At 37.5% G+C, this 57,671-nt stretch carries 58 protein-coding genes, 2 tRNA genes and 1 pseudogene (2 of these 61 cut by a window edge); 30 read left to right on the top strand and 31 right to left on the bottom strand.

Annotated elements, in window-relative coordinates:
* A protein-coding gene (locus tag J7R07_RS04555) for a PBSX family phage terminase large subunit (RefSeq protein ID WP_007346759.1) crosses the window boundary here: on the bottom strand, positions 1 to 839 show its 5' portion. 487 nt of this gene lie to the left of the window's left edge; only the first 839 of its 1,326 coding nucleotides appear in the window; it begins with the start codon at positions 837 to 839; the stop codon falls past the left edge of the window.
* A complete protein-coding gene (locus J7R07_RS04550; protein WP_007346760.1) occupies positions 820 to 1,146 on the bottom strand; it encodes a hypothetical protein in 327 nt (108 codons plus the stop codon). Before J7R07_RS04550 ends, J7R07_RS04555 begins: the two co-directional genes overlap by 20 nt.
* Positions 1,147 to 1,454: 308 nt before the next feature.
* Here J7R07_RS04550 and J7R07_RS04545 point away from each other — a divergent pair, with 308 nt between their 5' ends.
* Together J7R07_RS04545 and J7R07_RS04540 are read left to right on the top strand one after the other, a co-directional pair.
* On the top strand, positions 1,455 to 1,928 hold the full coding sequence (locus J7R07_RS04545; RefSeq protein WP_007346761.1) for a hypothetical protein: 474 nt from the start codon (positions 1,455 to 1,457) through the stop codon (positions 1,926 to 1,928).
* 72 nt (positions 1,929 to 2,000) lie between these two features.
* On the top strand, positions 2,001 to 2,435 hold the full coding sequence (locus J7R07_RS04540; protein WP_007346762.1) for a hypothetical protein: 435 nt from the start codon (positions 2,001 to 2,003) through the stop codon (positions 2,433 to 2,435).
* Between the two features lie 29 nt (positions 2,436 to 2,464).
* Here J7R07_RS04540 and J7R07_RS04535 read toward each other — a convergent pair.
* The 6 genes and pseudogenes from J7R07_RS04535 to ssb form a co-directional block, all read right to left on the bottom strand.
* A pseudogene (locus J7R07_RS04535) lies at positions 2,465 to 2,731 on the bottom strand (type II toxin-antitoxin system RelE family toxin).
* Complete coding sequence (gene relB / locus J7R07_RS04530; RefSeq protein WP_007346764.1) at positions 2,715 to 2,942, bottom strand: type II toxin-antitoxin system RelB family antitoxin; 228 nt, start codon at positions 2,940 to 2,942, stop codon at positions 2,715 to 2,717. Before relB ends, J7R07_RS04535 begins: the two are co-directional and overlap by 17 nt.
* A gap of 210 nt (positions 2,943 to 3,152) precedes the next feature.
* A complete protein-coding gene (locus tag J7R07_RS04525) occupies positions 3,153 to 3,479 on the bottom strand; it encodes a type II toxin-antitoxin system PemK/MazF family toxin (protein WP_007346765.1) in 327 nt (108 codons plus the stop codon).
* The gene (locus tag J7R07_RS04520; RefSeq protein ID WP_007346766.1) at positions 3,476 to 3,733 is read right to left on the bottom strand and encodes an AbrB/MazE/SpoVT family DNA-binding domain-containing protein; all 258 of its coding nucleotides are present in this window, start codon (positions 3,731 to 3,733) and stop codon (positions 3,476 to 3,478) included. The genes J7R07_RS04525 and J7R07_RS04520 overlap by 4 nt, the downstream gene beginning before the upstream one ends.
* 52 nt (positions 3,734 to 3,785) lie before the next feature.
* Positions 3,786 to 4,286 carry a hypothetical protein gene (locus J7R07_RS04515; RefSeq protein WP_007346767.1) on the bottom strand — a complete coding sequence of 167 codons (501 nt, stop codon included), beginning with the start codon at positions 4,284 to 4,286 and terminating at the stop codon, positions 3,786 to 3,788.
* A 53-nt stretch (positions 4,287 to 4,339) separates the two neighbouring features.
* Positions 4,340 to 4,786, bottom strand: a complete 447-nt coding sequence (ssb, locus tag J7R07_RS04510; RefSeq protein ID WP_007346768.1) for a single-stranded DNA-binding protein — start codon at positions 4,784 to 4,786, stop codon at positions 4,340 to 4,342.
* Between the two features lie 215 nt (positions 4,787 to 5,001).
* Between ssb and J7R07_RS04505 the strand changes: the two genes are divergently transcribed.
* Complete coding sequence (locus J7R07_RS04505) at positions 5,002 to 5,178, top strand: BrnT family toxin (protein WP_007346769.1); 177 nt, start codon at positions 5,002 to 5,004, stop codon at positions 5,176 to 5,178.
* A 20-nt stretch (positions 5,179 to 5,198) separates the two neighbouring features.
* On the top strand, positions 5,199 to 5,504 hold the full coding sequence (locus tag J7R07_RS04500; protein WP_208435746.1) for a BrnA antitoxin family protein: 306 nt from the start codon (positions 5,199 to 5,201) through the stop codon (positions 5,502 to 5,504).
* Between the two features lie 43 nt (positions 5,505 to 5,547).
* Here the strand turns inward: J7R07_RS04500 and J7R07_RS04495 are convergent, their stop codons facing one another.
* The 4 genes from J7R07_RS04495 to J7R07_RS04480 form a co-directional block, all read right to left on the bottom strand.
* Complete coding sequence (locus tag J7R07_RS04495) at positions 5,548 to 6,003, bottom strand: hypothetical protein (RefSeq protein WP_208435745.1); 456 nt, start codon at positions 6,001 to 6,003, stop codon at positions 5,548 to 5,550.
* A gap of 182 nt (positions 6,004 to 6,185) precedes the next feature.
* Positions 6,186 to 6,572, bottom strand: a complete 387-nt coding sequence (locus J7R07_RS04490; RefSeq protein WP_208435744.1) for a hypothetical protein — start codon at positions 6,570 to 6,572, stop codon at positions 6,186 to 6,188.
* Positions 6,556 to 7,701 carry a YdaU family protein gene (locus tag J7R07_RS04485; RefSeq protein ID WP_208435743.1) on the bottom strand — a complete coding sequence of 382 codons (1,146 nt, stop codon included), beginning with the start codon at positions 7,699 to 7,701 and terminating at the stop codon, positions 6,556 to 6,558. The genes J7R07_RS04490 and J7R07_RS04485 overlap by 17 nt, the downstream gene beginning before the upstream one ends.
* Positions 7,694 to 8,161 carry a crossover junction endodeoxyribonuclease RuvC gene (locus tag J7R07_RS04480; RefSeq protein WP_208435742.1) on the bottom strand — a complete coding sequence of 156 codons (468 nt, stop codon included), beginning with the start codon at positions 8,159 to 8,161 and terminating at the stop codon, positions 7,694 to 7,696. Before J7R07_RS04480 ends, J7R07_RS04485 begins: the two co-directional genes overlap by 8 nt.
* 68 nt (positions 8,162 to 8,229) lie before the next feature.
* Between J7R07_RS04480 and J7R07_RS04475 the strand changes: the two genes are divergently transcribed.
* Complete coding sequence (locus tag J7R07_RS04475; protein ID WP_208435741.1) at positions 8,230 to 8,826, top strand: hypothetical protein; 597 nt, start codon at positions 8,230 to 8,232, stop codon at positions 8,824 to 8,826.
* A gap of 91 nt (positions 8,827 to 8,917) precedes the next feature.
* On the opposite strand, the gene J7R07_RS04470 is transcribed toward J7R07_RS04475, so the two are convergent.
* Together J7R07_RS04470 and J7R07_RS04465 are read right to left on the bottom strand one after the other, a co-directional pair.
* The gene (locus J7R07_RS04470; protein WP_246464854.1) at positions 8,918 to 9,283 is read right to left on the bottom strand and encodes a hypothetical protein; all 366 of its coding nucleotides are present in this window, start codon (positions 9,281 to 9,283) and stop codon (positions 8,918 to 8,920) included.
* Positions 9,267 to 9,533 carry a helix-turn-helix domain-containing protein gene (locus tag J7R07_RS04465; RefSeq protein WP_208435740.1) on the bottom strand — a complete coding sequence of 89 codons (267 nt, stop codon included), beginning with the start codon at positions 9,531 to 9,533 and terminating at the stop codon, positions 9,267 to 9,269. The genes J7R07_RS04470 and J7R07_RS04465 overlap by 17 nt, the downstream gene beginning before the upstream one ends.
* 87 nt (positions 9,534 to 9,620) lie before the next feature.
* Here J7R07_RS04465 and J7R07_RS04460 point away from each other — a divergent pair, with 87 nt between their 5' ends.
* From J7R07_RS04460 to J7R07_RS04425, 8 genes are all read left to right on the top strand, one after another.
* Positions 9,621 to 9,974 (top strand): helix-turn-helix domain-containing protein, encoded by a 354-nt coding sequence (locus J7R07_RS04460; RefSeq protein WP_208435739.1) that lies wholly within the window; start codon positions 9,621 to 9,623, stop codon positions 9,972 to 9,974.
* Between the two features lie 240 nt (positions 9,975 to 10,214).
* A complete protein-coding gene (locus J7R07_RS04455; RefSeq protein ID WP_208435738.1) occupies positions 10,215 to 10,589 on the top strand; it encodes a hypothetical protein in 375 nt (124 codons plus the stop codon).
* Positions 10,590 to 10,648: 59 nt separating this feature from the next.
* A complete protein-coding gene (locus J7R07_RS04450) occupies positions 10,649 to 11,380 on the top strand; it encodes a Rha family transcriptional regulator (protein WP_208435737.1) in 732 nt (243 codons plus the stop codon).
* Between the two features lie 14 nt (positions 11,381 to 11,394).
* On the top strand, positions 11,395 to 11,895 hold the full coding sequence (locus J7R07_RS04445) for an LbetaH domain-containing protein (protein ID WP_208435736.1): 501 nt from the start codon (positions 11,395 to 11,397) through the stop codon (positions 11,893 to 11,895).
* A 72-nt stretch (positions 11,896 to 11,967) separates the two neighbouring features.
* Positions 11,968 to 12,774, top strand: a complete 807-nt coding sequence (locus tag J7R07_RS04440; protein WP_208435735.1) for an ERF family protein — start codon at positions 11,968 to 11,970, stop codon at positions 12,772 to 12,774.
* A gap of 1 nt (position 12,775) precedes the next feature.
* Complete coding sequence (locus J7R07_RS04435; RefSeq protein ID WP_208435734.1) at positions 12,776 to 13,399, top strand: lambda exonuclease family protein; 624 nt, start codon at positions 12,776 to 12,778, stop codon at positions 13,397 to 13,399.
* A gap of 111 nt (positions 13,400 to 13,510) precedes the next feature.
* The gene (locus J7R07_RS04430; protein ID WP_007346782.1) at positions 13,511 to 13,759 is read left to right on the top strand and encodes a hypothetical protein; all 249 of its coding nucleotides are present in this window, start codon (positions 13,511 to 13,513) and stop codon (positions 13,757 to 13,759) included.
* A 2-nt stretch (positions 13,760 to 13,761) separates the two neighbouring features.
* Positions 13,762 to 14,805, top strand: a complete 1,044-nt coding sequence (locus J7R07_RS04425) for a tyrosine-type recombinase/integrase (protein WP_007346783.1) — start codon at positions 13,762 to 13,764, stop codon at positions 14,803 to 14,805.
* A 77-nt stretch (positions 14,806 to 14,882) separates the two neighbouring features.
* On the opposite strand, the gene J7R07_RS04420 is transcribed toward J7R07_RS04425, so the two are convergent.
* The 5 genes from J7R07_RS04420 to J7R07_RS04400 form a co-directional block, all read right to left on the bottom strand.
* A tRNA-Arg gene (locus J7R07_RS04420) sits at positions 14,883 to 14,959 on the bottom strand.
* A gap of 36 nt (positions 14,960 to 14,995) precedes the next feature.
* The gene (locus tag J7R07_RS04415) at positions 14,996 to 15,301 is read right to left on the bottom strand and encodes an ETC complex I subunit (RefSeq protein WP_208435733.1); all 306 of its coding nucleotides are present in this window, start codon (positions 15,299 to 15,301) and stop codon (positions 14,996 to 14,998) included.
* 90 nt (positions 15,302 to 15,391) lie between these two features.
* Positions 15,392 to 15,468, bottom strand: a tRNA-Pro gene (locus J7R07_RS04410).
* A gap of 705 nt (positions 15,469 to 16,173) precedes the next feature.
* Positions 16,174 to 16,863 carry a DnaA regulatory inactivator HdaA gene (gene hdaA / locus J7R07_RS04405; protein WP_208435732.1) on the bottom strand — a complete coding sequence of 230 codons (690 nt, stop codon included), beginning with the start codon at positions 16,861 to 16,863 and terminating at the stop codon, positions 16,174 to 16,176.
* Positions 16,860 to 18,077 (bottom strand): AI-2E family transporter, encoded by a 1,218-nt coding sequence (locus J7R07_RS04400; RefSeq protein WP_208435731.1) that lies wholly within the window; start codon positions 18,075 to 18,077, stop codon positions 16,860 to 16,862. Before J7R07_RS04400 ends, hdaA begins: the two co-directional genes overlap by 4 nt.
* Positions 18,078 to 18,243: 166 nt before the next feature.
* On the opposite strand from J7R07_RS04400, the gene purM reads away from it, so the two are divergent.
* The gene (purM, locus tag J7R07_RS04395) at positions 18,244 to 19,329 is read left to right on the top strand and encodes a phosphoribosylformylglycinamidine cyclo-ligase (protein WP_208435730.1); all 1,086 of its coding nucleotides are present in this window, start codon (positions 18,244 to 18,246) and stop codon (positions 19,327 to 19,329) included.
* The gene (purN, locus tag J7R07_RS04390; RefSeq protein ID WP_208435729.1) at positions 19,326 to 19,937 is read left to right on the top strand and encodes a phosphoribosylglycinamide formyltransferase; all 612 of its coding nucleotides are present in this window, start codon (positions 19,326 to 19,328) and stop codon (positions 19,935 to 19,937) included. Before purM ends, purN begins: the two co-directional genes overlap by 4 nt.
* Positions 19,938 to 20,203: 266 nt before the next feature.
* Here purN and J7R07_RS04385 read toward each other — a convergent pair whose 3' ends face one another.
* Entirely contained in the window at positions 20,204 to 22,750 is a 2,547-nt protein-coding gene (locus J7R07_RS04385) for a response regulator (RefSeq protein ID WP_208435728.1), read from the bottom strand.
* 212 nt (positions 22,751 to 22,962) lie between these two features.
* Between J7R07_RS04385 and J7R07_RS04380 the strand changes: the two genes are divergently transcribed.
* The gene (locus tag J7R07_RS04380) at positions 22,963 to 23,484 is read left to right on the top strand and encodes a flagellar biosynthetic protein FliO (RefSeq protein WP_208435727.1); all 522 of its coding nucleotides are present in this window, start codon (positions 22,963 to 22,965) and stop codon (positions 23,482 to 23,484) included.
* 53 nt (positions 23,485 to 23,537) lie between these two features.
* Here the strand turns inward: J7R07_RS04380 and dksA are convergent, their stop codons facing one another.
* Positions 23,538 to 23,954, bottom strand: a complete 417-nt coding sequence (gene dksA / locus J7R07_RS04375; RefSeq protein ID WP_208435726.1) for an RNA polymerase-binding protein DksA — start codon at positions 23,952 to 23,954, stop codon at positions 23,538 to 23,540.
* Between the two features lie 329 nt (positions 23,955 to 24,283).
* Positions 24,284 to 24,817, bottom strand: coding sequence for a flavin reductase (locus tag J7R07_RS04370; RefSeq protein WP_208435725.1), 534 nt, complete (start codon positions 24,815 to 24,817; stop codon positions 24,284 to 24,286).
* A 142-nt stretch (positions 24,818 to 24,959) separates the two neighbouring features.
* Here J7R07_RS04370 and rpe point away from each other — a divergent pair, with 142 nt between their 5' ends.
* The 10 genes from rpe (at position 24,960) to J7R07_RS04320 (ending at position 34,084) form a co-directional block, all read left to right on the top strand.
* Complete coding sequence (rpe, locus tag J7R07_RS04365; protein WP_208435877.1) at positions 24,960 to 25,634, top strand: ribulose-phosphate 3-epimerase; 675 nt, start codon at positions 24,960 to 24,962, stop codon at positions 25,632 to 25,634.
* Between the two features lie 10 nt (positions 25,635 to 25,644).
* On the top strand, positions 25,645 to 26,949 hold the full coding sequence (gene purB / locus J7R07_RS04360; RefSeq protein ID WP_208435724.1) for an adenylosuccinate lyase: 1,305 nt from the start codon (positions 25,645 to 25,647) through the stop codon (positions 26,947 to 26,949).
* Between the two features lie 77 nt (positions 26,950 to 27,026).
* On the top strand, positions 27,027 to 27,575 hold the full coding sequence (locus tag J7R07_RS04355; RefSeq protein WP_208435723.1) for an RBBP9/YdeN family alpha/beta hydrolase: 549 nt from the start codon (positions 27,027 to 27,029) through the stop codon (positions 27,573 to 27,575).
* A gap of 177 nt (positions 27,576 to 27,752) precedes the next feature.
* On the top strand, positions 27,753 to 28,517 hold the full coding sequence (gene purC, locus J7R07_RS04350) for a phosphoribosylaminoimidazolesuccinocarboxamide synthase (RefSeq protein WP_208435722.1): 765 nt from the start codon (positions 27,753 to 27,755) through the stop codon (positions 28,515 to 28,517).
* Between the two features lie 86 nt (positions 28,518 to 28,603).
* Positions 28,604 to 28,843 (top strand): phosphoribosylformylglycinamidine synthase subunit PurS, encoded by a 240-nt coding sequence (gene purS / locus J7R07_RS04345; protein WP_208435721.1) that lies wholly within the window; start codon positions 28,604 to 28,606, stop codon positions 28,841 to 28,843.
* A 12-nt stretch (positions 28,844 to 28,855) separates the two neighbouring features.
* Entirely contained in the window at positions 28,856 to 29,527 is a 672-nt protein-coding gene (purQ, locus tag J7R07_RS04340) for a phosphoribosylformylglycinamidine synthase subunit PurQ (RefSeq protein ID WP_208435720.1), read from the top strand.
* Positions 29,528 to 29,825: 298 nt separating this feature from the next.
* Positions 29,826 to 32,036 carry a phosphoribosylformylglycinamidine synthase subunit PurL gene (gene purL, locus J7R07_RS04335; RefSeq protein ID WP_208435876.1) on the top strand — a complete coding sequence of 737 codons (2,211 nt, stop codon included), beginning with the start codon at positions 29,826 to 29,828 and terminating at the stop codon, positions 32,034 to 32,036.
* A gap of 65 nt (positions 32,037 to 32,101) precedes the next feature.
* Entirely contained in the window at positions 32,102 to 32,335 is a 234-nt protein-coding gene (locus J7R07_RS04330; protein ID WP_208435719.1) for a BolA/IbaG family iron-sulfur metabolism protein, read from the top strand.
* 96 nt (positions 32,336 to 32,431) lie between these two features.
* On the top strand, positions 32,432 to 32,764 hold the full coding sequence (grxD, locus tag J7R07_RS04325; RefSeq protein WP_208435718.1) for a Grx4 family monothiol glutaredoxin: 333 nt from the start codon (positions 32,432 to 32,434) through the stop codon (positions 32,762 to 32,764).
* A gap of 69 nt (positions 32,765 to 32,833) precedes the next feature.
* Positions 32,834 to 34,084: a multidrug effflux MFS transporter gene (locus tag J7R07_RS04320; RefSeq protein ID WP_208435717.1), complete on the top strand. Its 1,251-nt coding sequence runs from the start codon at positions 32,834 to 32,836 to the stop codon at positions 34,082 to 34,084.
* A 106-nt stretch (positions 34,085 to 34,190) separates the two neighbouring features.
* Here the strand turns inward: J7R07_RS04320 and parC are convergent, their stop codons facing one another.
* Both parC and aspS read right to left on the bottom strand, forming a co-directional pair.
* Entirely contained in the window at positions 34,191 to 36,440 is a 2,250-nt protein-coding gene (parC, locus tag J7R07_RS04315) for a DNA topoisomerase IV subunit A (protein WP_208435716.1), read from the bottom strand.
* Positions 36,441 to 36,974: 534 nt separating this feature from the next.
* The gene (gene aspS, locus J7R07_RS04310) at positions 36,975 to 38,765 is read right to left on the bottom strand and encodes an aspartate--tRNA ligase (RefSeq protein WP_208435715.1); all 1,791 of its coding nucleotides are present in this window, start codon (positions 38,763 to 38,765) and stop codon (positions 36,975 to 36,977) included.
* Positions 38,766 to 38,899: 134 nt separating this feature from the next.
* On the opposite strand from aspS, the gene rnd reads away from it, so the two are divergent.
* Positions 38,900 to 40,054 carry a ribonuclease D gene (gene rnd / locus J7R07_RS04305; RefSeq protein ID WP_208435714.1) on the top strand — a complete coding sequence of 385 codons (1,155 nt, stop codon included), beginning with the start codon at positions 38,900 to 38,902 and terminating at the stop codon, positions 40,052 to 40,054.
* Positions 40,055 to 40,666: 612 nt separating this feature from the next.
* Here rnd and ppx read toward each other — a convergent pair.
* On the bottom strand, positions 40,667 to 42,178 hold the full coding sequence (gene ppx, locus J7R07_RS04300; RefSeq protein WP_208435713.1) for an exopolyphosphatase: 1,512 nt from the start codon (positions 42,176 to 42,178) through the stop codon (positions 40,667 to 40,669).
* A 6-nt stretch (positions 42,179 to 42,184) separates the two neighbouring features.
* Positions 42,185 to 44,365: an RNA degradosome polyphosphate kinase gene (locus tag J7R07_RS04295; RefSeq protein WP_208435712.1), complete on the bottom strand. Its 2,181-nt coding sequence runs from the start codon at positions 44,363 to 44,365 to the stop codon at positions 42,185 to 42,187.
* Between the two features lie 323 nt (positions 44,366 to 44,688).
* Between J7R07_RS04295 and J7R07_RS04290 the strand changes: the two genes are divergently transcribed.
* Together J7R07_RS04290 and J7R07_RS04285 are read left to right on the top strand one after the other, a co-directional pair.
* Positions 44,689 to 44,937: a zinc-finger domain-containing protein gene (locus J7R07_RS04290; protein ID WP_208435711.1), complete on the top strand. Its 249-nt coding sequence runs from the start codon at positions 44,689 to 44,691 to the stop codon at positions 44,935 to 44,937.
* Positions 44,938 to 44,971: 34 nt separating this feature from the next.
* Positions 44,972 to 46,222: an FAD-binding protein gene (locus J7R07_RS04285; protein WP_208435710.1), complete on the top strand. Its 1,251-nt coding sequence runs from the start codon at positions 44,972 to 44,974 to the stop codon at positions 46,220 to 46,222.
* A 172-nt stretch (positions 46,223 to 46,394) separates the two neighbouring features.
* Here J7R07_RS04285 and dnaE read toward each other — a convergent pair whose 3' ends face one another.
* The gene (gene dnaE / locus J7R07_RS04280; RefSeq protein WP_208435709.1) at positions 46,395 to 49,883 is read right to left on the bottom strand and encodes a DNA polymerase III subunit alpha; all 3,489 of its coding nucleotides are present in this window, start codon (positions 49,881 to 49,883) and stop codon (positions 46,395 to 46,397) included.
* Between the two features lie 403 nt (positions 49,884 to 50,286).
* On the opposite strand from dnaE, the gene recG reads away from it, so the two are divergent.
* Positions 50,287 to 52,395, top strand: coding sequence for an ATP-dependent DNA helicase RecG (gene recG, locus J7R07_RS04275; RefSeq protein ID WP_208435708.1), 2,109 nt, complete (start codon positions 50,287 to 50,289; stop codon positions 52,393 to 52,395).
* 426 nt (positions 52,396 to 52,821) lie between these two features.
* Here the strand turns inward: recG and glmS are convergent, their stop codons facing one another.
* The 4 genes from glmS to J7R07_RS04255 all read right to left on the bottom strand — a co-directional run.
* The gene (glmS, locus tag J7R07_RS04270) at positions 52,822 to 54,645 is read right to left on the bottom strand and encodes a glutamine--fructose-6-phosphate transaminase (isomerizing) (RefSeq protein WP_208435707.1); all 1,824 of its coding nucleotides are present in this window, start codon (positions 54,643 to 54,645) and stop codon (positions 52,822 to 52,824) included.
* A 156-nt stretch (positions 54,646 to 54,801) separates the two neighbouring features.
* Positions 54,802 to 56,151, bottom strand: a complete 1,350-nt coding sequence (glmU, locus tag J7R07_RS04265; RefSeq protein WP_208435706.1) for a bifunctional UDP-N-acetylglucosamine diphosphorylase/glucosamine-1-phosphate N-acetyltransferase GlmU — start codon at positions 56,149 to 56,151, stop codon at positions 54,802 to 54,804.
* A 14-nt stretch (positions 56,152 to 56,165) separates the two neighbouring features.
* Complete coding sequence (locus tag J7R07_RS04260; protein ID WP_208435705.1) at positions 56,166 to 56,954, bottom strand: cytochrome c biogenesis CcdA family protein; 789 nt, start codon at positions 56,952 to 56,954, stop codon at positions 56,166 to 56,168.
* A gap of 45 nt (positions 56,955 to 56,999) precedes the next feature.
* On the bottom strand, positions 57,000 to 57,671 hold the 3' portion of the coding sequence (locus tag J7R07_RS04255; protein WP_208435704.1) for a carboxypeptidase regulatory-like domain-containing protein. It continues 318 nt past the right edge of the window; 672 of the gene's 990 nt are visible here — the last part of the coding sequence; its start codon lies off the right edge, out of view — the gene reads right to left on this strand; it ends in the stop codon at positions 57,000 to 57,002.

The raw sequence follows: 57,671 nt of genomic DNA, 5'->3' as shown, positions 1-57,671 counted from the left end.
CCTACAAATTGCGCTATCCATATCGCTGTCGCATCTGCCTTAGCACCCGTACCCCCAATATCCCAAAAGGCGCGTATCTGCATTAAAGGATCACGCGCAACACGCCCTATCCGACCCTCTTGCTCCGCTGCCAACATTTCCCTCTGATAGTAAGCACCTTGAACCGCGGTAAGATAAGCCCCTTCCCATATATGCTTATAAGTCTCTGGACGGTTTCTCAAATCATCAAGCCGCGCTTCATTCAAGATCTTGGGAAACTTCGGATTGTCTAACCAATTGATCTCTACACGCTTAATGGCTTCATTGTCTGAAAAACGAAACCGCCTTTCAACCGGTGCATTCTCTCGTAACGGGTTCCATGTCACCCATAACTCTGCACGCCACCCCTCTCCCTCTTCTCGTAACGTTGGAATAAGCGTCTGCCAAGCGGTCTCTGTAACGGGCTCTGCCTCATCAACCCAACAAAGCAAAATGCGCCCCATGGATTTGATACTAGCAATATTACGGTCCAGACCAGAAAACTGAAAAGCTATACGACCATCATTTGATTTAATCGAAGCCTCTCCAACTTTGTAATAGTCCCTTAAAAAATCATGGGCTTCAATGACGCGCTTAATCTCTTCTAATGAACTTTCTGCAAGCGAATTTTGAAATTGCCGTGCACAAAGGATAGTCCCTGATATCCCCTGCAGACCAAATTGATAGCCTTTTAAAGCAGCCATCAAGGCAAAGGATCTTGTCTTCCCAGACCCTCGTCCACCCCAAGCCGCCCGTACCAAAGCATCCCCTGCAAAAAGAGGGATAAGTTTTGGTACAATCTTAATCTGTCTCGTTGTCATGAACCAAAGGCGCTATTTCTACACGCCCTATCATCTTAATGGCGCCCCCATCCTCGCCTGTCACTTGCAAAGGCAACACCTTACCAAGCAAACCTAAATAAGCAGCAGGACATTTAAGTGCTTGCTTTTCAAGATAAGAGATCAAACCCTCTTTACCATATTTACTGCCTGCTCGTTCAGCCGCTTCAATGACTGACTCTTTTAAGAGGCTCGTTGTTTTATTTGGCACGCCTTTTATTCGCCCTTTTCCAGCATTGGGTGGCGTTTTTTTGGATTGTGACGCCTGCTTTGTATTTTCTGCTGTCATCCAATACTTTCTCCAAATAACAAAAAACCCCACAAAACGCAGGGCTCTAAATCATCATGTCAATTTAATAAAAGGAGTTAATGAAAAATTCTCTGCTGTAATTTTAGACGCAATTCGACCAGTACAGCAGCGTCATAAAACACTATTATTCACATCATGTCAACAAAAAAAATCACGATATTGTATATTTTTTTATTTTATTACCTAAATATAGTGTCTTTAACAACCAACCACTCACAATTGTATCCTCTAAACGAATCAATTATATGGAAGCACTAAATTATTGATTAGCAAAAGTGGGGGGAATAATGTTATTTTTCAGAAAAGAAGTTTCATATAGAATTAAAAAGACATTTACACTAATTCTATTTTTACCGTTCTTTGCTATAATTAGTCTTATGATACTTGCTTTTAATCCCTTCGGATTAGATGACCAACAAGTAGAAAAATTAGCCGTACCAATATTTGTAGCATTTGTATCGTATTTTTTGATACTAAGTGCATGTGCAAGAGAAAAAAAGCTAAGTTTAAAAGATGAAAATATTGACAGCGCATTTTATGAGCTCTTGTCCCTCCAATTCCAAACAGGATGCTATACAGCTATGGCAGCAGCCTTTGTATTTTATCCTGTATTAGGAATAGCATTTTTAGGAGTGTTAATTTTTATTGCTATAATACAAAATTTAGATGAAATTATAGGGATCGTAGCGATTATAGCACTGATATTAATTTGTCTTATAGCGTTTATAGCATTGATCAAATTTATTTGGAAAATTGTCTAACGATCAAAATATTTACTAAGCATTTTCCCTTAATCTTTAATATATACTTAAACTCCAGCCATAAAAGAAATAATGAATTATTTATCAGCAAAAAAAATAAGTTACTTATTAATCATAGTAATCAGTGGGCTTTTTCTTTCTGATTATGCCAATAGTGAACTCCCTATTCATTATCAGTCTGCTAATATTTATCAAAGTTTATATGAAAGAATTAAAGTTTTACAAAAGCAATATGTAGTAGAACACCACCCAAAAAAGATTTTGTCAGATAGTGGAATTAATCAATATAACATTTCGTTTTCTACTGTTTCTGATTATGAAAAACCTCAGAGGCGCATAACATTTGATGATTTCATAGTTGTAATAGCAGTACTCATATTTATTAGTATAATGTCCATCATCATTAACTTACTTTGGCGTTTTAAATTGAAAATTCCTGCTTATTTCTTTTTATTAACAACCGCTCTAATTAGTTGCGCGGTATTACTCCTTTTAGTCCTTGATTAAGAACCAAAATATTTTATAAAAGATTTACCTTAACCTTTATATATATTTTTTCTATGTCCAACAGCCAAAACTAATACGACAAGCTCCTTATCATAGAGTTCACAAAATCCTGTAATCTCCTACACGATATCTCCATAAACCTGATAATTGTCCTTTTAAGGGCTTACCTATTACACGCACATCTTCAAGAGGAGCAACGTATTGATCTAAAAAATCAACAATCCTCCGTGCTTCTTTTTTATCGCATTTTTTTAAAAAACTAAGAGCTTTTTTTCATATCTAATCGTCCAAGCCAAGCTCTTTCCTCACCTCTTCAGAGCTATAAAAAGTACCCTCTCCCCTTCGAACACGCTCTCTTACTTGTGAAGCTAAATAATAATCCTCCGCTTCCTCTATTCCACGTTCAATAATCTCGCGTAAATAAAAAGACTTTGTACGTCCTGTCTTAGCAGCTAAATTATTCAAACGTGTTTCGAGATCACTTGGCAACCGAATAGATATCGTCATAACGCAGTCCCCACCTTTGTATTCATTGTAATACAAATACAACGAATTGTACAGAAAAACGTTTCACGTCAAAGCGAAAGAAACAGCATAAAACATTTACCATTTAGTTTTTTGTCAAAATATTTCTGTAGAGCATTCAGAACAATCCGTAATGAACTTACAACATGTGGTAATATCTTATCTGAAAGACTGGATCCTACATATAATTGATCAACTAAAGATCGTGACAACCTTCGCTAATACTTCATTCATAATAGCTGTTGGCAAACTTTCTACTTTACGCCCATTGCGCACCACCAAATCGAGAACACGAGGCTGATCGCAACGAATAACACCCCTCGTTCTTGTACCCGTAAGCGGCACTGCAAATCCAATACGGCGAACAAAATTTCCACCGCTTGTGATCGGCAAAATAACTGGTAAACCTGTTGCTTGATTAAAATCATCAGGAGAAACAATGACGACAGGACGATACCCACGCTGCTCTCGTCCTTGGATTGGTTCCAAATCTACCATATAGATATCACCACGCCTCATATAAGCTCGCCCCCTACAGCAGAGGAATCAACCCACTCACGGTCTTCAGGTGATTGTGGTTGCGAATAATCGGAGGCAGCTAATAACTCAGCCATCGTGTATCGCGGCTGGACTGATGGTTCCACGACAAGACGACCATTATCAATAGCCAAACCAACTTCGGTATTTTCAGTCAAGTGAAGAACTTCAAGCAATGCAGGTGGGATGGAGAGCATCACTGATCCTCCAACTTTACGTAATTTTGTTGTGTGCATAAAACGCTCCCTTCAGTATTATATAAAAATATAACACTCTAAAGCCTACTATTCAATAGTCTTTTTTGCGCTTTTGCGTAAAATGTCTATGAAGCGCATTCAGAGCGATCTGCAATGAATTTATAAGATGTGGTAATGTTTGATCCTCACTAACAAGATATTGTAGAGCTGCATAAAGATTATACTGTTTATAGAGGCATTGTGTTTCTTTGATTACCTCTTGCATGCTACAAAACTGTTCTGTTGCACGTTCAACCCATTTCTTTCTTGCTTTGTCATCAGAAGATGATGGCATTTCATCATAAACAGCGCTTGGCAAACCTTTTGCACACGAATAGTCATTTCTCACTTCAAGATATTTTTGCGCAGCATCATACTGATCTTGAGTAAGCACGCCTTGCAAACATAGCCGCCCAACATAAGACCCAGCAAGCGGACTTTTAGCCTCTTCTATAGTCAAACCAAAGCGTTTAGCACGCATTTCAATTGCCAGTTGATTAAGAGGATCTTGACGTACTTTCACTTGTGAAATGTAGGCATCTTTCTTTCTCATACATCCCCCTTATCTGTGGAAATCCACATTCTTATTTTTGCTCTATTTTTTAATCAAAATGGCATGCTGTCATGAGCAGATATGCCATAATCATCAGCACCTGAAGCGATAGCATAACTTTGAGAAGTAGTGGGTGAGGAGTGTGCAGATTGCTCTCTCTTTGCATCAAGCAAATACAACTCGCCTTTATATTGTGACAAGACAATCTCTGTTGTGTAACGATCATGACCGTTTTTATCTTGCCATTTACGGGTTTGTAATTTACCTTCTATGTAAACCTTTGAACCTTTACTGAGATACTGAAGTGCTATTTTTGCCAAATGTGGATTGAAAACCACAATGGAATGCCATTCCGTTTTATCTATTTTTTGATTAGTCTTTTTATCAGTATAGCTTTCAGAAGTTGCCATACGAAAATTGACTATTTCTACTCCAGAAGTCATCGTTTTACTTTCGGGATCATCCCCTAAATAGCCAATTAACATCACTTTATTCAGCATGTTTTAGTTACCTTAAGTTTGTATTTAAATATGTGAAAAATCTTAGCACAATTTTATTATTTTTCAATTATTTCAGTTAATTAATAACAATTTTTTAAAGCATTACTTTATAATTTTATTTAATAAATTATTCATCAAGAAGACGCGTTATATAGTTACTTCAGTCTTGTATTTAAAACTTTTGATATACATACATAAATGTATTAACATAAGATATGAAAATAAGATTTGAATGGGATGAAGCTAAAGCGAAAAGTAATCTTAGAAAACACCGTGTAAGTTTTGAAATAGCTGCACGTGTTTTTGCCGACCCATTCGCTATGGTTAAACAAGACCGTATCGAAAACGGAGAATATAGGGGTCATCCGTATTATTTCAGCGCGGCGCGCTAACTTGAAAGAGAGGAAATGTTATGAAGAAGAAAATTCGTTATGAGATGGACATAGGCCATTTATCACCTTTGACAGATAAACAAAGGGGCGAAATTGATGAACTAGCGGCAATGCCAGACAGTGCAATTGATCATAGTGATATTCCAACGTTAGATGATGCATTCTGGAAAAACGCTGTTCGCAATCCATTCTATAAACCAACGAAAACTGTCACAACAGTGCGTGTAGATTCAGACGTACTAGCATGGCTTAAGAGTCAAGGAAAAGGCTACCAGACGCGGATTAACGCCAGTTTACGTGATGCTATGCTTCGTTCAATGCGTTGATCACTCCCTTCGCTAAAAAGCAAGGAAGGGTTTGCTTCTTTGGTTAAGGCTTTATAGTTTGTTTGCTTCTTTTGTATCTACTCAATTGAATATCAAGCGCTTTTTCTAACTCTCTATCTATATCGTAAGCTTGTGAATAACACTTCTCACCATCATCTGTAATCTCACAAATCAGTGTATCTTGACCACGCCTTGCTCTCTTCTTATTTGCACTGTCTATCAACGCTTCATAACTCAATACGCTTTTAGGAACAGCACCCCCATAAACCCATGCTTTTACTTGCGCTTTGGTGCTAAAATCTGCCTTTTTGGGTATGGTGTAATACTGACCACCGTCAAACTTTTCACACTCTCTTGTGCCGTCTTCATATTCGTAGAGGTTGTAAAAATACTCTGCCGCTCCGTCTCCCCAGGGAACATACCCAACAGCCGTTGCGATAAACTTTTTTTGCATTGGTTTTTTACGTTGTGTTAAGAACAGTTGTTTTAAAATTTCCATGTTTTAATTCCATTTTTTTTACCGATAAGTCAATTTACCTCAAATTTGATCGTACAGAGCGTTTTATATTACGGTGTTTTACCATCATAAAATCTTTAAATCGCGTTGTACGGTACCTTTTTGACGATTTAAACGCATGTCTAATCACAAAACCATCAGCACTTTTCACTATTTTGCTGTTTTTAAGCTGCTTTGGAACTGCCACGGTCATGACACACTTCTCTAGGCTTGCCTATCCTCATGAATGAAATGCGCTTGCCCCCTAAGGCTAGGTTACGCGTATTTTCAACAGCGATAAAAACCTTCTCAGCAGCCCCATAAAGCCTGCTTTCTAAAGCACTGCAATACCGCGCCAGATCAGCACAAGAGGGGACAAAGGTTGTTGATAGACCTTTGGCTTCTCCACGGATAAGATTTTTAACAGCTTGCAACAAAGACCAGAGTGAGATGCCGTTAAGAGCCGCGATATAAGCCTTTGCACGTGCCTCTGGATTTGAAACTTTTTGCATTGTCAAACCGCCTTCAAGCACATCAAGAGCCTCTGCAATATCTTCAACAGATGCTTTCAAGGTAAGTAAGTTTTGAACAGTCTGATAAGCTTCCAAAGCTTGTTCCTCTAGGGATGGTGTCAATTTCACGCCACTGATCAAGGTCCAAGGATAATCCCTTGTTACGCATTGCGCCATCTGATCTGCACTGTTTTGAAGCGGATTCACTAAATCCTGCTCTACGGATAAGGTTACGGATTGTCTCTCCGGTACCACCACAAGTTTTTTGATCTTTTGAAAAGTTTCCATTGCTTCCACCACTGTTATTCGTGTTTTTTGTTTTTTCTAAATCCTCGACAGCATTTCTCACCCAGTTACGCCATGTTGCTTGCCAATCGACTTTGGTTGCATTAGCTCCGGCTTTTGAACGCCAATAATCTCGAAACTTTGCGATTTCGACTTTCACACGCTCTGGAGGCAATCCCGCTTCGATTGCAAAATCGTAATCGGGTTCGAAATCATCTGGCAATCGACAGCCCCGATTAGCTTTAGACCGCTTGGCTTTTTTCGGAATGCTTGTCTGCTCGTGAATGGGAGATTGGTTTTCTACACCCGTTTCGATTTGATCTGATTGGCTTTCAATCGCATCAACCTCGATTGGCTCTTCAACCAAACCAGTGATTTCTGAATCTTCAAATTCAGTTTCTTTTTTTGATAACACGATAGTGTTATTTTTTTTATATATATTATTCTTATTCTGGTTCTTTATAGCTAGATTTTGCTTGTCGTTTGCTTCAGCAAAAAAAGTGTTTTGCTTGTCATTTGCTTCAGCAAAATTATTAACATGTTGTTTTATATTGTTTTTTGCTTGTGCACCTTTTTTTCCAGCTTCACTACGAACTTGTGATATATGCTCTTTTTTATCAGCAAAATCGTTTAGCTCTTCTTCAACGCGCGTATTCCACAAACCATTATCTATCTCAACAAGTTTATCATTCCTCATGAGATATTCGACAATAGCTGTAAATTTTTTTTGCGAACAATGACAAACACGTGCAAGCGTTTGAAAATCTGTTTTAAGTGGTTCTTTTTTTTCATACATGCAAACGAGAAGGGTTATATAAACCCCCCGTTGTTCAGATGTCATTCCATTTGTACCACTTATCCAGTCATACAAATAAAATCTTACCCATGGCATTGCATTAGACATGCGTACCCCCTTCTTTTTTTAAATATAAAATTGCCAAAGCATCTGCTTCGTTGTCGTCTTTAGGCGCGTGACCTTTTGCACACATTGCCTTAATCATTTCTTCTTTTGAGGCATTCCCTTTTCCTGTCATTGCTTTTTTAATGGTACCAACGGGAATGCCCTCATAGGGTATCTGATGGTGTTCACACCACGCCGTTAATGTTGCTAGAAAGCCCCCATAAACATGAGAAGCGTCTGTACCCACATGCCGGCGTACCTCTTCAAAATACACCGCATCAATTTCATCAACAGACCTCTTTAGTTCAGAAAGCCATTTCTTAAAGCGCAAGTAACGCATACCACCGCCTTCAAAACGGCGTGATTGAAAATGTTCTGTATCACTTGTGATAAAACCATCTGCATCACGAAGCGCCCAGCCAGTCTTAGTGCCTAGATCAAGACAGAGAATCGTGTTAGTCATTTGCTATTCCATTAAAAATTATTTTTACAAAGCCGTTCAACGGTAATTATTTTCGAAATGGGGGGAAAATGCCTCAAGTAGTGTCTAAATTGTTTTCTATTTCTTCTGTTCTTATTAATTTCGCACATACAATTTTTTCAATTTACACTAAGTACAAAGAACAGGAAGAACGAAAACTAGGACCCAAATTAGAACTGAAATCTATTTCCCAACCAAGAGGTGATAGTGTTATTCCATCAAAGAAAGGAGGATTTAATATAATCACAGCATCGTTGGTTCATTTACAAGTAACTTTCTATAACCCTACAAAACAGATGATTAGACTGAATCATATATGGATAGATAAAAAGAGCCCCTTTCAATTTGTTCATGTCTCATATCCTAAATCCAACCTAGAATTGCAAAAACAAACAGAAGACATCTTCATTAAAACGCAAGAAAACCACGTCAACTTGATAACCCCTAAACTCAACCCAATCCAAAATGAATGGTATGATCTATTTAGTATTGGAAGTAAAAGCGAACTAACACTTTTACTCATTTTTGCAATGCGCAATCCATCTGAAATACAGCCTATAAATATCATTGTAGAACATACTTCTCCAAATTATCCGACCAAAACACTCAAACCTAATTTTTATCTTGGTTCCTTTTGTGATGACTAATACTCTAATTTCACGGAACTAAAAGTAATCAAATGTCACTTACTTTCTTTCTCTTATGAGCGGGTAGTTTCTCTATCTTATCTCGTTGCATTCAATGTATAGACCGATTATATTTCTGAAAATTATCTATAAGATACTTTTTAAAACCATATGCGTCACTATATGCCCTGATGGACAATGAAGGTCCTAAAGTGCTTTGAGCTATCAAATTATCATTTGCATCAAGAGAAAAATTCCAATCAGAATCGCTAAAAACAATTGTGCTGCCGTCTGGAAAATCCATTTCTTTTATTGAATCTTTCAAAATGTGAAAAGTGTAATATGGTCTTTGCAATACCTTTGTAGAGCTTTGCATTTTTTTATGAGAGACATAAAAACAAAAAATCGTGATTACATTGGTCGTAAAAAGCATAATAATCGCTGCTAAACCGTAATCCATTTTATTTCCTTTCTTCATATTGAGATTGCCACATTTCATTTTGTTCATACGATTTTTCATTCAAACTGAAACCGTTGACAAAAGAAGATGTTGAATGGGATTGTTCGTTCCATAACGCTTCCAAAAGATATGCAACTGCCCCTCTTGAAGGAACACCATATTTTTCCCAACGCCATACTGTTGATTTGTTAACACCCAACAGTACCGCCATTTCTTTTAGAGTTAAATTCAGATTTTTACGTAACTGTTTTACTGTTGTTTTGCCCATAAACATAAATATGCATTATGAGTACTTTAATGTCAAGTCGAAATGCATACTAATTTTATGCAATATGAGTATATTAAAGGAGACAAAATGCTTAGTAACACGATAGACCAATCTGCTAGATTAATAAAAGCCCGTTTAGCACGTGGTTTTAGAAGCGCTAAAGAAGCAGCTAGATATTTTGGCTGGAATTACTCTAGCTATATACAACACGAACAAGGATTAAGAGGAATATCGCGCGCATCTGCAAAATATGCAAAGGCATTTAGAGTTAGTGAAGGATGGTTATTAACCGGAGAGGGAGAGGGACCCTCCTTTCCAATCCCCGCTACAAAACAAACTATTGATGAGCAAATTATTGATCTGCTACAAAAAACAACTCAACCAGATAAAGAAACAATTCTTCATCTTTTAAATCGCCTGCATGCAGAAGAAAAAAAATAAAAGCTTTTTTTCTTTCATGGCTAAATGTAGAAATTAGCTGTATTATTTTATTATCTAATTCCATATCATCTTTTATTATCTTCATAACCATTTCCTTTCCCCTTTCTTAGAAAATTGTCATTTAAATAAAAAATATACATAATGCATATTTTATTATTGACATGTATGCATTATGCGTATTATAAATATCTCATCAACCACGAACAAACAATTGCCAAGGGGCGTTAGGGAGGAGAAATTATGGATAAGCCAATTCTTATTAATTCCAATGAAATTTTATTAGTTGCCTACGATAAAGATCAACACATTGCAGAGTCCGGACCACTTGATGCAAGCCAAATTCTAAGCATTGTTGACGAGGCAGATGATGCAATCCAAATCTTTCGCATAAATCCTTCTGAAAAAAGTTGCGAAGATATTTCTGAAGAAATTGCAGACGCATATGTAGAAGAAAATATTGAACATCTCGATGAAGATAGTGAGGTTCATTACTTTGTACGTGAAAGTAGTGCTTACCATGACCTTTTAGATGATTTGGCAAAAGAAAAATATAATGATGAGGTCTACGGGACCTATGAACAGCAGCACCGTTTGCGTCCTTGTGATGTGCTTTAAAATTCTTAAGGGCGTTTTTAAAAGACGCCCCTTTCAATCCCACCAGTATGAGGTCTGTCATGGAAAAGCCTATTGCTATCCAGCACAATACAATCAAACACGAAACCGTTCAAACGATGTCTAGTCGTGAAATTGCAGAGTTATGCGGTAAAAGACATGACCATGTTATGCGTGATATCAAGAAAATGCTTGAAGAACTTAACGCCCCCAAATTTGGGGGGGTTGATTTTAGTGGTTATTATCTTGATGGCAAAGGTGAAAGCCGCCCTTGTTATAACCTCCCCAAACGTGAATGCTTAATTCTCGTATCTGGTTACAGCACTGCCTTACGAGCAAAAATAATTGATCGTTGGCAAGAATTGGAAAAGCAAGCAGTAACACCACAAATCGACTATTCAAGTCCAAAGGCTATGATTGGTTTTTTGAATTACCTACAAGGTCAAATAGATCAAAAAGACACCATCATTGAAGATTTAACACCAAAAGCCATGGCTCTTGAAAGCTTACAGCGCCATGATGGACTCTTTGGTCTTACAGAAGCCGCTAAAATACTCGAGATGCAACCAAAACAATTCATTCAATTCTTACAGAAAAAAGGGTGGATTTACAGACGTGCAGCGGGTGGAAATTTGCTACCGTATCAAGACAAAATCCAAAAGCAACTTATGGATTGTCCAACCATCACGCTTCAAACTGCATGTGGAATAGAAAAAGTCATTCCTTGCGCAAAAATCACAGCAAAAGGCATTGGTGTGTTGTCTCAAGAACTTAAACGACAAAGCATGCATTAAGAGGCAATCATTTTATGGAAAAGAAATACGAATTTACTGGTGAGACAGCTGAGTTTAAAGGGGTAACTCTTCACCGTATCCGAGCTTTAAGAGACTTTGGAGATGTTAAAAAAGGAGATCTAGGTGGATTTATAGAACATGAAGACAACCTAAGCCATGAGGGCAATTGTTGGGTAGGTGGTTCATATATACCCTGTGCAACTGGATATGTTTACGGCAATGCCAAGATTTATGAGAATGCTAAGGTTTATGGCAATGCACGTGTTTATGACAATGCAGAGGTTTTTGGAAATACCTATATTATGGGTCCTGCTCGCATTTATAACAATGTAAAAATTTATGATAATGCTATTATATCGGGCTGTTTCGTGGGAAATGTTGAGATTTTTGGAGATGCAAAAGTTTATGAGAATGCTCGTATTTATGATGAAGTTAAGATTTCTCAAAATGCCGAGGTTTGTGGATTAGCTAATATTCGCGGAAACACGAGAATTCCTCAAGACATAAAAATTTAAAAACAAACCAACTTTTAACACATGCGTGATTCACGCCACGGGTGAGTTGCGTCTTCAATGGAGGAAAGCAAAATGAATGAACTAAACACGAACTTAACAGAAGTAAACAAAACAAACGATTGTGAAGTCAAATCTACAGCTATGGAGCTTATTTTAGAAAGGGCTTTAGACAATGATGTTGATCTGGATCGTCTCAAGAGCCTTCTCGAATTACGAGAAAAGGAGATAGAACGACAAGAGCGCCAAAACTTTGTTCGTGATCTTTCTGCTATGCAAACGGAATATAAAAATATCGAACAAAACGCCCTTAATACACATACTAAAAGCACCTATACAACGCTTGATAAATACATTGATGCAATCAAAGAACCTCTTGCAAAACATCACTTTGCTTTATTCTCTCGTATCAAAGAGCAGAGTTCAAATGACATAACTGTAGAAATGACTTTAAAGCATATATCTGGCAATGAAATATCAACACAAGGAAAATTTCCTGTTGACGCTACTGGAAGTAAAAACAACGTACAAGCGGTTGGTTCTACGATAAGCTACGCACGTCGATATCTCTTAGGCATGCTTCTTAATGTTGCAAGAAAAGAAGACGATACAGATGGAATAACGCTTCTTGCAGGTATCTCTCCTGAACAGATGAATGAAATCAAAGAATTAATTACAAAAACACAATCTGAAGAAAGTAGGCTTCTCTCTTTCATAGGGGTAAAAAAGCTAAAAGATATGTCTTTTAAACAAGCACAAACCGCTTTGTTTTCTTTGAAAAAAAAGCAACGAAAGCAAATGGAAGAAGCTCAACAAAAGCAAATAGACGCACCTATACAAGATATTGAATATGCACCAACACAACAACAAACGGCGGTGTGAGATGGAACAAAGAACAGCAGAGTGGTTTCAAGCCCGTTTAGGAAAAGTCACCGCTTCAAACATTTATAACGTACTCAGTAAAACAGCCAAGGGAACCCCTACAAACAAATATGAAGACTATAAAATTAAACTCATTACAGAGCGTTTAACAGAAGAAGTAAGCCAATTTTATACAACGCCTGCTATGCAATGGGGCATTGAACATGAAGAAGATGCCCTAAAAGAATATGCATTCATTTATGATACAGAGATCATAGGGTGTGGTTTTATCCAACACCCCACAATCAAAATGGCTGGTGCTAGTCCTGATGGGTTTGTTGGTGATGACGGTTTAGTTGAAGTCAAATGCCCACAATCCCCAAACCATTTACGCTTCTTTATAGATGACAATATAAAGCCTGAATATCGTGCGCAAATGCAATTCCAAATGGCTTGTACGGGGCGAAAATGGTGTGATTTTATCAGTTACGACCCGCGTTTCACGAGGCAATCAACATACTTGCGCATGAAAATCAAACGCATTCACCGTGATGAAGAACACATTGAACAGATTAATCAAGCGGTCGAAGCTTTTTTAGCAGAAATAGAACAAGAGATGCAAAAGATTTTGACAAAAGCCGCTTGACGTTATGGGGGTGCTCTCTCCTCCCAGCACCCCCACCCTCTTACCACAACTTTCAGAACATGCGTGTTTCACGCCACATGTGAATTACATCTAAAATCAAGGGGAACAGATATGGCACACCGTCCACCTACTATCACGCAACCAGCCATTGCACGTGCTTTACGAGAAGCTAAAAAGCAAGGAGCAGAGGTTGTAGAAATCAAGCCTACTGGTGAATTATTAATTCATATCAATAAAATCGTAACACCCAGAACGACAGATAATACTTATAGCATTGATGATTTTCCACCGCTTGAAAATGAACAAGAAGACTACGATACCAGCAAAACTTGTCGTTCTGTCGACGGTATAAAGTTTTAGCCATGCCAAAACGTCGTCCACCATATCTTGTTTGTGAACGCACACGCCATGGTAAAATCATATGGTATGTACGTATTGGTCACGGACCACGATTTCGGATTGAAGGAACCTATGGAACGCAAGAGTTTGTCGATAATTATACGCTTGCTCTTAAGCAAGCGCAAAATGGCACCTCCAAGAAAAGAAAACAAACCAGACTTGTAGAGGGCTCTTTCGATTGGTTGTTGCATCAATATTTACAAAGCATGCAATGGCATAATCAATCAGAATCTACTAAAAAAGTTAAGTATAGAATTCTGAACAATGTTTCTAAACATATCGGTGAACGCGCATATAAAAGCATAGGAAAACATCATATTCTTGATGCCGTAGATAGAAGACGTGAGACTCCCGCAGCAGCAAAACATTTTTTGACTTCTTTAAACGGTCTCTTTAATTGGGCGGTTGATAATGCTCTTTTAAACAGAAATCCTGCTTTTAATATAAAAGCGCCAAAATCTCTTAACAGCGAAGGATTAGCGCCATGGCTAGAAGAGGATATCGATAAATATTATAAACAATGGGCTATTGGTACCCATGAACGCGTATGGGTTGATGTGCTTCTTTATACGGGCTTGCGCCGTGGAGATGCCGTTCGTATCGGTTGGAAAGATGTAAAAGATAATATCATTCATCTCAAAACAGAAAAGAGCCAATTTAAAACAGATGTTTTTCTCCCTATTTTGCCTGAACTCGCAGAAACTCTTAAAATTGGTCCCGTAGGTGATGAAACATTCATTTGCGGAAAAGGTGGAAATAAGCTCGTAAAAGAAAGTTTTGGGAATCTGTTTCGTGAAGCATGTAATGCAGCAGGAATTAAAAAATCGGCTCACGGCTTGCGAAAATTAGCAGCAACACGCGCCGCCAATGCTGGTGCTACAGTTTCCCAAATGAAAGCGCTTTTTGGCTGGACAGAAGATAAAATGGCATCCCTTTATACTAAAACAGCAGATAGAAAACGATTAGCAATAGAAGCAATAAAAAAGCTACAAAAAGGTTCGGGATAGACATAAAAATAAGTCAAAAGAATCAATAGACTCAAAATGCCCGAACTTTTATATAACCTATTGATTTTATTTAAACTTGGCGATCCCGACAGGATTCGAACCTGTGACCCACGGCTTAGAAGGCCGTTGCTCTATCCAGCTGAGCTACGGGACCAAGTGATTTTTCTCAATTCAAAAGAACATCCTTAACTCAATGCGTCCAAGGTTGCTGTCTATCACTGCGAAAATTATCAGAATAAGAAACGACACGTCGAATCGACTTATGTATTTTCTCTACACGATAAGGAATAGCATTCTTACGAGCAAAGGCAATTGCCTCTTCCTGCTTATTAAACTGAATTTTTATTTGACTACTCATATCAGATGTTGCTGTATATCCCATAAGAGGCTCAAGCATTTTTGCCTGTAATGGCTCATATTGTAGAATCCAAAAACCAGTATTTCTCCTACCTGATTGCATAGCTGTCTTTGCAGGACTATAAATACGCGCGACCATGATTAGCTTCCTTCAGACCACAAGAACGCTTGAATGACAATTTCTCACCACACGCATCCAATTGGGCGATTCTTTCACAAAAAAACAATATGGTCGGAGCGATAGGATTCGAACCTACGACCCCCTGATCCCAAATCAGGTGCGCTACCAGGCTGCGCTACGCTCCGCCGTTTACATTTACTTGATGCACATTCCCTAAAATTTTCACAACAGAAGTGCAAGAGGAAAACACATTTTTTTTAAATTTTCTTGCATTTCTTTACAAGAAAAAAAATTTTCAATTCTTTTTTCCACTAACTAGCACATCTCATTGACAAAAATAACAAAAAAACACCCCCACATTAATAAGCAATGAATTCCTCTAATAAAATACTACAATTCTCATATTGCTTCGAGAAAACTTCCATAATACTAAAAATATCGAGAAAATATAATTTTTACGACAAAAATATTCCAATCATCACAAAAAGTTTCTTAATACTACAAAGCATCAACACCCTCACTTTTTATATAAAATCTAATACGCATTCATGAGAAAACTAATTTGATACTCTGCCATCCCCTCCTCCCAATCACTCTCATTTATAAAAATTCTATTCTCTCCTACAACACCAATGCAGAAACTAAAAAACAAACACTTTTCTCGATAAAAAAAAGAGAAAAATCCCTCTTTTCTAAAATCATTTTCAAATGTTTAAATATGCTTGCAAGAGCGAGAAAAGATATAACGTTAAAAAATTAAAAAATCTCAAAACCAATTAAAGAACGCATTCAGGCATATTAAAAAGGAAAAATGCCATTGTATGAAAAAGGAGAATAAGAAAACCCGAGCACTTTTTCCTAAACAATTTATACCATAATTCCCAAAATATTCATTGCATTTGCATATCAAGAACTTCATTAATAACAGCACGCGTTATTTTACTTTTTCTTTGTAATGCTAACTGATCAATAGAATCAATAGCACGCTTTAATGCAAATAAAGAACGTTCACAACGGCTTACAAGATAATAAACAATGCCTGGATGAACAATAATCTGTCTATCAGAAAAAAGTTTAAAAGCAATAGCTGTTAATAATGCATCATCAGGCTGATTAATTGCAACCAACATAACCGAATTCAGACGACTTTTTAAATCATTTAACTTTAAATTCCATGCTGAAGGTATTGTTCGTGCAGTTATCAATAAAGTAGCTTTACGTGTATCAAGGTTGGCCTGCTTAATACTGTTAATCAAGTGAAAAAGCCCCGTCTCACTAATTTCACCCGCATCAATATCCTCAATTAAAAACGATTTCCCTGAAGAAGACACAGCAACAGCCTGATCAATTTCATTTCGATGAAGACTTAAAGCTTTAACTTTTTGTGCCCATATGCTAGAAAAGTGTGTTTTTCCAGAACCCTCTTTTCCTACCAAAACTGCAATAGGTAAAATCCAATGAGGCCAATTATCAATGAGCTGAAAAGCCATGCGATTGCTTTCCGTTACCACTACATCATCAAATTGAAAAACCGGATTATAAGGAAAGTTTAAGGGTAATTGTGTTTCACGCCCACTCATTCTAACGACTCCGAATTTTCACCTCGCAAATACATCTGAGAATTAAGATAAGTATGAAGAGCAAAACGAACCAAAACCCCCACAGCTGCTGCCGCAGGGACAGCAACAAGCATACCAGTAAAACCAAAGAGTGAAGAAAAAGCAAAAAGCGCAAACATCAACCACACCGGATGTAGCCCCACTGATGATCCCACAAGTTTTGGTTGAAGGATGTAGCCTTCAATAAACTGACCAACGAAAAAAAGGACCATAACAACAACGATCCATCCCCAATTATTGGGGTAGAACTGGACCCATGCAACCCCAACAGAGAGGACAAAACCGCTCATTGTACCGATATAAGGAACAAAGCTGATAAGTCCAATAAACATACCAATCAAAAGAGCAAAATTAAGTCCCGTGATAGTTAGACCAACAGCATAATACCCCCCTAATATTAAACAGACTGTTCCTTGTCCACGAACAAAGCCAGCAATAGCTCTATCCATTTCATAAAAAATACTGCGAACGGTTTCAAGATGATCTCGCGGTATTAACGAATCAATTGCTGCAACCATACGTGGCCAATCTAATAACATATAAAATGCCACTACAGGTGCCACAACAAATAAGCTCACAAGATTAACAATAGATTTTCCAGACTTTAAAAGTGAATTCAAAAGAGATGTAATAAAATTAGAACTTTTTCCTAAAAGCCCTTTAATATTGCTCTGTAATTCACTTGGATCACTACCAAAATAGCGTCTAACCCAATCAAAATCATGCTTAACAAAAAAAGTTTGAATACGATTAATGTAAATGGGTAAGCCATCACTTACAAATTGCTGTATTTGCCAACTGATAATAGGAATTAAAATAATTAAAGCAGCAACAAAAATAATAACAATAAACAAAGTAATAAGGATAGTGCCAAAAACACGACGAATACCAAATTTTTCAAGCAATTGAACAATGGGATTAAGGAAATAAGCCAGGACAATCCCAGCTACAAAAGGAAGTAAAATGGATCCAAAAACAAACATAAAAAGAATGAAAAAAAACAATGTACTAAGCCAGAAGAAAATTTGCCTTTTCATATTGTTTGGTAATGGTACTTGAGTATAAGCTGGTACATGAGTCTTATAACGATCACCTAGTCCATCCTCACGCACTTTCTTTTTCATATTCATAAACTGCCAAGAAGACTGTTCGTGATTATCCGGTATTTTATTCATACAATGCCCTAAAAAACTTTTCACAAAGAATATAAACTTCTTCAATATAAGTCACAAGCAGAGTTGCTTATTTTCTTAAATCATAAATATCAATATCTCTTGCAGAGATAACTCTATCATGGCATTGCATAATATCAAAACCTGATTTTCCATGAGGAAGACTCCAATGAGCAGTCAAGATATTATAAATAATAAATCCAAGTGTGGTCTTACCTACGTAAAAGCCGGTGTAAACATCGATAAAGGTAATGCCATGGTAGAAAAAATTAAACCCTTCGTACGCTCAACGAAGCGAGCAGGAGCAAATGCCGAAATTGGTGGCTTTGGTGGCCTTTTTGATTTAAAAGCAGCAGGTTTCACAGATCCCATTCTCGTGGCAGCCAATGATGGTGTTGGAACAAAATTAAAAATTGCCATTGAAGTGGGTATTCATGATACTGTAGGTATCGATCTTGTAGCTATGTGCGTCAATGATTTACTCGTACAAGGCGCTGAACCTCTCTTTTTTCTTGATTATTTTGCAACGGGTAAGCTTGATCCCGAACAAGGTGCTGCAATCGTTTCTGGTATTGCCGAAGGATGTAAACAAGCAGGCGCAGCCCTTATTGGAGGAGAAACTGCAGAAATGCCTGACATGTATGCAGAAGAAGACTATGATTTAGCAGGTTTTGCTGTAGGGGCATGCGAACGCGGCGCTCTACTCCCTTCAAAAGACCTTAGAGAAGGCGATATCATTCTAGGTCTTAGCGCATCTGGAGTTCATTCCAACGGATTTTCTCTTGTAAGACGAATCATTCAACAAAGTAATCTAAAATGGCAAGATCCTGCCCCTTTTTATCCTCAAATGAGCCTTGGTACAGCATTGCTCACACCAACACGCATTTATGTCAAATCACTCCTCTCCATCATGCGCAATTACCAAGGAATCAAAGCTCTTGCACACATCACAGGTGGAGGCTTTCCTGAAAACATTCCACGAATACTTCCATCTTCTCTCTGCGCTGAAATAAATCTTTCTACCATTCATGTCCCACCCGTATTTTCATGGATTGCCAAACAAGGTAGAATAGAAGAAACAGAAATGCTACGAACATTCAACTGCGGCATTGGCATGGTTATTATTGTAGCACAACACGCAGTTGAAAAAATTACGCAAGCGCTTGAAATGCAAGGAGAAACAGTCACCCCCCTCGGCATTTTGACAAAACGCCAAGATACAAGAATATTCTATAAAGGTATACTTCTCTTATGAAAAAACAAATTGTTGTTTTTATTTCTGGCAATGGATCTAATATGGTTGCCCTTGCCAAAGCCTGCAAACAAAAGGAATACCCTGCTGAAATCGTCGCAGTTATTTGCGATAATCCTCAAGCTGCTGGCATTGAAAAGGCTTATCACAATAACTTGCCCGTTCATGTTGTTGATCGCAAAAGTTACCCATCCAAGGAAGCACATGAAGAATCTATCTTCACGGTTTTATCTCAATATCAACCGGATCTTCTCTGCTTTGCTGGTTATATGCGGCTCATCTCACCACGTTTTGTAAAACTTTATGAGGGACGAATTTTAAATATTCATCCTTCTCTTTTACCTTCATTTAAAGGTTTAAATACACACGAAAGGATTTTACAAGCAGGTGTAAAAATCACTGGTTGCACCGTTCACCTTGTTACAGAAGATATGGATTCAGGAAAGATCCTCGCTCAAGCCGCCGTTCCGGTCTACCCGCACGATACCGCTGATAGCATAGCACAGAAAGTTCTTGAAGTGGAACATAAACTTTATCCCGAGGCTTTAAAAGTCTTCATTGAAGGGAAAGATAAAATAGGAAATGTTCAACAACAACTTTTATCCTTTTGAATATATCAATCAGCATTTTCTAATATTGCACTTAAAATCTTTCTGCAATTCCTCTATTTTAAACTCTATGAGATTTTAACATCATAAAATCCATCACTTACATGAATTTTTTTGTGCGAAAGATGCGATAATGTTTTTTAATTTTCGAACGGTAAACTCCTAATTTTTTTACTTATTTAATTCATTGGCTTTACGCATGACCATATTTGTCTTTTTAAGATACTTGAGCTTTCTGCTTAAAAGATTTTAGCAATTAAATTTGCATTTCATTGTAAAAGTGTTTCTTTAACTGTTATAGCTAACTGTTTAAGTGTAAAGGGCTTAGATAAAAAACCAAAAACAGCATCTTGAGGAAGATTTTTAGCAAATGCATCTTTTGCATACCCAGAAACAAAAAGAAATTTGATATTAGGATAATTTTTACGGACTTCCTTGAGCAACGTTGGTCCATCCATTTCTGGCATCACCACATCGGAAACAATAATATCAACAGCCCCCTTATTTTCCTCAAGAATGGTGAGTGCTTCCACTCCACTTGCAGCTTCTAAAACAGTATATCCTCTCATTTGAAGCGCCCTTACCCCCCCCATTCTTACAGCATCTTCATCTTCAACCAATAAAATAGTCGCAGATCCTGTTAAATCTGTATTCTTTTCTTGTGCTTCAGCTTTTTCAATCTGTGGAGAAATTTCTCCGTTATTATGGGGAATATAACGGGGAAGAAAAATATGAAATGTCGCTCCTTGTTTCTCCCTACTCTCACAATAAATATGACCACCTGTCTGTTTGATAATTCCATAAACCATTGATAAACCAAGCCCAGTTCCTTTTCCGACCTCTTTTGTTGTAAAAAATGGTTCAAACATTTTTTCTTGTATAGCAGATGATATACCAGTCCCCGTATCTGAAATAGTCAATTGTACATACTCACCAATTCCAAAACCAACATGGTCAAATTCAGCACTTTGTTGTTTTGTAATGTTATTCGTCGCAATCGTAACAACACCCCCATCTGGCATGGCATCACGCGCATTAATAACCAAATTCATAATCACACGCTGAAAAGATGCTTGATCAACCTCAACATTCCATAGATCTCTACCATGAATAATTTTTAACTGAATATTATTGCCTAAAAGGGGTAAAATAAGGTTACGAATATCTGATAGAAATTCTGTAAAATCAATTTTTTCAGGGCGAAGTGTTTGTTTTCTAGAAAAAGCTAATAATTGCTGTACAAGTGCAGCTGCACGATTAGCATTATTTTTGATATTAATAAGATCAGCGTGTGCAGGATCAGAACTACGATGTGTATTTAAAAGGAGATCACATGACATTAAAATTGCTGTTAAAACGTTATTAAAATCATGGGCAATACCGCCAGCCAATTGCCCAACAGCTTGCATTTTCTGACTTTGCATCATTTTATCTTCAAGCGTCTTTTGTTCTGTTGTTTCTATGACAGAGAGAATGGCGAAATCTTGTAAAAGATCATCATAATACGATTTGACAGGCATAACATAAAGACGCAAATAACGTTCTTCATTATTTTCTAAAACGGTTTCTATCGAAACTGTACAATTTTTATTTGTCGTAATTTTTTGCAATACGCGTTCCAATTTCGCATGATCACGACGAGATATAATATCATAAAGATTAAGAGTTTCACTTGTACATCCCATAAGTGAAGAAAAGACATCATTCGCATGAATTAATTGTCCTTCCTGATTCATTATAGCTATTGCAAATGGACTTGCATCAAAATACTCTACAAGTACATTAGGTAATTTCAATTGATCATCGTTCTCACTTTTTTGTATTTGCTGTGGGATGATCACAATGCGATAAATGACATTATCCTCTAAGAAAGAAGAAGAAGCACACATAAAACAATTCAATATTTTCTTAACACCGGTCTGTGAATTTAAACGCAATGAAAACCTATAAGGCAAAAAATAACCTGAACTTTGGTGTTTGTTGTTTTGCAAACAAATATCACTCCATGTACTATTTTCTCCAACACTATCAAACAATTGATCAAAACTATATTGACCAACAGTAAAACCTGCCAAATCAATTGAAAACCATTCAGCAAAAATTGCATTTGCATAAAGAATTGTTCCTTCTCTATTAACAGACAAAAAGCCAACAGGAACTTGATCTAAGTGGTTGATAGCTTCCTGCAGATTCGAGAAAAAAACTTCACGAAATTCTTGCAAATGCGAAATATCAGCGATACGCCAAAATAAAAGCTTTTTTCCTCTCTTTTTGATCGGTTGAACAGAGATATTATACCAAACGGGTTTTTTTTGTGTAGAATCAGCAAAAATCGATTGCTCCATTCTTAATTCTTCTTGTGCTGCAAGATCACTACATGCCGCAACCTTTAAGCGATACGAAAGTGCACCCGCCCCTGGAAGATCAGCAATAACCACATAACAAGAGGATTGCGGTTTATAAGTAAGAATTTTCTGATAATTTTTATTAGAATAATAAACAAAACCAGACAAATCAGAGACTATAATGACATCATCACTACTATTAAAGATGCTCAGATCACAGTTATCGTGCAACTGCGCTACGTTATATCTCAAAACCCCTATTCCACTCAGAACAAGCGCTGCAACCCCTGCAACTGCTAAAACCAAAAAAGATACCAATCCAGCCTTTTGCAAATAGCCATGAGGATAAAAGAGAGTCAAAACACCTAAAATGAAAAAAAAAGTTATTATAAAAAAAACACCAAGAATCATACTTCTTTGATATACAGGAGAAGACAACGATTCCCCGCTATTCTCAAAACCTTTATCCATCACACTTTGCCTTGATTATAGTTATTTCGATGCCACAAATTTTCTTCATAATCACTGTTATAAAGGTTATAACATGATAATATCTTCTTAAGAAAAATCACTTAATGTTTGAAAGATTTTTTCTTAATATTATAAATAAACCTTTTAAGGGTATATTTACAAACTTATCTCAATAAAAAATAATATTTCCATCCTACAATGGGAGAAATTCTATGTATATCTGGTTATCAAACCAAATAGGCAAATCTGCCGCTGACATAACCATAAGCTTTGTATTTTTCATCATAACACTTACGGCTATCGCCACGATCATTCTGTTCTTACGCCGTCTAAAGAGAGGACAATTCGGCATCAACAGAAAGAAGCGTCTCTCGCGACTAACTCTCTGCGATACAATTGCTGTAGATCGCACACGTCGTCTTGTTTTGATACGTTGTGATGATAAAGAACATTTGCTTCTTATCGGAGGATTCACAGATGTTGTCGTAGAAACTAATATTGGCAGTACATCTATCATACAAAAGAGAGGAACACAGCCAACATTAACAACGACAAAAAGCAACCTCACCCCAGATATTACAGAAAAAAGATCTCTTTCTGTGAATACACAAGGGGATACGCAAGGCACAAACACCGCTCTTTTTATAAATCAACACGTAGAAGATTCAGCTATCACCGCCGAAATTGAAGGACGGCAAGAGCCCTCTTTGTTTATCCCTACCCCACAAAAATAAAATACGCAGTTCCAGCAACATGCATTTTATTTTGTTTATTATTTCAATCATTTTTAATCATCACGATACACTTTTTCTCGTCGTTCGTGGCGTTCCTGTGCTTCCAGTGATAGAACTGCAATAGGTCGAGCTTCAAGACGCTTTATACCAATAGGTTCACCAGTTTCCTCACAAAAACCATAAGTTCCATTATCAATACGCTCCAAAGCAGCATCTATTTTTGAAATGAGTTTTCTTTGACGATCACGAGCACGTAACTCGATTGTACGATCAGTTTCGCAAGACGCTCTATCCGTTAAATCGGGTTGACCAACATTTTCTTCCTGCAAATTCTCTAAAGTCCCACGAGCTTCTCTTAATATATCATTCTTCCAAGAAACCAATTTAGCACGAAAATACGCCTTTTGCCGCTCATTCATAAAAGGCTCATCTTCACTAGGGCGATACTGATCATCAATCTCTTCGCTCATGCCATAAAAACCTCCACATATGGTATGTGCGAACTATATATTGTGCAACACCAATCAACACAAGTGTAAAATGCTTTTTTTTACTTCTCTAAGAGTGTGTTTAAAGCCATTTTTTAGATGTTCACTACTTTTTTGTACAGCCTGTACTCTCTTGATACAATTATTTATAAGAACCTTTCCATCTATCCTTTCTAATAATATCTACAAGCCTATAAAGGAGAGCAATACAGATATCCAATATCATGCAAAATAACCTTACCCAGTGATCAGGTTAAACTTCAAATATGTTAAAACAAACCACTTTAAATAAATATGCAAAAAATAAAATCTTATAGAGCTAGAGTATGATATCCACGATTCAAATACATCAAAGCATCTTTTTCTTGATTACGGTTGATGGCAACAACTTCACCAATCAAAACACAATGAGTTGCATGTTCATGCCAACAAATTAAACGACAGTCAAAAGAGGCTAAAGCATCTGAAAGACTAGGTGCACCAGTCTGCAACATACCCCATTGCGCTATATCAAAACGTTCATTTTGTGTGTAATTGCCACGTTTAGAAAAAATATCTGCTAATAAACGATGTTTTCCCGCCAAACTATTCACACAAAAATTTCCATTTTTCATAAACAATTGGTTCTGGAGGTTATGCCGCATGAGACAAACAAGAAGTGTTGGAGGATCATCAGATAAAGAACAACACGCTGAAACTGTCACCCCACGCCTTCCCTGAATTCCATTTGTAGTTACAATATGTACAGCTCCTGCAAAATGGCTCATAGCATCTCGGTATTCTTGAGGAGAAACAGTAATATTATGTTGAAGTGCAGGCATTAAATGTGTTGTATGATTTGACATGTCTTTCACTTATACAGCTTTAAAATTCAGATAATTTTTCCATAAAAAGTTTTATTATACGTATTTTTTCTTTTACGTCATAACATAAAAACATTTTAGTATACAAAATTACATGATAAAAACAGCCCATCAAGGAGATCTTATGCCCCATTTTCATCTTATTTCACCTTCACTCTTGGCTTCAGATTTTTCCAAACTTGGCCAAGAAGTAATGGATGTTGTTGATGCTGGTGCAGATTGGCTCCATCTTGATGTTATGGATGGCCACTTTGTTCCTAATATCACTTTTGGCCCTGATGTTATCAAAGCGCTCCGCCCATTAACAAAAGCAATATTTGATGTTCATTTGATGATTACACCAGTAGATCCTTATCTTGAAGCTTTTGCAAAAGCGGGTTCAGATATCATAACCATTCATGCTGAAGCAGACTCCCATCTTTATCGTTCACTCCAAACAATAAAAGCAACAGGAAAAAAAGCAGGAATTGCAATCAATCCAAGTACCCCAGAATATGTACTTGAGTATTTGCTCGATCAATTAGATCTGATCCTGATTATGACCGTTAATCCTGGTTTTGGTGGGCAAATTTTCATTCCTGAAATGCAAGATAAAATCAAACGTGTTAAAAGCATGATTGCAGATAGGCCTATTGATCTTGAAGTTGATGGTGGTATCACAATTGATACAATCGGGATGGCTGCAAAAGCTGGTGCAAATGTATTTGTTGCAGGCTCTGCAATTTATAAAAATGGAAACAAAGAGCTTTACAAAACACGTATCAATGCATTGCGCCAAGCCGCAAGCCTCTCACAATAAGGAAAAAATCATGATAGCACGTTATTCCCGTCCTGAAATGGCAACGATTTGGTCACCAAAAACAAAATATCGTATTTGGTTTGAAATTGAAGCACATGTATGTGATGCCCTAGCTGAACTAGGGATCATTCCCAAAGAAGCAGCAAAGGTTATTTGGGAAAAAGGAAAAGTAGCTGAATTTGATGTCAATCGCATCAATGAAATTGAAGCAATTACCAAGCATGATGTTATAGCATTTCTAACCCATTTAGCTGAATTTATTGGGCCAGAAGCACGATTTATCCACCAAGGTATGACATCATCAGATGTTCTAGATACAACGCTTAATATTCAATTGATGCGTGCCAGTGATATATTGCTAAAAGATATAGACCAGCTTCTTGAAGCATTAAAAAAACGGGCTTTTGAACATAAAGAAACCATTACCATTGGACGGAGTCATGGAATCCATGCGGAACCGACAACATTTGGAGTTAAATTTGCTCTTGCATACGCTGAATTTTCCCGGTGTCGCAAACGTCTTCATGCAGCACGTGAAGAAATTTCTACCTGTGCTATTTCAGGAGCTGTAGGAACTTTTGCAAACATTGACCCGCGCGTTGAAGAGCATGTAGCAAAAGCATTGGGGTTACATACCGAACCCGTTTCCACTCAAATTATACCACGCGATCGTCATGCCATGTTTTTTGCAACGCTTGGTGTTATTGCTTCATCTATTGAAAGATTAGCTGTAGAAATACGCCATTTACAACGCACAGAGGTTTTGGAAGCAGAAGAGTATTTCTCATCTGGACAAAAAGGTTCATCTGCTATGCCTCATAAGCGTAATCCGGTTTTAACTGAAAATTTGACCGGGTTGGCGCGTATGATACGTGCATTTGCAATACCTGCCATGGAAAATGTAGCACTTTGGCATGAACGAGATATTTCTCATTCATCTGTTGAGCGCTATATTGGCCCTGATGCGACTATTACACTTGATTTTGCTCTTGCACGACTAACATCTGTCATTGAAAATCTCATTGTCTATCCACACAATATGCAAAAAAATCTTAATAAATTCCGAGGTCTCGTGCATTCACAACGCGTACTTTTAGCACTCACACAAGCTGGAATTAGTCGTGAAGATTCGTATCGAATTGTACAACGAAATGCAATGAAGGTTTGGGAACAAGGAAAAGATTTTTTAGAAGAATTACTCAATGACAAAGATGTTACAAAAGCCCTAAGTGAAGTGGAACTTCGCGAAAAATTTGACCTTTCTTACCACACCAAACATGTCGACACGATTTTTAAACGCGTTTTTGGAAAGTAATGAAGATTGCATATCAGAAACAGAAATATTGTCTTCTACCTATGAGATAAAACCTGTTGTAATGAAAGAAACAATTCATGAAGGCAAATCAACTCGATATTCTTATTGTTCCTGGCTACAAAGGATCTGGTCCTGATCATTGGCAGACACGATGGGAAAAAAAATTGTCTACAGCCCGCCGTGTTCAACAAATGCATTGGTCAAAACCTGTTTGTGAAGAATGGGTAAATGAAGTTAAAATTGCCATTGCACAAGCTCAAAAACCTGTTGTAATTATCGCCCACTCACTAGGAGTTCCTACAGCTATTCATGCAACGCAACAAAATGCAGAAAAAGTTTGTGGTGCCTTTTTTGTTGCACCTCCAGATGTAACTAATGAGAAAATACGCCCTAAACATTTAATGACATTTGGTCCCTATCATTGTAAAAAACTATCTTTTCCCTCTGTTGTCATAGCCAGCCAAAATGACGAATTTTGTCGATTCTCAGTAGCAGAAAAGCTTGCCAATGATTGGGGAGCACTTTTTGTTGATGCAGGACAATCTGGCCACATTAATGCAGAATCTGGGCATGGACCTTGGCCTGAAGGTCTGATGGTTTTCTCTCATTTTCTTGCAAAAATTTAATCTAAGAAAGAGAATTATCTTCGCTTTATCCATCTCCATAGAATATTCCTCTTTGAATCAAAGCCACAATGACAAAAAATACAAGAGGTGTTATAGCAATCATTGAGAATTTCTACCAATTAGGATAAGATTATCTATCAATGCTATTAAAACCTCTCAAATAAATAGAGAATCATAATGAATCGTCGCCACCGTATTTATGAAGGCAAGGCCAAAATCTTATATGAAGGACCTGAACCAGGAACTTATATTCAGTTTTTTAAAGATGACGCAACTGCTTTTAATGCAAAAAAACATGAAATTATCGACGGAAAAGGGGTTTTAAATAACCGTATTTCGGAACATATCTTTAGCCATCTTAGTCGTTTGGGTATTCCAACACATTTTATCAAGCGTATAAATATGCGCGAACAACTCATAAAAGCCGTTGAGATTATTCCATTGGAGGTTGTCGTCCGTAATGTTGCCGCTGGCTCTCTTTCCAAACGTTTGGGGCTGGAAGAAGGAACCGCTCTTTCACAATCCATCATAGAATTTTACTATAAAAATGATTCTCTTAACGATCCCATGGTGACGGAAGAACATATCACTGCCTTTGGATGGGCTGTTCCACAAGAAATAGAAGATATTATGCAACTTTCGATTCGTATTAATGATTTTCTTTCTGGGCTTTTTGCAGGTGTTAACATTCAACTTATTGATTTTAAAATGGAATTTGGTCGCTTGTGGGAAGATGAGGCAATGCGCATTGTTCTTGCTGATGAAATCTCGCCTGATTCTGCGAGGTTATGGGATATGCAAACACGAGAAAAAATGGATAAAGATCGTTTTCGGCATGACATGGGAGGACTTATTAATGCTTATCAAGAGGTTGCAAAACGCCTTGGTATTATCAATGAAAATGAACCTCCCCGACCAAGTGGCCCAGTTTTAGTAAAATAAACAACAAAGTGACATAGTGTCATCTTCCTTGAATTAACAAGTACACCTCTTTAAAAAGAGGAATTATATTAAATAGGAAATAAGAAATGAAAGCACGCGTTATAGTTACTTTAAAAAATAGCGTCCTTGATCCACAGGGAGAGGCGATTGTCGGTGCTTTAAAAAGTTTAGCTTTCGAAGGCGTTCATTCCATTCGCCAGGGGAAAGTTTTTGATATTGTGTTCGATGATCAGCCTTCTGAAACTGCAAAACAAAAACTTGAACAAATGTGCGACGAATTACTGGTAAATACTGTCATTGAAAATTATACTATAAAACTTCTTTAAGTGGAGCTCTTCATGAAAACTGCCATCATTCAATTACCTGGGCTCAATCGTGATTATGACATGATTGCAGCATTAAACCATATAACAGGAATTGAACCCTTAAAAATTTGGCAAACAGAATCAACAATTCCAGATGTGGATGTCATTGTGATTCCTGGTGGTTTTTCTTATGGAGACTATTTGAGATGTGGTGCTATTGGTGCACGCACACCTGTTTTGCAAGCCGTTCGTGAAAAAGCAGAAAAAGGTGTTACAGTCATTGGTATCTGTAACGGATTTCAAATTTTGTTGGAAGCTGGTTTGTTACCTGGGACTTTAATGCGGAATGCTTCATTAAAGTTTGTATGTCGTGAAGTGAAACTTGAAGTAGCCAACGCCAATACAAAATTTTCTCGGTATTATTCTAAAGGACAAATCATTCGTTGTCCTGTTGCACATCACGATGGAAATTACTTTGTGGATAATAAAACGTTAAAACAAATGGAAGATAATGAGCAAATTGTTTTTCGCTATGCTGAAAATACAAACCCTAACGGTTCAATGCGTGATATTGCTGGCATTATCAATAAATCTGGTAATATTCTTGGTATGATGCCTCATCCTGAAAATTTTATTGAGCCCTCACATGGTTGTACCGATGGCCGTTTACTTTTCCAAAGCGCTTTAGAAGCGGTAAACGGATAATCATAAAAGGGAAATTATGTTATTTAACTGCTCTAAAATCAAAAATCTGTACTATTTTCTACACAGTAAACTTACGAATCAAATATTTTATGAACACAGTAGATGGTGTCCGTTAAATACACAAAAATTTATTCAAAAGCAATTTTTTGTCTTCAAATCTACCAAGTAAATTAGCATAATCTCAGTTAATGATTTGTGAATTTCTGCCTTATCAAACAAGGTAATCACTGATGACTAAGCGCTAGATTTAAAATAATAAAGATGCTAAATTTCGATTAATTTGATGGATAAAATACTCATGAATCCTTGCAATAACATCGCCATTACACCAGAATTAATTACACAACATGGCTTTAAAAATGATGAATATCAACATATCCTAACCTTAATTGGCAGAAAGCCAACATTTACGGAGCTGGGAATTTTTTCTGCAATGTGGAATGAACATTGTTCTTATAAATCATCTAAAAAGTGGCTTAAAACACTCCCAACAGAAGGAAAATGTGTCATTCAAGGACCTGGTGAAAATGCTGGTGTTGTGGATATTGGTGAAGGTCAATGTGTCGTTTTTAAAATGGAAAGCCATAACCACCCCTCCTACATTGAACCTTATCAAGGTGCAGCAACAGGTGTAGGAGGTATTTTGCGTGATGTCTTTACAATGGGCGCTCGCCCTGTTGCAGCTATGAATGCCTTGCGATTTGGATCTCCTGATCATCCTCGAACACGCCATCTTGTTGCTGGCGTCGTTTCTGGTATTGGTGGCTATGGTAATTCTTTTGGTGTTCCAACCGTTGGTGGAGAAATAAATTTTGACAAGCGCTATAATGGCAATATTCTTGTTAACACTTTTGTTGCTGGTATTGCAAAAACAGACTCACTTTTTTACTCTAAAGCGCAAGGTGTAGGACTTCCTATTGTTTATCTTGGTGCCAAAACAGGACGTGATGGTGTTGGTGGAGCAACAATGGCTTCCGCTGAATTCGATGATTCAATCAATGAGAAACGCCCAACTGTTCAGGTGGGTGACCCTTTTACGGAAAAATGTCTTCTTGAAGCGTGTCTAGAACTTATGGAGCTAGGAGCTGTCGTTGCTATTCAAGACATGGGAGCAGCTGGATTAACATCTTCTGCCGTTGAAATGGGTGCGAAGGGTAATTTAGGAATATGGCTTAATCTGGATAATGTACCTATTCGTGAAGAAAATATGACAGCCTATGAAATGATGCTTTCTGAAAGCCAAGAACGCATGCTGATGATACTTAAACCAGAATTAGAAAAACAAGCATCCGCTATTTTTCATAAATGGGGACTTCATTTTTCTATTATTGGGGAAACAACTGATGATTTACGTTTCCGGGTGTTTCATCAAGGAGAAGAAGTAGTCAATCTTCCCATCAAAGAGCTTGGTAATGAAGCACCCGTTTATGATCGCCCTTGGCGAGAGCCTGTAAAAAAGCCACCTCTTAAAGTAGAAGAGGTTGAGAAAGTGGAAAATCTTGGTGATGCACTCCTCACATTACTAAATTCTGCTGATCAAAGTTCTCGGCGCTGGGTTTATGAACAATATGATACGCTTATTCAAGGAAATACCCTTGTTCGTCCAGGAAGCGATGCAGGTGTCATCCGTGTAAGCAACAACGATAAACGTGCTCTTGCCTTTTCTTCTGATGTCACACCTCGCTATTGTGAAGCTGATCCTTATGAAGGCGGAAAACAAGCTGTCGCAGAATGCTGGCGAAATATCAGCACAACAGGTGCAACGCCACTCGCAGCTACAGATAATCTCAATTTTGGTAACCCCGAAAAACCTGAAATTATGGGACAATTGGTATTTGCCATTAAAGGTATAGGTGAAGCTTGTAGAATCCTCGACTTTCCTATTGTTTCAGGAAATGTCTCTCTTTATAATGAAACCAATGGGGAAGCTATTCTTCCCACACCAACAATCGCTGGAGTTGGTCTTCTTGCTGATTGGTCTAAAATGGCAACAACCAGTGGTATGCAAAATGGAGACAGTATTGTTCTGATTGGAGTTTGTGGCTCTCATTTAGGACAATCGATCTATGCGCGTAATATTTTAAATATTAATACAGGTGCACCACCTCATGTAGATTTACAGCTTGAAAAAAAGCATGGAGAATTTGTTCGAGATGTTATTCATCGCGGTTTTGTTCATGCTGCTCATGATATTTCTGATGGAGGATTAGCTATAGCACTCGCAGAAATGGTAATTCAAGCAGGTAAAGGAATTAAAGCCAAATTAAGCAACAAAGTACCACATCATGCAGAGCTTTTTGGAGAAGACCAGGCACGTTATCTCTTAAGTATCAAACCTCATACCCTCAATCACCTTAAAGAACTTGCACAAGAAAGCGCAATTTCTGTAACAGAACTTGGTAGAGTTGAAGGGAATTCTCTTAATATAGAAGGAATATTAACACTTTCCGTAGACAAACTCACACAGGCCTATGAAAGTTGGTTTCCGCAATTTATGGGCGAAGAATAAAGAATTATTTGTTTCTTTTGGGCTATATGCTATTTCTTATAAAGAATAAATAAAGGAGGATAATTATGGCAATGAGTGCCCACGAAATTGAAACTCTTATTCGCGAAAGCATTCCCGATGCAACTGTGATTATTCGTGATCTTGCTGGCGATGGAGAACATTACGCTGCGGAAGTTACTTCTAAGAGTTTTCGTGGCAAAAGCCGTATCCAGCAACATAAAATGGTTTATGATGCTCTTAAAGGCAATATGGGAAATGATCTTCACGCTTTAATGTTGCAAACGAATATTCCCAAATAATTTAAAAATTTCTTCTTGCATTCATTCACTCAATACGATTAGAAAATAGTACGAGCGCAAGCATACTTAAAAAATCTGCAATATCGAGGAGTAAAGATGACCAATATTCATGATTTTATTGACAACGAAATTAAAAAAAATAACGTCGTTTTATTCATGAAAGGAACACCTGATGCTCCACAATGCGGATTTTCAGGACAGGTTGTTCAGATCCTTGATTATTTAGAGGTAGATTATAAAGGAATTAATATCTTAACTTCTGTTGAATTGCGTCAAGGAATTAAGGACTACTCAAATTGGCCCACGATTCCGCAACTTTACATCAAAGGTGAATTTGTTGGGGGGTGTGATATTGTGAAAGAGATGTTTCACAATAATGAATTGCAAGAATTGCTGAAGGAAAAAAACATTCCCTGCAATAAATCATAGTATCTTTCATTTTATTCAGACTTTTTAAAAGAGCTATTTTTAGTTGAAATTTTATTTCAAGGGTGCCGTATGTCATACTCTATCGACGAACAAGCGCATAGTGATACGATTAGAAAAAAAATTGGCTATATAGAATTCGTTATTCTTATTGGTGCGCTTATGGCCATTAATTCTATAGCCGTTGACATTATGCTACCGGCCATGCCCGATATTTTAAATAGTTTACATGTTATCAATGAAAATGATCAACATTATATCATTTCTGGTTATCTCATTAGTTATGGCATCACACAAATATTTTTTGGTCCAATAAGTGATCGTTACGGGCGACGTAAAATTGTTCTCATTGGTCTTGCTTTTTATTCATTAACAGCAATTGGTTGTGCTTTTGTATCCAATTTTTCTTTATTGCTTATTTTACGTATCTTACAAGGTATAGGTGGCGCTGCTATGCGCGTACTCACAGTCTCCATTGTATGTGATCTCTATAGTGGTCGAGAAATGGCAGAAGTTATGTCTATCGTCATGATGATTTTTCTTGTTGCTCCAATGATTGGTCCAGCAACAGGAGAAATGATTTTACTGCTCGGGCACTGGCAACTTATTTTTATATTCATGGCAATTATTGGTTTTGGACTGATGATTTGGATTCAACTACGCTTGCCTGAAACCCTTTATAGACAACGCTCTCTTTCCTTTTCTTCAGTCAAACATAACTTATGGATTGTTATAACCAATCGCATGACACTTTGCTACACACTGGCAACTTCTATTATTCTGGGCTGTATTTTCACTGCCATTAATACATCACAACAAACATATGAAGGGATTTATAACCTAGGCCTTTGGTTCCCAATTGCATTTGCCATCGGTGCAGCTTTTCAAGCTCTCTCGTCATTCTTTAATTCTCAATTGGTTGGACGCCTGGGAATGCGACGTATTGCACATGCTATGCTTTTGCTCTTTTGCGTCACTTCATGCATCTGGTTTGTTGGAGCTCTTTTAACAGATGGCATTATCCCCTTTCCTTTCTACATATCCTTGTTCTGTATACTGATGTTTGCCTGCGGCGGCATTATGGCCAATTTCAATACACTCGCTCTTGAATCGGTAGGAAAAATTGCTGGGACAGCATCTTCTGTCTCTAGCTTCCTGCAAACATCCATCGGTACAGGATTGAGTTTTTTTATTGCACAACAATTTAATGCAACAACCACACCTAATTCGGCAGGATTCTTCTTCCTTAGCCTTATCGCAATACTTCTTGTCTTATGGGCCGAACGTGGGCGCCTCTTTAGACAATATAACAGTAACCCTTAGGAATAAAAGCCGCGAGGAAAAATTATACAAAACTGCTACCAAGCAATAAAACTATACAGCATTTTTTTTGTGCTTTTATAAACTAACAATAAAATATAGTATATGGTTAATTGGTGAATTTTCCTGATTTTGGGAAACCTTTTGGAACCAAACGCCCTCCTCCAGCACGCATCCCCATCCACTCGATGAGATCATCAGCCTGACGATTAAAGCAACGTGCAGCCATATCTTGCCAGCTTAAGCCTTCTGATAAATTAAAGGTTTTGGCATCAGCAATACCGCCCTCTTTGTAACGTTGCAAACGAACACCTTTACCACGACTCATTTCTGGTATTTGTTCAACGCCAAAAATAAGCATTTTACGGTTTTCACCAACCACCGCAACATGATCTCCTTTTACCGGAACACAAAGCTTTACTTTATCAGGAAACTTCACATTCATAATTTGCTTGCCTTTTCGTGTATTCGCAATCACTTCGGTTGCCAATACAATAAAGCCATTTCCATGAGAAGAAATCAAGAGAAGCCTTTCCTGTGCATTATACACAAAAGCTGTTAGGATATCCTGTTCGTTATCTATATCAACTAAAAGACGAATTGGTTCCCCATGACCTCGTCCTCCAGGTAAACTATTTGCAGCAATAGCAAAAAACTTTCCACCAGTACTTATCAGCACAATCTTATCTGTAGTAAACGCTGGAAATGCTAACTTCAAAGCATCACCTTCTTTGAAAGAAAATGTATTATAATCACTCAAATGTCCCCTCAAAGCACGCATCCAGCCTTTTTCAGAAATAACAATAGTAACTGGTTCTTTTTCAATCATTGCCTGATGAATATCATCAATATCATGCCTTGGTGCTTCTTCAAATGTCGTACGCCTTTTCCCTAAGAGGGTATCAGGACCAAAAGTTTTACGAACTTTTATGATTTCCTCTGAAATAATTTTCCATTGCTTTGCACGAGAAGCTAATAAATCCTGCAGTTTTTCTTTTTCATCCTTCAAGCTTTTAAATTCCTTACGAATTTCAAATTCTTCAAGCTTACGTAGAGAACGCAAGCGCATATTGAGAATAGCTTCAGCTTGATTTTCCGTTAATTTAAAACGCTTGATGAGCTCTTTTTTTGGTTCATCCTCTTCACGAATAATCTGAATAACCTCATCAAGATTTAAATATGCGATAAGATATCCGTGGAGAATTTCTAAACGGCAGTCAATTTGATCAAGCCGATAATGAGAGCGGCGGATAAGCACCTCTTGACGATGTTCGAGCCATTGCTGCAAACTTTCACGCAAAGAAAGAACATTTGGTATTTTTCCAGAAGATAAAACATTAAGATTAAGAGGAAATCTTACTTCAAAATCAGTCAATTTAAAAAGAGACTCCATAAGGAGTTCAGGATCAACGGTACGATTTTTAGGAACAAGCACAATGCGGATATCTTCTGCTGATTCATCTTGAATATCCTCAAGCATTGGTAATCGCCGTGCAAGCAGTAATTCCGCTGTTTTTTCAATAAGGCGTGACTTTTGAACTTGATAGGGAATTTCAGTAACAACAATCACATAAGAACCACGACTACCAAATTCCTGATGCCAACGCGAACGCAACCGAAAGAATCCACGCCCAACACGATAAGATTCCTCAATGCTCTTTTTAGGCTCAACTAAAATGCCTCCTGTTGGAAAATCAGGCCCAAGTACAAACTGGTTTAATTCCTCATCATTTACATCGGGATGCGTAATCAAATGGAGTGCTGCATCACAGAGCTCAGCAACATTATGAGGTGGAATAGATGTTGCCATACCAACAGCAATACCTGACGAACCATTTGCTAAAAGATTAGGAAAAGCTCCGGGTAAAACAACCGGTTCTTGATCTTCCTCATTATAGGTTAAACGAAAATCAATCGCGTCTTCATTAATCCCTTCAAGCAGCAACGCCGCCACTTCAGTCATACGCGCTTCCGTATACCGCATAGCAGCAGCATTATCACCATCAATATTACCAAAATTTCCTTGTCCATCAACCAGTGGATAACGAACGGCAAAACTCTGCGCCAAACGCACGAGCGCATCATAAATAGATGCATCACCATGCGGATGAAATTTTCCCATCACATCGCCAACAATCCGGGCACACTTTGCATAGGATTGTCCTGGATTCAGTTTGAGTAAACGCATGGCATGAATAATGCGCCGGTGCACAGGCTTTAAACCATCACGCACATCAGGTAGCGCACGGTGCGTAATGGTAGAAAGCGCATAAGCCAAATAACGCTCTTGTAAAGCAGAACGTAACTCTATTAGCTCAATATGTTCTTTATCAAAAGGTAAAATCATTTTATCAGACATAGCATTAGGACAACAATTCTCAAAATAATGAGCAATTATTTCATAAGATTTTTTCAGTACAATTTTTATGAGTCGATTATTTTTATTTAAAATCGACTATATAAAAACAAACGATGTGATTACAACATGAACAGAAAATTATATCAATTTGAAAAATTTTATATACGCGTTCTCAATCTCATCTAATCATTATACAGAAATACTTAATCCATTAAGTTGAAATCTTTTTCTGAAAATCTCACGAGAAATGCGCTCTCTGATCTTATAGCTCTTTAAATAAAAGACCTTGCATAACAAAATGATATCCAGTTTCATATAATGAACTTTACAGAGTTCTCTAGAACAACGCAATATTTCATAACACCGCGTTATTCTTATAAACACGAAGATAAATAACTTTTTTACAAGGTAGAAAAACTTAAATGGAGCATACATCTTAAATTTTTTATAAACAACCATATACGCTGACATAGTTCAAAGACATTAAAGCTTCACGGCTAATTAAAAAATAGCAACAAACTAAAATTAAATCTTTTAACTCTTTTTTCTAGCAGGAGCAATTCGTATCCCTAAATCATGTAATTGTGTGGAAGAAACGTCAGACGGGGCACTCATCAAAAGATCAAGCGCTTGCTGATTCATCGGAAATAGAGCGACCTCCCGTAAGTTTTTAACACCTTGCAAAAGCATAACAATACGGTCAACACCAGCCGCCATACCACCATGTGGTGGAGCTCCATAATGAAATGCACGATAAAGAGCACCAAAACGATCTTCTACCACCTCTTTAGAAAAACCAGCAAGATTAAAAACTTTAAGCATCATTTCTGGTGAATGATTACGAATTCCACCCGATGCAATTTCATAACCATTACAAACGAGATCATACTGAAAAGCTTTAAGCGTAAGAGGATCCTGGTACTCAAGAGCATCTTTCCCTCCCTGAGGCAGGGAAAAAGGATTATGTGCAAAATCAAGCTTTTTTTCATCTTCATTCCATTCAAAAAATGGAAAATCAATAATCCACGCTAAAGAAAAACACTCTCGATTGATAAGGTCCAATTCTTCCCCGACCCGTGTACGTGCTGCGCCGGCAAAAGATGCAAATTTCTTTGGATCCCCTGCCACGAAAAAGCAGGCATCACCACTTTCAAGCCCAAGCTGCGTACGGAGTGCTTCAGTCCTTTGTTCACCAATATTTTTAGCGATAGGGCCAGCACCTTCAAACTTACCTTGCTCTTCACGCCAGAAAATATAACCGAGCCCTGGTTGTCCCCCTCCTTGTGCCCATCCATTCATACGATCACAAAAGGCACGGCTTCCACCTGTTTTAGCCGGAATAGCCCATACTTGTGCATTCTCATCATTTGCTAAAATCTGAGCAAAAACTTTAAAACCAGAATCATAAAAATGCCGAGAGACATCTTCCATAATGATCGGATTACGTAAATCTGGCTTATCTGAGCCATATTTTCGCATTGCTTCATCATAAGGAATACGAGGAAAACTTTGTGTTACAGATTTTCCATTTGCAAACTCTTCAAAAAGAGAACGCATAATGGGTTCCATTGTTATAAAAACATCTTCCTGTTCAACAAAACTCATTTCAATATCTAATTGATAAAACTCTCCTGGAAGACGATCTGCTCGCGGATCTTCATCTCTAAAACAGGGAGCAATTTGAAAATAACGATCAAAACCTGACATCATCAACAACTGTTTGTATTGCTGAGGTGCTTGTGGCAACGCGTAAAATTTTCCCTGGTGAATACGGCTTGGCACCAAAAAATCGCGCGCCCCTTCTGGTGATGAGGCTGTCAAAAGTGGTGTTGTAAATTCCATAAAACCATTCTCTTGCATAGACCGTCTGATAGCGGAAATAATTTCGGCACGACGCATGATGTTTTTGTGCATCGTTTCGCGACGTAAATCAAGAAAACGATATTTCAACCGAATATCTTCTGGATAATCAGGTTCACCAAAAACAGGTAAAGGAAGCTCATCAGATTTTGAAAGGATTTCAACCTCTTTCGCAAAAATTTCAATTTCGCCTGTTGGAAGAGATGTATTAATAACCTCATCAGAACGTGCACATACTTCCCCATCCACACGAATGACCCATTCAGAACGTACTGTTTCGACAATTTTAAAAGCTGGCGAAGCAGGATCAGCAACAATCTGTGTGATTCCAAAATGATCACGTAAATCTACAAAAAGGATTCCGCCATGATCACGAACACGATGAACCCATCCCGAAAGACGAGCCTGTGTTCCTACATCACATTTACGAAGAGCAGCGCAATGATGACTGCGATAACGATGCATAGTTTTTGCCTTTAATTATAATTCCACATGCGCTACAAACGCTTTTTAATAACCATTTGTCAAGATATGAGGATAAAGACTCAAAAAAAAAGTCAATAAAAGACAAATTTAATTTATCTGGCTATAATAGAATAATGATGAATCTTATTACACAAACAACAGATCTTGAAATTGCACTTTCCACTCTACGTACCTCAGATTTTGTAACAGTTGATACCGAATTTATCCGCGAGACAACTTTCTGGCCACAACTCTGTCTCATTCAGCTTGCATCACCAACTGCTACAGTTCTGATTGATCCAATATCACAAGATATTGATTTAAAACCGTTTTTTGATTTGATGATCGACGAAAAAATTGTTAAAGTTTTTCATGCTGCCCGTCAAGACATTGAAACAATTTATCATCTTAGTGGTATAATTCCCTTCCCCCTTTTTGATACACAAATAGCAGGATCAATTTGCGGATTTGGTGATTCTATCTCCTATGACCAAATTGTACAACGTTGCACGGGGCATCAGCTTGATAAATCATCTCGTTTTACAGACTGGAGCTGCCGCCCTCTTTCCGAAAAGCAGTTGCTCTATGCACTTGCCGATGTAACTTATCTCAGAGATGTTTACCTCTTATTAAAAAAACAGCTAGAAAAAAACAAACGCACCCACTGGATGGATGATGAAATAGCAATCCTTTTAGCTCCTAAAACCTACGATATGCCTGAAGATGAGGCATGGAAAAAAGTAAAAGGCAAAGTAAAAAAACCGCGTGAACTTGCCGTATTGCAAAAAATAGCAGCTTGGCGTGAACGCAAAGCACGAAGATATAATATCCCGCGTCGTCATATCATGAAAGATGAATGCCTTATCGAAATAGCAATCCAACAGCCACAAGATGAAACTGCCTTGAAACGTTTGCGCAGCCTACATAAAAACTGGGACAAGCTCTCAATCACACAAACATTAATCAGAGCTGTCCACGAAGGCTTAGAAGTTGATCTTGCTACTTTACCTGCCCTTCCTAAATATAATGCACTCAATGAAACATCAACTGCAGTTATTGATCTTCTCAAAGTATTATTAAAACTCGTTGCAAATGAAAATGGCATTGCCCCCAAGATTATTGCATCTTCCAATGACTTAGAAAAAATCGCAAATGGATGTATAAAGGAAAATATTCCCGCTATGAATGGTTGGCGTTATGAAATATTTGGGCACAAAGCTGAACAACTACTAAAAGGTCAGATAGGATTTTACTTTAAAAATGGAAAAATAAATACCAAACAGCTCTAATTTGTAAAAAAGTTTTAACCGTTTGCATTCTGAAATTGACGCAAAAAGAAAACATTTAATGCATTTGGTATAAAAGGTATTGAAAAATCAAAAAAGAAAGATTTTACAAGTGCATTTAGGTAAGCTAATTTTATTTGAAAAATGTGAAAAAAATCTGGAAAAATTCTAAACACCTTCATTCCAGAAAAATCAGCTATGCTATTCATATTTCTAGATTAATTAAAATATTCTTTATAGCTAATACAAATATAATAAGAAAGACATACTAAAATTTTAAAATTTAAATTTGATCAATGCTTGTTCAAAATAATAACAAAATTTTAGAAATCTCAATCAGAATCAAATTTATCATCAAAAAAATTTAAACCAAAAAGCTTTGAATTCTAAAATAAAGACGGAAATTTTTTTCTATAATACTCGCTGTCACGTTTACAAAAATATCAGCTTAGCGTGAAAGCAAAGTATGCAAATGTAATATATTTTACATCGTCATATCATAAAAATAAGTATTATATTGAAAGCACAATTCAATAACCAAAAGCTGAATTCTGCATAGTAATCCAAATACGTAATAATATAATCACGAATTCATCTAACTTTATAGAAAAGGAATTAGAAAGTTTCAAAAGAAAGAGGGAGTTTTATTATTTTTGATAATTTTTTCAACCGAATGAGAGGACGTTCTCCTAATAGATCAGCATAACGCCCCGGAATATACAAGACAACATGATCCGTTTTTTTATGCCATGAGAAATGAGGTAAAATACCTGCAGTAGAAGAACTAAAAAGATGTGCAATACGCATAATTTCTCCAAGAATGCGCGCTTTCCTGGTCATATTTTTGTTCGCTAGTTGAAAAATGGGAAGAGATTCTTCATCAATCAATAAACCTGTATTGCGAAAAAAAACAGCGAGCGCAGCATAAGCACGTCCTTCATGAGAAATTCCCGGATAAGAACCCAGCGCTATCTGATTGGCTGCCTCGTTACCTCGATAATCTGGGTGTATACGCCAACCAATATCCGCAAGAAGACAAGCAGCCTTGCGATAACGGCATTCATTTTCAGTTTCTGAAATTCCAAAAACTTCAAAGGCATTGCTGGTAAAATCAATGAGCTCTTCCGCTTGCTTTGGAGAACGGGCCCGCAAAATAGCCATTTCCGTACATGCTGCAATGAGAGGATCTGAAAGCCGAACCTCTCGCGGCAATCGTGAATAAAGAAAGCCTTCCCGGACGCCAGCTCCAGAAAAGATTATTTTTTCAAAACCCATACAACGAATAAGCTCAATAAGAATGATCGCTCCATAAGATAAAAGTTGACGGCGATTTTTTGAGATCGCTGTAATTCCTTTTATATTATCAACACTGCCACTTACAACAAAATGCAAGAAATTTTCCATTTCTCCCGCATCAACTTCATAACCATGCATAACAGGTAGCCGATAATGTTTGGTTGCCATATGGAGTTTTGCCAAATTACGCCAAGTTCCTCCTACTGCATAAAAGCAACGTGCCATACCCTTACAAACGATAGCAGATTTACCAAACTGTTCATGAGCAATTTTTGCGGCAGCAGTAATATCATTATTGGACATATACTGTAGGCGCAAACCACCTAACGGTAGAGTTATCCCCTTACCTACATCAAAGTTATCAACATCAATAAGTTCGAGACTTCCACCACCAAGATCCCCAGAAATACCCTTTGGTTTATGAAAAGTAGAAATAACTCCGTATGCTGAATAAACAGCTTCTTCACTTCCTGAAAGAAGATATATTTTATTTTGCAAGATATTTTCAGCATTTTGAATAAATGTTGATCCATTTTTTGCTTCTCGCGCCGCCGCTGTTGCGAGCGTATAAACCTCATCTGCTCCAATCTGTCGACAAAGTGCACGAAACCGTTTCAGTGTTTGCAACGCCATTTTTATCGATTTTTCTTCTAAAAAACTGGTTTTCGCAACACCTTGTCCTAAACCACAGAGAACTTTTTCATTAAATAAAACTGTTGGTGAACGCACAAGACCTTCATAAATAACAAGGCGAACAGAATTTGATCCAATATCGATAACAGCAACAGGCTTGCACCCTTTTAGCCGACCTTGAGCATCTATATACGTCATCGGATTTCAGTCTTTATGCACTTCGGTTTGCTGCCGATGCAACGCAACAAAACGTGAAGCAGAAGACTCAAAAGATTTTTCCCACCCCGTAAAACCTGCATTGGCCATAAAATACTCCTGCGCATTAAACGGACTTTCACCTCTTTGCGGTTTTATACGTCTTGATGTTCCACTCTTGAGTATATCAAAGCTTTGTTGATTATCAATAATATTAGCCAACATAATTTGTAAAAGAATTTGTTTACGAACTGTTTTATTAAAAACTGGAGCCAATATTTCAATACGATAATCTAGATTACGAGGCATCATATCAGCAGATCCCAAATAAACAAGTGCATTCTCACTAGGTAAATCTCCACCATTACCAAAACAAAAAACACGACTATGTTCAAGAAAACGCCCTACAATTGATTTTGCACGAATATTATCTGAAATTCCTGGAATACCAGGACGTAAACAGCATATACCACGTACCACAAGATCGATCTGTACACCGGCTTGACTAGCACGATATAAGGCATCAATAATTTCAGGATCAACCAATGCGTTAACTTTCATCCAAATAGCAGCAAACCGTCCCTGCCTCGCATTGCTAATTTCTCCTTCAATATGCTTAAGAATACGACGGCGCAATGTTAAGGGTGAAAAAGCAATCTTCATTGCTTCATTTGGGCGTTTATATTGGGCCATATAATTAAATAGTAATGCAACATCATGCGCAATATCATCATCAGTGGTAAAAAAAGAAAGGTCAGTATAAACTTTAGCATTAATAGGATGATAATTTCCTGTTCCAAGATGAACATAAGAGCAAAGGCGCTTTCCTTCACGCCTCATGATAAGCGACATCTTAGCATGGGTTTTTAAGGCAATAAAACCAAAAAAAACGCGCACCCCCGCACGCTCAAGATCACGTGCCCAACGAATATTTGCTTCTTCATCAAAACGTGCTTTAAGCTCCACCAAAGCAGTCACTGACTTTCCCTGTTCAGCAGCCCTAATCAAAGCACTAACAATAGGACTATCATTCGATGTACGATAAAGAGTCTGTTTAATTTCCACGACATCAGGATCACTCGCAGCTTGATATAAAAATTGCACCACAACATCAAAGGATTCATAAGGATGATGAATCACAATATCGTTTTCACGAATAGCCGCAAAGCAATCACCTTTATGCTTAAGAATACATTCAGGAAAACGAGGATGATAAGGAATAAATTTTAGATCATCGCGCGGAACAGAAACGATCTCTGATACCATATTAAGCGCCAAAAATCCATCGAGAATACTGATACAATTACTAGGAACAACAAGACCATTCGTTATAAATCGGCGTAAATTTTCCGGCATTTTCGTGTCAAATTCAATTCGAATAACTTGCCCACGACGGCGTCTTTTAAGAGCCGTTTCAAAAAAATGAACAAGATCTTCAGCCTCTTCTTCGACTTCAATATCACTATCACGAATGACTCTAAATGTACCCATTTCATCAAATTCAAAATCAGGAAATACATAATGCATAAAAAGACTAATCACATCTTCAGATACAATAAAACGAAAATGATTGCCTTTTTGAGGAAGAAGAATAAAACGTTTTAAGGATGTTGGAATAGGCAACAACGCTATAGTAGAGGATTGATCGGCACAGCGGGACAATTGGAGGGCGAGTGAAAGCCCTAAATTAGGAATAAATGGAAAAGAGTTAACAGAAACAACAGATAAAGGTTTTAGAATAGGAAAAATCGTATCAAGAAAATATTTTTCGAGCCATAATTTTTCAATTTCTGAAAGCCCATCAGGAGCAATGATTTCAATATCATTCTGTTTTAATTCATGACATAAAATACGTAATTCTTGTAATTGATGAACCTGTAAACGTGAAATCTCATTTAACACAAAATCAAGTTGTTCCTGTGGCGTACGTCCATCTGCACTGCAGGTTGTAACCCCATCACGAACTTGAGCAGCAAGGCCAGCAACACGAACCATAAAAAACTCATCAAGATTTGCTGCTGAAATTGAAAGAAATTGCAACCGTTCTAATAAAGGATTCCTTGAATTAGCAGCTTCCATCAATACGCGTGTATTAAATTGCAGCCATGAAAATTCCCTATTAATAAATCGCTTCGGATTTTTCATTGTTATATCCGATAGAGAAATATGATCTTCCACCCTCTGTTTCATATACTATAGATAAATTCCCTTTATACTTTTTAAGATATTTATGAGCAAATATCTCACAGAACACTTTACGATGTGTTACCGTAATAATAACCTATCAATGACCACTAATTTTTGGCGTATTACTTATATTTAATATTTCAAGACACTCTGAGTTATTTCTATGTGCAAAATGCTAAAAACATAGAAATTGATGCATATAACATAAAAGATAGTCAGCTTATCTTAAAAAGTATCTTGCATTATTATAAGCTTTATTACAAATTAACACATATAGAGGATTCAAATCATATTTGATTAGGTAATTTATCCGGAGTTTGTACGCTATGGCTGATCACAACATTCCCCATTTTCAAAATGATTATGGATATAAAACAATTGAAATTGGTGTAAAAGAATTTATGTGTATGGGAGCTACACAACCATTCGATCATCCTCATATTTTCATTGATATGGGGTCAGCTGATGAGAAAATTTGTCCTTATTGTTCAACACTTTATCGTTATATTTCCTCGCTATCGTACAACCAAACAAACCCACCAGGATGTTTATACCATCCAAATAATTCGTCATAGCGCATTCTTTGCTCTTTTCATATGAAAATACCACATGGATCAATCACCTATCATAGTTGGAGGAGGTATTGCTGGTTTAAGTACTGCTTTGGCACTTGCCCATAAAGGAATTGCAAGTACACTTATCGAAAAGTGTAAACAGCTTAATGCTGTGGGTGCTGGTATTCAGCTTACCCCGAATGCGACCTCTATTCTAGCGCATTGGGGAATTCTTAAAAAGCTTATTGAAGTGGGAACAACACCACATTTTTTTGAGTTACGAGATGGGCTATCTTTAAAAACACGACTGCACGTTGATCTTATCAATTTATCGGAAAAAAACTGGAAAGCCCCTTATATTACAATTCATCGTGCCGCCTTACAAAAAGTTTTACACAATTCCGTTATGGAAAATCCTTTTATCACATATAAAACAGGCGAAACTGTCGTATCGTCTATCCAAACAGCATCTAGCGATATTCATATAAAAACAACAAAAACAGATGCATCATATAAAACACAACAACACCAGTTTTATTCAACATCGCTTCTCATCGGATGTGATGGAGTTTGGTCCACACTACGAGAATTAGCTCCCTTTCATGAAAGAGCAGATTTCAGTGGCTTTATTGCTTGGCGTGCTACAGCAGAATTTGAAAATCTGCCTGAGAACTTTCATTCTTTATTACAAAATATGCAAACAATTACTGCTTGGATGGGCCCCCGAAATCATCTTGTTGTCTATCCCATTCAGACATCAGCAAAAACTTTTAATTTTGTAGCCATTACTCGTGGAGAAAATTCAAAAGAAGGGTGGGCCCATAAAGGAAATAAAGAAAGTTTGAAATCTCTTTTCAAAGATTGGGATCTGCGAATTTTGCAAACCCTTGATCATATTGATGAGTGGAGTTATTGGCCACTTTTTCAAATGAAACAAGATCGCTTTTTAGGATTAGAAAGACAAGTATTTGTTGGTGATTGTGCACATGCAGCCCTTCCTTTTACCGCACAAGGTGCTGCTATGGCAATAGAAGATGCCGCCATATTAGCAGAAGCACTCTCTTGTAAAGATATTTCATTAACAAAAGCTCTTTCACTTTACGAAAGAATACGTACGCCCCGAATTAAAGCTGTAAAAAAACGTGGAGATTTTAATAGAATAGCCTATCATGCAACGGGACCTATAGCAATTGTACGTAATTTCATCATGAAAATTCGTACGCCAGAAAGCATCATGTCTAACCTTAATTGGCTTTATATGTATGATGCGATGAATCTCATAAAAATGTATGATAAAAACTTATAAAATTCCCCTAATAGTTTTTGATATATCAGAAATATTTTCTTGAATTTATAATATTGAAACATTATCATCGTTTCTATAAACAAAAACAAGAAATTCTAGAATCTATAAATTTGATTCAAAAAAGATTTTAAGCCACCGCTCAAGAAAAAATGTAATCCCCAAAGAGTAGTTTTTAAGTCAATTCCACATCTACAACCCCCTGAATTGATCTCATAGCACTTGCTACACATGAATTAACCTTATATCGTTTTGGAAGCGCAATTTCGACCTCCCGTACCCCATCCTCTTGAATAAGAATAAGCCCTACTTCTCCATTCCCACTAGGATTTAAATTTTGCTCGATTTGCGCAAGCATATCCACTGTTTTTATAAAGAGACGCATCATTTTATGATGCTTTGAGGCCTCTTTTTCTAAAGACTGAACTGTCTCAAGTCGCAAACTCACGCCTTCAGAGCGATTCTCCGCACTCACTGTAATGATAAAAGATTTTCCAGGTTCAAGTATTTCCTCATAATCCGAAAGCGTCTCGGAAAAGAGAACTGTCTCATACTGCCCACTCGTATCAGAAAAATGAATAATCCCCATTTTCTTACCAGACTTTGTTTTGCGCACTTGTTTTGCCACAACAGTTCCAGCAAGCCTAGCAGCAGTTGCTCCTGCTTTAACAGCATTGGCAAAATGAACCCAAGTTTGTACGCGTTTTTTAGCAAGAATAGCTTGATATTCATCCAAAGGATGCGCAGAAAAGTAAAAACCTATTGCTTGAAATTCTCGATGAAGTTTTTCATCCGATAACCAAGGAGATGTTTGTGACAAAATCAAAGGCTCTTTTAATCCACCTGCCATCCCAAATATATCAATCTGTCCGCTAGAATTGTTTTCAATAACACGAAGTGCACGTGCATGAAGAATTTCAAGACTTGCCAATAAAACCTCACGTGCAATATGAAAGCAATCAAAAGCACCAGCACAAACCAAACTTTCCATCGCACGCTTATTAACAATACGGGGATCAATACGCTCACAAAAATCTTCCAAATCCTTAAAAAGTTTATTTCCACGACAAGCAACAATATGATCAACGACAGCTTCCCCTACACCTTTAATGGCAGCAAGAGAATAATAAATACAGTTATCACCAACCTCAAAAATGCGATGGGATGTTTGTACACAAGGAGCAATAACTTTAATACCTAATCTTAATGCTTCACGTCGAAAATCATTTAACTTATCTGTATTTGTCATATCATACGTCATTGAAGCGGCTAAAAACTCAACCGGATGATGTGCTTTCATATAAGCCGTTTGGTAAGAAACAATCGCATAAGCAGCTGCATGGGATTTATTAAAACCGTAATCTGCAAATTTTGCTAAAAGATCAAAAATAATATCAGCTTGATCCTTATCAACACCGCCAGCTATAGCTCCATTCACAAAGCGTGTACGCTGTTGTTGCATTTCTTTGTGAATCTTTTTACCCATAGCACGACGTAATAAATCTGCTTCCCCAAGTGAATAACCAGCAAGCACCTGAGCAATCTGCATCACTTGCTCCTGGTATACAATGACACCTTGTGTTTCTTTAACCAGGTGATCTATTTTAGGATGAATAGAAGCAATTTCCTCTTCCCCATGTTTACGTGCGTTATAGGTCGGAATATTCTCCATTGGACCAGGACGATAAAGCGCGACAAGAGCAATAATATCTTCAATACGATCTGGTTTCATTCCAATAAGTGCTTTACGCATACCAGAACTTTCAACTTGAAATACACCAACCGTTTCACCACGTGCCATCATAGCATAGGTCACTTCATCATTGAGAGGGATATTTGACAAATCTATTTTGATACCCTTTCGCGCGACAAAATCTACAGCCATTTTCAAAACGGTAAGGGTTTTTAATCCAAGAAAATCAAATTTTACCAACCCGGCTTGTTCAACATACTTCATATTAAACTGTGTTACAGGCATATCAGAACGAGGATCACGATACATCGGAACAAGCTCGGAGAGCGGCCGATCACCAATAACAATTCCTGCAGCATGCGTTGATGCATGCCGATAAAGTCCCTCTAGTTGGAGCGCAATATCTAATGTGCGTCCAATGACAGGATCTTTTTTCTTTTCTTCCACAAATTTAGGCTCATCCTTGATAGCATCAGCCAATTCAATTTGGCTCCCAGGTGTGGCAGGAACTAATTTTGTAAGATAATCCACTTGACGATAAGGTACTTCTAAAACACGGCCAACATCACGCAATACCGCACGTGCTTGTAATTTTCCAAAGGTAATAATTTGAGCAACTTGATCACGACCATATTTTTTTTGCACATAATGAATAACTTCTTCGCGCCGCTCTTGACAAAAGTCGATATCAAAATCAGGCATAGAAACACGATCTGGATTAAGAAAACGTTCAAAGAGAAGAGAAAAACGCAAGGGATCAACATCGGTAATAGTTAATGCATAGGCAACCAGTGAACCAGCTCCAGAACCACGCCCTGGACCAACAGGAATCTCATGGGCCTTTGCCCATTTTATGAAATCTGAAACGATAAGAAAGTAACCAGAAAATTGCATACGTGTAATAACGGAAACTTCATAATCGAGCCGCTGTTCATAATCTGCAATTGTATATCCTTCAGCCAATCCAATTGTTTCAAGCCGTATTTTTAAACCAGCTTTAGCTTGATTTAATAATTCACTATCCTCTAATTCTAAAGTATAGTTTGAACTATCAGATTGCTCTATAAAACGCGGTAAAATTGGTTTTCGAATTGGCGTAGCAGTATGACAACGTAATGCAATTTCAACACTGTTTTCTAGAGCTTCTGGAAGATCAGAAAACAGTGCAACCATTTCGTCTTGTGACTTCAAATAATGATCTGGCGTTACACGTTTACGCTCTGGATTAGAAACAATTTGCCCTTCAGCAACTGCCATCAATGCATCATGTGCTTCATAGCCTTCTTTATTCAGAAAAAAAGCTTCATTGGTTGCGACAAGAGGAATTTCATGTGCATATGCTAACTCAAGAAGCGCAGTTTCTACTTGTCGATCAAAAGAACCATGACGCTGCAATTCCACATAAAGACGATCACCAAAAATTTTTTTTAAATAAGTTAAGCGTTCAACAGCACGTTCTTTTCTATCCTCTGCCAAAGAAAAATTAATAGGCCCTCCCTTACCACCCGTTAAAGCGATTATCCCTTCACCATGCGACGATAACCAATTGGCTTTAATATGAGGAGGATCGGTATCACACTTATCAAGATAAGCACGACTCACAAGACGCACCAAATGAGCATAACCGATCTCGCTAGCAGCCAATAAAACAAGAGAGGAAAAACCAGAAGGATGGCGCCATTTAGCAAAACGCGGATTGTCTTTTCCATCACCAAAATCAACTGTAAGCTGACAACCAATAATAGACTGTATGCCATGAGAAAAACAATATTGCGAAAACTCCAAAGCACCAAATAAATTATTTGTATCGGTAATAGCAACCGCTGGTGTATGATCTGAAATCGCATGTTGAATAATTTGTGGGATCTTCAAAGCCCCTTCAAGTAGCGAATAAGCAGAGTGCACTCTTAAATGAATAAAGCGAGGAAGAGATTGTCTTTCGTCTCGTATTTTATTTTTATCTTTTGTCACTCTCACAATTTCCCACTACAAAATAAACGCCAACTCGTAGCCTTTACCTGCTGCCCTATTTAAGAGAAACCATTGTAACTTATCATACGCTCTTAAATCTACAAATCCAGCATCTCACAATATATTGGCAAGATACTCTCATTTTATTGACATTCATGAGAGACTTCCATCAAGAAAATATCTCTATTCACAGCAAATACACAACATTAAAACAAAAAAGAGAAAATATTCCGAATATTGCCTCTCTTGCTTGCATTTCTTTTGATTTTATGTATCTTTCAAGTACTGGTTTTTTTTGATTAAAATGCAAAATGTGAATAAGGCAACTTTTTTAAAAGAACTTATCCTCAAAAAGCTCTTTTAAAACACTAGAAACACTAAAAAGGGCAAGTTAAATTTCCTTATGCCTCCAAGCCTTATTACCCCTCTTTTCAGTTCTATCCGTACTCTCTCTGGGGTTACGCCTAAGGTTTATAGCTTATTGGCAAAAGTCTTAAATATTAATCCTACACAACGTGAACCTACCCTTATTGATCTTCTTCAATTAATGCCCCATTCTGTTATAGACCGCAGAATGCGTCCCAGCATTGCTTGTGCGCAAGAAGGAGTTACTATTACTCTTGAAATTATGATCGATCAGCACCAACCACCACCCGTTGGCCGTAACCGTTTGCCCTATCGGGTTATTGCACATGATTCTACAGGAAAATTAAATTTAGTTTTTTTTCATGCCCAACCTTCTTGGCTAAAAAAACAATTACCAGAAGGAAAAAAGGTCATTGTCTCAGGTAAAGTTGAACGATTTAATGAACAACTTTCAATGGTACATCCCGATCATATTGCACCAATTGAGCAATCAAATCAGTTGCCCTTAATCGAACCTATTTACCCTTCTACTGCCGGATTATCAGCAAAAGCACTAAGGCGTATAATACAAAACGCCCTTAATTATATTCCTCTTTTACCAGAATGGATAGAAGAAAGCGTTAAACAGCAGCAAAACTTTTCTTCTTTTCCTGTTGCCTTACGCCGTATCCATACCCCTATCGATCCCAATGATTTAACTCTAGAAAGTGCTGCACGCAAACGTCTAGCCTATGATGAACTGCTCGCTTGTCAATTAGCTCTTGGACTGGTGCGTTTGAAAACAAAATCGCTTTCCGGAACATCTAGACCAACAACAGGTGTTTACACTAAAAAATTGCTGAAAGCCCTCCCCTTCCAACTGACAAATGGACAAACAAAAGCGATACAGGATATTGCAAACGATCTTGCTTCATCAGCACCAATGTTAAGGCTTCTGCAAGGAGATGTAGGAACAGGAAAAACCATCGTGGCACTGATGGCAAGTGCACAGATTGCTGAAAATTCAGGACAATCAGCTTTAATGGCACCAACAGAAGTTCTTGCCAGACAACATTTTGCAACAATTGCACCTCTTGCAGAAAAAATCGGATTACAAACGGTTCTTTTAACAGGACGAGAAAAAGGAAAATTGCGCACAAATATTTTAAAAGATATTCTCTCGGGACAAGCTTCTATTATCATCGGAACCCATGCTCTCATACAAAACAGCGTTTCCTATAATAACCTTTCCTTAGCCATTATTGATGAACAGCACCGTTTTGGCGTGCATCAACGTCTTGCCCTTACAGCGAAAGGTCAGAAACCTGATATGCTGGTAATGACTGCCACCCCTATTCCACGCACACTCGTTCTAACAGCTTTTGGTGATATGGATGTTTCTCAAATGACAGAAAAACCAATGGGACGACAACCCATTACAACAGCAACGCTTTCTTTGAAACGTATAAATGAACTCATAGAACGAATTACCGTCGCATTAGAAAAAGGTGAAAAACTTTATTGGATTTGTCCTTTAGTAGAAGAGTCTACTACCCTTGAGCTCACTTCAATTGAAAATCGTTTTGCTATTCTCCAAAAGCGATTTGGAACACGAGTTGGTATGATACATGGAAAAATGTCGACAGATGAAAAAGAAGCAGCTATGTCATCTTTTAAATGTGGAAATACAAGCATTTTAGTTGCAACCACAGTCATTGAAGTCGGCGTAGACATTCCCGATGCTTCAATCATCATCATCGAACATGCGGAACATTTTGGTCTTTCACAACTGCACCAATTGCGTGGACGTGTTGGAAGAGGAGAAAAAAAATCTTCCTGTATTTTGCTTTATAAAGATCCACTAACAAAAACGTCTGCAACACGCCTTAACATTATACGCAGTACAGAGGATGGTTTTAAAATTGCTGAAGAAGACTGGCGCCTACGAGGAGAAGGAGAGCTTTTAGGAACGAAACAATCCGGTACACCTGAATTCCACATGGCAGATCTTTCAGTACATAGTGATCTTTTATCAATGGCAAGAAGAGATGCACGTTTATTTTTGCAACGTGATCCTAATCTTTCTTCAGAACAAGGACAAGCTTTACGTTTGCTTCTTTATCTTTTCGGACGTGATGATGCTACACGTCTTTTACGAGCAGGATAATAATAAAAAATTCAAAGTTTTACATATATCTATTTAACAGCTTTTTTATCATTTGCACTCCAACCGTCCGTAAATGATCTAATGCAAGATCCCTTTGTGCACAACCGTCCTGACATTGTGGCATATACAAGCAAACAGCATCATTCTTTAGTTTTCCCTACCCTTAAGGTTGCGCTGCTTTTGCATGAAGAAAAGTACAAGAGACAATATTTAGTTTTTCTAAAACTGTTTTCTATTCATACATTTGATCTCTTTTGTGATACGAAAAAAAATAACTTTTTAATTCTGAAATGGAAAAAGTAAAATAAGAAAATATTGCTCTATTGAGTATTCTCATTCAATGGAAAAGATGACAAATCATTGTTATAAATGAATTCCTTTTCCCCTTAATTGTTCTCCAAAACTTTAAAAATACAAAATTCATTTTTATTCAACAGTAACTGATTTTGCCAAATTACGCGGTTGATCAACATCCGTTCCTAGTAAAACGGCTGTATGGTAGGCAATTAATTGAATAGGTAAAGCGTAAATTATAGGCGTAATAAATTCCGGGATATCTGGTAAAATAATAGTTGATAAGGTATCAAAATGAACTGCTTCTGCCCCTCTTTTATCAGTTATAAAAATAATACGGCCATTGCGCGCGGCCACCTCTTGCATATTAGAAAAAGTCTTTTCAAACCACCGATCATAAGGTGCTACAACAATAACTGGTATTGTCTCATCCACCAACGCAATTGGTCCATGTTTTAACTCACCTGCTGCATAACCTTCAGCATGAATATAAGAAAGCTCCTTTAGTTTAAGTGCTCCCTCCAAAGCAATCGGGTAAGAAGTTCCACGCCCAAGATAAAGCACATCTTTTACACTTACTAAATTACGACAAATTTTTTCAATGCTGTCGTCTAGTTTTAAAACTTCATTTAAAATCCGCGGAATTTCTGCCAACTGTTGGACAAACTGATGTTCTTCCTCCTCTGAAAGACATCCCCGTTGCTTAGCAGCGCCAAGCGCCATTGCAGCGAGCGTTGACAATTGACAAGTAAAAGCTTTTGTTGATGCAACACCAATTTCTGGACCAGCAAGTGTTGGGAGAACAAAATCAGCTTCTCTTGCCATGGTCGATTGCTCAACATTTACAATTGTCACTGTTTTTACACCACGTTCGCGACAATAACGCAAAGAAGCCAGTGTATCAGCTGTTTCACCAGATTGAGAAACGAACACTGATAAAACATCAGAAGTGATAGGCGGTTCACGATAACGAAACTCCGAAGCAACATCATTATCAACACTGAGAGCAGCAAAACTCTCAAACCAATAACGCGCAACTAAGGTAGAATAATAAGCTGTTCCACAACTTGCAAAGAGTAACCGATTAATATTTTTCCAATCAATCAAATGTTCAAGAGAGCGAACTGTATAATTTCCAAAATCGAGATAATACGTCAAATTATGAGTAATCACTTCAGGTTGTTCAAACATTTCCTTGTGCATAAAATGGCGATGATTGCCCTTAGAAATCAATAAATTTTCTTCAAATAATGTTGTAATAGGACGTTTTACCGATTGATTGTTGGCATCGTAAATTGTGATGCCTTCCCGTCTGAGAACAGCCCAATCACCGTCTTCCAAATAGCTAATATGATCAACGAATGGTGCCAAAGCAATAGCATCTGATCCCACAAAAATTTCATCTTTTCCATAACCAATTGCCAATGGTGGACCAGAACGAGCCGCAATCATAAGATTATCTTCACCTTCGAAAATAAGAGCAATAGCAAAAGCGCCTTGCAACCTTTTCCAACTTGTACGCACAGCCTCTTGCGGAGAAAGACCACTTTTTAATGCGCGTGTGATTAAATGTGCAACAACCTCCGTATCTGTTTCTGTTTCAAAGGTATAACCATCTTCAATGAGCTCCTTTTGTAATTCTACAAAGTTTTCAATAATACCATTATGAACAATTGCCAGTCGATCAGTGACGTGGGGATGCGCATTCCGCTCTACAGCGGCCCCATGGGTAGCCCAACGCGTATGGCCAATTCCTAAATTTCCTTCCAAAGGTGTTTTTTTTAATTTTTCTTCTAGATAAATAAGTTTACCTTCAGCACGCACACGACAAAGGTGCCCATTATGTACCGTTGCTACACCAGAGGAATCATATCCTCTGTACTCAAGACGCTTCAAACCATCAATCAAAGAGGATGTAATACACCTATTTCCAAGAATTCCAATAATTCCACACATTTAAAAGCTCCAATTTACATCCCAGATTTATATATCCCACAAACAATCCAACACCTTTTATTCAAAACTTTAAGGTATCAAATAAACCAAATACATAATACGGCAATACTTAAGAATAAGCCTCCCACACAATTGTTAGATTACTATAAACGATGCTCACTTTTTTTGTTTATTAGCTGATAAGCGTGCACGTAATTTTATTGCATAATTCTCTTTTATCACTTGCCGCGCACGTCCCAAGGCCATGCTATTCATAGGAACATTTTCAGTAATAACACTCCCTGAAGCAATATAAGAACCATGTCCTATCATCAATGGAGAAATAAGTGCTGAATTAGATCCTATGAAAGCATGATCACCAATTGTGGTTTTATATTTGTGAACACCATCATAATTACAAGTAATAGTACCAGCTCCAATATTGGTATGGGCACCAATTTCTGCATCGCCAACATAACTTAAATGATTAATTTTAGAAGCTTCTCCTACCTTAGATTTTTTGACTTCACAAAAATTTCCAATCTTTACGGATTGTGCTAACTCCGTTCCAGGACGCAAACGCGCATAAGGTCCAATCTGCGCATCCATACCAACCACAGTGCCCTCTAGATAACTAAATGCATGTATCACCGCACCAGATTGCACTTTCACTCCCAATCCAAAATAAACATTTGGTTCAATCATTACCCCTGGTTCAATCTCTGTATCATAAGAAAAATAAACAGTTTCTGGTTTAAGGATTGTCACACCAGATAACATGAAATCACGTGCCTTACGCCTTTGCCATAAAGCATCAGCCCTAGAAAGCTCAAAACAATTATTAATCCCCATAATATTTTCAAAAGGCACTTCAACGATACGAACATCTAACCCTTCCTGCGAGGCAATAGAAACAATATCTGTTAAGTAATATTCGTGCTTTACATTATTATCACCAACCTTCTCTAAAAGAGAAAGTGCATGCTTTCCGTTAAGAGCGAATATTCCACCATTACAAAAAGAGATCTTTTTTTCTTCATTGCTCGCATCTCTTTCTTCTATAATTGCGATAAGTTTACCATTTTTTTCAAGAAGACGCCCATATCCCGTTGGATCTGGAGCATGGAAACCAGCAACAACAACATCTGCTCCATCAGCAAGTTGCGCACGAATTTTTAGCAATGAATCATGTGCAATCAAAGGGGTATCGGCAAAAACAATGAGCACATCATCGACCCCTTTCTGCAAAGCTAAGCGCGCAGAAAGAGCAGCATGTGCAGTCCCCAAACGTTCTTTTTGTTCAAAAATCATTGCATTTTTTACAAATGACTGAACAGTTTCACTAACATCTTTAGCACCAAACCCCACAACAACTACTAATTGTGAAGCGCCTGCTGATTCTATTTGTTTTATGACGTGGCATATAAGAGGCAATCCAGCAATTTTATGAAGTACTTTAGGAAGAGACGACTTCATACGCGTCCCCTCACCTGCTGCAAGAATAATAGAAAGACAATTTCTAACCATAACAACACATAAGACTAATGAGAAAATCCAAAAAAATGCATGATATCATGCCAACGAAGAGCTTCAATATTACTTAATGAAGGATAATGTTCCAAAATCCAAAAGGAAAGATCTTGCATAGAACCTGTTAAAAATAAAATACCCGTAACAACTAAAAAAATACCAATAACTTTTTCAACTTTCCCCAAATGAACACGAAAAACTCCTAAAAATCTCATAAAACTGCTGGAAAATACAGCTGCTAACACAAAAGGCACACCAAGACCTAATGCATAAACTCCTAAAAGAAGTGCCCCTTCACTTACAGTTTCCTTTGTTCCAGCAAGAGTTATGACAGGACCCAAAATTGGACCAATACACGGTGTCCAACCAAAGGCAAAAGCTAAACCAATAATATAAGCCCCTAAAGGACCTGCTGGTGTTCCTTGCGTTTGAAAACGCACTTCACGAAATAAAAAAGCAATCTTGAAAAGACCCAAAAAATTTAAACCAAAAATGATAATGATAATTCCAGCAGCAAGTGCGCACCAGTCACGATAATAACCAATAAATTTACCAATTGTGCTTGCACTAGCGCCTAACGCAATAAAAATGGTTGTAAAACCAAATACAAACGCAAAAACCGAAGAGAAAAGTTCCCACCGTATAAATACTTTCCTATGAGACTTTTCTGCACGAAAGTCATCAATACCAACACCTGCCATATAGCACAAATAAGGAGGAACTAATGGTAAAACACATGGTGATAAAAAAGATAATGCGCCAGCAAAAAAGACACCAACTGTTGAAATTTCTATCGCCAAAACTCTCTACCTGTCTTTCATTACAGTTTATGCTATAAATCGCTATTAATCCATTTCTTCATCGATTGGTTGTATACTTTGTGCATTTGCTATCACACTTACATCTTCATCATGACCAGAAACAACAGAAAAAGCCTTTTGATAAATTTTATCTTGATTTTTAGCAACCGCAATATACTTACCTTCAGCCAACACGAGCGAAACATAAGCGCCAACTGTTTCATAAACGATATCACCAGAATCATTGGTAATAGACCAACTTGTATCTGCAAGCGCTTCCCCTCCTTCTTGCCGTACCAACTTTAAGATAATTTGAGCTGCTTGATGTTCAAGAGTTATATCTGTAATTTTACCTGCATCTACTTGAATATCAGAACGAACAATAGCATTAATGGAACCATAATGGGAAGCAACATGATAACGGCCAGCTTTTAAACGCACAATCGACTGAGCTTTAATATTTGATAAAATGACACCAGTATCATCATTTTCTTTTTCATCTTCATAAATGGTGAAACGCAATTCTTTTTCGTTGATTATACCATGGAGCAGTGTAGCATTTAAAATAACACCACCAGCATCAAGAGTAAAATTCTTAACAAGACTTTGCCCACTTTCTAAACTCACATGGTGCACCGCACTCGCATGACCAAAGGAGAGATGAACAAGATAACTCCCTGGTTCTAAGTTAAAACGTGCACTTCCACCTTCATAAGT

The organism is Bartonella phoceensis, assembly GCF_902825145.1.
Lineage (GTDB): Bacteria > Pseudomonadota > Alphaproteobacteria > Rhizobiales > Rhizobiaceae > Bartonella > Bartonella phoceensis.
Note: the sequence above shows the minus strand (reverse complement) of the source record. Positions and strands in the feature narration are given on the sequence as shown.

Coding starts and splice junctions, on each gene's coding strand:
- J7R07_RS04550 (WP_007346760.1), bottom strand. CDS start 1,146: ATGACAGCAGAAAATACAAAGCAGGCGTCACAATCCAAAAAAACGCCA.
- J7R07_RS04545 (WP_007346761.1), top strand. CDS start 1,455: ATGTTATTTTTCAGAAAAGAAGTTTCATATAGAATTAAAAAGACATTT.
- J7R07_RS04540 (WP_007346762.1), top strand. CDS start 2,001: ATGAATTATTTATCAGCAAAAAAAATAAGTTACTTATTAATCATAGTA.
- relB (WP_007346764.1), bottom strand. CDS start 2,942: ATGACGATATCTATTCGGTTGCCAAGTGATCTCGAAACACGTTTGAAT.
- J7R07_RS04525 (WP_007346765.1), bottom strand. CDS start 3,479: ATGAGGCGTGGTGATATCTATATGGTAGATTTGGAACCAATCCAAGGA.
- J7R07_RS04520 (WP_007346766.1), bottom strand. CDS start 3,733: ATGCACACAACAAAATTACGTAAAGTTGGAGGATCAGTGATGCTCTCC.
- J7R07_RS04515 (WP_007346767.1), bottom strand. CDS start 4,286: ATGAGAAAGAAAGATGCCTACATTTCACAAGTGAAAGTACGTCAAGAT.
- ssb (WP_007346768.1), bottom strand. CDS start 4,786: ATGCTGAATAAAGTGATGTTAATTGGCTATTTAGGGGATGATCCCGAA.
- J7R07_RS04505 (WP_007346769.1), top strand. CDS start 5,002: ATGAAAATAAGATTTGAATGGGATGAAGCTAAAGCGAAAAGTAATCTT.
- J7R07_RS04500 (WP_208435746.1), top strand. CDS start 5,199: ATGAAGAAGAAAATTCGTTATGAGATGGACATAGGCCATTTATCACCT.
- J7R07_RS04495 (WP_208435745.1), bottom strand. CDS start 6,003: ATGGAAATTTTAAAACAACTGTTCTTAACACAACGTAAAAAACCAATG.
- J7R07_RS04485 (WP_208435743.1), bottom strand. CDS start 7,701: ATGTCTAATGCAATGCCATGGGTAAGATTTTATTTGTATGACTGGATA.
- J7R07_RS04480 (WP_208435742.1), bottom strand. CDS start 8,161: ATGACTAACACGATTCTCTGTCTTGATCTAGGCACTAAGACTGGCTGG.
- J7R07_RS04475 (WP_208435741.1), top strand. CDS start 8,230: ATGCCTCAAGTAGTGTCTAAATTGTTTTCTATTTCTTCTGTTCTTATT.
- J7R07_RS04470 (WP_246464854.1), bottom strand. CDS start 9,283: ATGAAGAAAGGAAATAAAATGGATTACGGTTTAGCAGCGATTATTATG.
- J7R07_RS04465 (WP_208435740.1), bottom strand. CDS start 9,533: ATGGGCAAAACAACAGTAAAACAGTTACGTAAAAATCTGAATTTAACT.
- J7R07_RS04460 (WP_208435739.1), top strand. CDS start 9,621: ATGCTTAGTAACACGATAGACCAATCTGCTAGATTAATAAAAGCCCGT.
- J7R07_RS04455 (WP_208435738.1), top strand. CDS start 10,215: ATGGATAAGCCAATTCTTATTAATTCCAATGAAATTTTATTAGTTGCC.
- J7R07_RS04450 (WP_208435737.1), top strand. CDS start 10,649: ATGGAAAAGCCTATTGCTATCCAGCACAATACAATCAAACACGAAACC.
- J7R07_RS04445 (WP_208435736.1), top strand. CDS start 11,395: ATGGAAAAGAAATACGAATTTACTGGTGAGACAGCTGAGTTTAAAGGG.
- J7R07_RS04440 (WP_208435735.1), top strand. CDS start 11,968: ATGAATGAACTAAACACGAACTTAACAGAAGTAAACAAAACAAACGAT.
- J7R07_RS04435 (WP_208435734.1), top strand. CDS start 12,776: ATGGAACAAAGAACAGCAGAGTGGTTTCAAGCCCGTTTAGGAAAAGTC.
- J7R07_RS04430 (WP_007346782.1), top strand. CDS start 13,511: ATGGCACACCGTCCACCTACTATCACGCAACCAGCCATTGCACGTGCT.
- J7R07_RS04425 (WP_007346783.1), top strand. CDS start 13,762: ATGCCAAAACGTCGTCCACCATATCTTGTTTGTGAACGCACACGCCAT.
- J7R07_RS04415 (WP_208435733.1), bottom strand. CDS start 15,301: ATGGTCGCGCGTATTTATAGTCCTGCAAAGACAGCTATGCAATCAGGT.
- hdaA (WP_208435732.1), bottom strand. CDS start 16,863: ATGAGTGGGCGTGAAACACAATTACCCTTAAACTTTCCTTATAATCCG.
- J7R07_RS04400 (WP_208435731.1), bottom strand. CDS start 18,077: ATGAATAAAATACCGGATAATCACGAACAGTCTTCTTGGCAGTTTATG.
- purM (WP_208435730.1), top strand. CDS start 18,244: ATGAGCAGTCAAGATATTATAAATAATAAATCCAAGTGTGGTCTTACC.
- purN (WP_208435729.1), top strand. CDS start 19,326: ATGAAAAAACAAATTGTTGTTTTTATTTCTGGCAATGGATCTAATATG.
- J7R07_RS04385 (WP_208435728.1), bottom strand. CDS start 22,750: ATGGATAAAGGTTTTGAGAATAGCGGGGAATCGTTGTCTTCTCCTGTA.
- J7R07_RS04380 (WP_208435727.1), top strand. CDS start 22,963: ATGTATATCTGGTTATCAAACCAAATAGGCAAATCTGCCGCTGACATA.
- dksA (WP_208435726.1), bottom strand. CDS start 23,954: ATGAGCGAAGAGATTGATGATCAGTATCGCCCTAGTGAAGATGAGCCT.
- J7R07_RS04370 (WP_208435725.1), bottom strand. CDS start 24,817: ATGTCAAATCATACAACACATTTAATGCCTGCACTTCAACATAATATT.
- rpe (WP_208435877.1), top strand. CDS start 24,960: ATGCCCCATTTTCATCTTATTTCACCTTCACTCTTGGCTTCAGATTTT.
- purB (WP_208435724.1), top strand. CDS start 25,645: ATGATAGCACGTTATTCCCGTCCTGAAATGGCAACGATTTGGTCACCA.
- J7R07_RS04355 (WP_208435723.1), top strand. CDS start 27,027: ATGAAGGCAAATCAACTCGATATTCTTATTGTTCCTGGCTACAAAGGA.
- purC (WP_208435722.1), top strand. CDS start 27,753: ATGAATCGTCGCCACCGTATTTATGAAGGCAAGGCCAAAATCTTATAT.
- purS (WP_208435721.1), top strand. CDS start 28,604: ATGAAAGCACGCGTTATAGTTACTTTAAAAAATAGCGTCCTTGATCCA.
- purQ (WP_208435720.1), top strand. CDS start 28,856: ATGAAAACTGCCATCATTCAATTACCTGGGCTCAATCGTGATTATGAC.
- purL (WP_208435876.1), top strand. CDS start 29,826: ATGAATCCTTGCAATAACATCGCCATTACACCAGAATTAATTACACAA.
- J7R07_RS04330 (WP_208435719.1), top strand. CDS start 32,102: ATGGCAATGAGTGCCCACGAAATTGAAACTCTTATTCGCGAAAGCATT.
- grxD (WP_208435718.1), top strand. CDS start 32,432: ATGACCAATATTCATGATTTTATTGACAACGAAATTAAAAAAAATAAC.
- J7R07_RS04320 (WP_208435717.1), top strand. CDS start 32,834: ATGTCATACTCTATCGACGAACAAGCGCATAGTGATACGATTAGAAAA.
- parC (WP_208435716.1), bottom strand. CDS start 36,440: ATGTCTGATAAAATGATTTTACCTTTTGATAAAGAACATATTGAGCTA.
- aspS (WP_208435715.1), bottom strand. CDS start 38,765: ATGCATCGTTATCGCAGTCATCATTGCGCTGCTCTTCGTAAATGTGAT.
- rnd (WP_208435714.1), top strand. CDS start 38,900: ATGATGAATCTTATTACACAAACAACAGATCTTGAAATTGCACTTTCC.
- ppx (WP_208435713.1), bottom strand. CDS start 42,178: ATGACGTATATAGATGCTCAAGGTCGGCTAAAAGGGTGCAAGCCTGTT.
- J7R07_RS04295 (WP_208435712.1), bottom strand. CDS start 44,365: ATGAAACAGAGGGTGGAAGATCATATTTCTCTATCGGATATAACAATG.
- J7R07_RS04290 (WP_208435711.1), top strand. CDS start 44,689: ATGGCTGATCACAACATTCCCCATTTTCAAAATGATTATGGATATAAA.
- J7R07_RS04285 (WP_208435710.1), top strand. CDS start 44,972: ATGGATCAATCACCTATCATAGTTGGAGGAGGTATTGCTGGTTTAAGT.
- recG (WP_208435708.1), top strand. CDS start 50,287: ATGCCTCCAAGCCTTATTACCCCTCTTTTCAGTTCTATCCGTACTCTC.
- glmS (WP_208435707.1), bottom strand. CDS start 54,645: ATGTGTGGAATTATTGGAATTCTTGGAAATAGGTGTATTACATCCTCT.
- glmU (WP_208435706.1), bottom strand. CDS start 56,151: ATGGTTAGAAATTGTCTTTCTATTATTCTTGCAGCAGGTGAGGGGACG.